This is a genomic window from Paenibacillus phytorum (genome assembly GCF_013141715.1).
Classification (GTDB): domain Bacteria; phylum Bacillota; class Bacilli; order Paenibacillales; family NBRC-103111; genus Paenibacillus_E; species Paenibacillus_E phytorum.
Genome location: NZ_WHOA01000026.1, coordinates 1 through 42,956 on the forward strand (window position 1 = coordinate 1; position 42,956 = coordinate 42,956).

A 42,956-nucleotide genomic window follows, 5' to 3' on the forward strand; every position below is an offset into this window, starting at 1 on the left:
AAGTTTCGTATCTAGTTTTCAGGGAATAATATTTCCTGAGTGTATATATATCTTGGAGAGATACCCAAGTGGCTATAAGGGGACCCTCTGCTAAGGGGTTAGACTGCGTAAGTGGTGCGAGGGTTCGAATCCCTCTCTCTCCGCCAGTTTCCAAATATATATACCTTTTATGTGGCGGCGTAGCTCAGCTGGCTAGAGCGTACGGTTCATACCCGTAAGGTCGGGGGTTCGAGCCCCTCTGCCGCTACCATAAAACCAATCTAGTCGGAGGCTTAGCTCAGCTGGGAGAGCATCTGCCTTACAAGCAGAGGGTCGGCGGTTCGATCCCGTCAGCCTCCACCATTTTTATCTTTATGCCGTTGTAGCTCAACTGGTAGAGCAACTGACTTGTAATCAGTAGGTTGGGGGTTCAAGTCCTCTCGACGGCACCATTTTCATGGTAAGACCTTTTGTAGCATGGAGCTGTGGTGTAGTGGCCTAACATGCCTGCCTGTCACGCAGGAGACCGCGGGTTCGAATCCCGTCAGCTCCGCCATTTTTTTTACAATTAATGTAGGACATGCTATAAATAATCATTTGGCTTTGTAGCTCAGTCGGTAGAGCAGAGGACTGAAAATCCTCGTGTCGGCGGTTCGATTCCGTCCAAAGCCATTGAGATGGTTGTATTGCTTTGGCAGTACGGGTATCTCGTATCCGGAGGCTTAGTGAAGTGGCTAAACACGGCAGACTGTAAATCTGCTCTCTTCGAGTTCGGTGGTTCGAATCCATCAGCCTCCATTTTACCTTGAGTCATTAGCTCAGTTGGTAGAGCACCTGACTTTTAATCAGGGTGTCGTAGGTTCGAATCCTACATGACTCACTTTTATTAGTAAACGTAGAAGGCCGTGAGGTCTTTTTTTGTTTTATATAACCGAATAAGGGCGGATTCGCCCCTTACATAAAGAAAAAGCATCCATAAGCAGGATGCTTTTTTTCTATTTCAACTTGTCTGCAACGGACTTCATTTTTTGCTTCATAGAGGCAGGTTTATCACGTCGATCGTCGATCTTAATAGATGTCGAGACTCGCTCTGCACCATTCGTAAAAGGGACTTCGTGGACGGCTCGAATGACTTCCAGCAGTCGATCCAAGGGACCCTCTAGAATGGTACCCATAGGAGTCATTTCAAAAGCGATATTGGAATGTTTCTCGAGTTCTTTGTGCAGATCTGCTACATAACCGCTAAGGCTGGTTGTGGCTGTTCCTATAGGGATAATGGTGAATTCTGCGATAGCCATGGAGGTCACTTCTCCTTTCATCTTGTAAAGCTCTTCTTCATTGTAGATGAGTGACCGCAGGCAATGCAATTTACCGTGAAGCTAACTCCGTCAATTAAGAACTGGCAAGGTCAATAATATAATCGGCTGTTCTTGCAGCAAGCGCCATGACGGTGTTGGTTGGATTCCCTCCGCTGGAGGTTACGAAGAGACTCGCATCGCAAATGAACAAGTTCGGGATGTCGTGGCTTTGACCGTAAGAATTGACGACGGAAGTAGCTGGGTCATTCCCCATGCGGCAGCCGCCCATGAGATGCTGTGTATCGGATACCACGTAGGCGACCTCGCCTCCGGCTGCTTTGAGGATAAGTTTCATATTCTCCACAGCGTGATCGATTATTTTAAGATCGTTATCTCCATAATTGAAGGTAACGGAGGCACGAGGCATTCCGTTTTCATCTTTTTCAGCGGATAAGGAGATATGATTGTCCCACTGTGGAAGCACTTCACCAACCATGGTTAAACGCCCATAGTAGTTGTAATCAAGCATGATTTGCCTAAGCTGCGGCCCCCAGATGGGCTCGTGAGACGCTTTGCTGATCCCCTGAGCCATATCTATAGGTCTCGAGCCATGAGAGTGAATGGTATAGCCACGAGCGAAGCCTCTGCGCGGATCGGTTTCATAGAAATCTTGTGTGGAGGCTAACACAGGTGTGCCTTTATACAAACGAACCTCTTGCTCAAATTTGGCGTAAACATCATTACTGCTATGCGTCATAATCGCGCGGCCTACCCAGCCGCTGGAGTTCGCCAAACCATTAGGAAATTGAGGAGTAGCAGAGTGAAGCAGCAGGCGAGGGGTCTCGACAACATGAGCGCATAAAATAACAGTTTTGGCACGTTGGCGGTAGGTCTTTCCCTCGTTAACAAAGAGAACACCTTTGACATGCCCTTCTGTATCGACTTCGATTTGGGTAACCATACAATTAGGAAGAATTTCGGCCCCAGCTTGAACGGCTTTAGGGATATGAACGATCAAAGTACTAAACTTGGCATTCGGCATACAGCCCTCGATGCAGAAGCCGCGATTGGTGCAGGGTGGACGGCCTTCAAAAGGAGCAGATAGAATAGCAAGCGGTGTAACCGCGGATTGAATGCCAAGTGCTTCGCAACCTTTTTGAAATAAGTAAGCATTAGGACTTAGGGGATCACGCTCTGGATAAGGGTAAGGCCCATTGAAATTTCCCCAAGGGAAATGTTTCGGTCCAGAAACAGCAATTTCTTTTTCGATTTTACTATAGTAAGGCTCAAGATCCTTGTAGTGAATGGGCCAATTTTCACCAACGCCGTCAATGGACTTTGTTTTGAAATCTGATTCATGGAAACGCAAAAAAACACCGGTAAAATTCTGCGTCCCTCCGCCTATCCCCCTACCCGAATTGTGGCTCCCCATACCAAATGGTTCTGTCCCATCAACAATACGAGTATCTTCCCATGCTAAACTCCGCATGCTCAGCTCGTCACTAACGAAATCCTTCTGAGGATCCCGCCAAGGGCCAGCATCGATTACAACAACACTAAGGCCGGCTTCACTCAGCTCTTTAGCTAGTACACCGCCTGCTGCACCTGCACCTACAATGACGATATCAGCAGCATCATGTTCATGTCTCCACTTCATGGCCTCCTCACTGCCTCCCAAGGATCAAGTTGGCCAGGTTCTGCTCTTACATATCCACGAGGATAGGCAGGGCCGCCAAAACCGATCTCCGACCAAACTAAAGGATGTGAGTAATAGGCCTCTACACATAATTGAAGGAGTTTGTGAAACAATGCAGTTTGCGGAATGCCCTCCCAAGCTTCTGTTGAAGGGTAGCTGGCATCACTGATTTGGCGCATGATATGCTTTTGAGCAGCTTCGTCTAATTGGAAGAAAGGTCGGCTATCGGCTATCCATCCAGCCTCGTCAATAGCTTTAAGTCCCTGGCGCAGGAGGTTTTGAATGGGGGGGACATTGACCTTTCGCTGTCCTTCCCCTTTATTTTCTGCCAACGTTTGATCGATATGAGTAAGGATCGTTTGAGTAATATCTCCTCGATGATCATCCATGAGCAAAGCGCACCAAGCTCGCAATGTTTCCGCTTCTACTGGCGTTAGAAAACGGTGCGAATGTTCACGCTGAAGTCGGGAGGTCACAATGGACCGTGTATGGGAATCCCATTCCTTTTGCTCATCCATGACGTTATAGGTCGGATAATAGGTATGATTCTTCATGGTAAGTCATCCTCCATAGATAGCGGTAAGACCCAAAATACTAATGATCGAAAATAGTAAAGGCATCATCACCGGCGGACCTGTAAGAAAATTTCGCAATGCTAAGCCGCCTACTCGTTTCTGAACACCTTTGATGTGAAATATAAAGCCGATTATTCCTTGAATGACACCAAGCCAGAAGGAGATGTGGGTCACTATATACCAGCCTTTGCTATTCAGCAGTGTGCTGATGATGGAGACGAAACTAATCACAAGAGCCAGAATAACGGGGCCCCACATAAATTTGCGACTCCAAACCATTTGTCTGAGCCTCCTACTGGATGAAATCACCCTAGTACAATTATTTCCAAATTACCAAAGATTATGAGTTGGTTTTATTTGGCCATATTAACCATGCTTCTGGATTCCGGCAAAAATATCGGACATATCGGTATCTATGTGGGGTAACGGGAATATGATCCATACGTACGGTGAAGGTGGCGTGAAGTTCACTTCCATCAATAAAGAATGGTGGGCGGATCATTATGTAACGGCTCGTCGAGTGTTAAACTAAATCACCAAACGAAACAGATCCCTTTTGCAGTAGCTGCAGGAGGGGTCTTTCACATTCACATGAGGCGGGGCACATATGTTACAATAAGAAGATAGATATAGAAGATATATGGGAGTAAGGAGAGAGGCAGATGGATTGGGAGCGTGTAAAAGAGCGTTTGGAAGCGGTTTTACAATCACCTATGCAGATTAGCTTGATGCCCGAGGCAGATTGGGAGCATTTGGCGGAAGAGCAGGCAGAGAATCTTGAGAGCTTTAGTCGAAGTGTTGTGCGTGGTCAGGATGTGCTTTTTTATTTATCCAAAGAACATAAAGATATTCGCATTCTGCAGGTTTCCGAAGCCAAACTAACATCTTCAGAGCGCAAGCTTGTTGAGTTAACGGTAGAGTCAAAGATGACACTAGAAAAGAAGCAGTGGGGAGTCTTTTTATCTGAAGATGAAAGAAAGGCGCACCAATTAAGAGATTGGTTGCTGCAGCAGATGGAACGCGGTTCAACCCATGCTGAGCTGCCGGATGCGCTTGCTTCACAATCCTCTCTGTATTCAACGAAAATTCCGTTGTTGTTATATGGGGACTATTCTCAAAATCAGCGCGTTTCCTATGCGGAACTGAAAAAGTTGTTGGAGTCTTTCTTTGAATCGGAGATTATCCTGATTCCTTTACTAGATAAAGAGTGGCTGATCCTAGCACCCGAAGGTCTACTAACCAGTGGTAGCGAAGAGCGAGAAGGGGATGAGGAAGAAAGCGTAGAGCAGATACTCGACGCTCTCGGCTCAGGGCTGTATGAAATGCTTGCTAATGAGTGGGTTGGCGAATGCCACCTAGCCATTGATTATCCGGTAAAGCCTTCGAAATCGCTGTTTGCCACGATTCTCAAGTTGAGGGAGACCATCATGTTAGGGCGTTCTTTTCATGTAGGCAGCTTTATTCATCTTCGTTGGGAGCTTCGTTTGGAGAAGCTGCTGCACTTGATTGATGAAGAGGAAAAGGCAGAATTCCTAGAGCAGGTACTTCGCGGCATAGACCATGTGCTGGATGCAGAGACGGTAATCACGCTGGAGCATTTCTTCACACTGGACTGCAACGTTAGTGAAACAGCGAAGAAGTTATATATACATCGCAATACCTTGCTATATCGTTTGGACAAGTTTAAAAATGAGACCGGACTCGATGTGAGAACGTTCAATCATGCGGTATTAGTGAGACTTGCATTACTATTGTACAAAGTAACGAAAAGAAAGTGATTTTTTTGTAGGGATTGTGCATAGTCAGTCCGGACTTCGTAGGGTAAGATGAGTATATTGAAAAGTTGATCAGCAAGCATATGATCGATAAATCGTAGGGGGAATGAAACCATGGCAGGCGTACGTTTAAATCATATCGTGAAAAGATATTCTGGTGCAGAAGAATCCACAGTTAAAGATTTCCATCTTGAAGTTGAAGATAAAGAGTTCGTCGTATTGGTTGGAGCATCCGGTTGCGGAAAATCCACAACTCTTCGTATGATCGCAGGATTAGAGGAAATTACTGAAGGTGAACTTTACATCGGCGACCGCCTTGTAAATGATGTAGCTCCAAAAGACCGCGATATCGCGATGGTTTTCCAATCTTACGCCCTTTACCCACATATGACTGTATATCAAAACATGGCATTCGGCTTGAAACTTCGTAAATTCAAAAAAGCAGATATCGATGCTCGCGTTCGTGAAGCAGCGAAAATCTTGGATATTGTTCATTTGCTTGATCGCAAACCAAAAGCTCTTTCCGGTGGTCAACGTCAACGTGTTGCCTTGGGTCGTGCGATTGTTCGTGAGCCACAAGTATTCTTAATGGATGAGCCGCTTTCCAACTTGGATGCGAAACTTCGTGTACAAATGCGTGCGGAAATCACAAAATTAACAAAACGTCTTGGTGTTACAACGATCTACGTAACGCATGACCAAATCGAAGCAATGACAATGGGCGATCGCATCGTTGTTATGGATAAAGGTATCATTCAACAAGCAGCTACACCTGAAGAAATCTACAACTTCCCTGTTAACATCTTCGTTGCGGGTTTCATCGGATCCCCATCCATGAACTTCATGACAGGTACATTAACACAAGAAGGCAGCGGTATTTTCTTCAAAGCAGGTACTGTAAACGTAGAAGTTCCAGCTGGTAAAGCACAAGTACTGAAAGACAAAGGTTTCGTAGGTAAAGAAGTGATTCTGGGTGTTCGTCCAGAAGATATCCACGAAGAGCCTGTATTCTTGGAAGCATCCCCGAACACAGTATTCAACGTTAACGTTGAGTTGACTGAGAACTTGGGTCACGAAATGTACTTGTACCTGAACGGTATCGGCGCTAACACAGTAATCGCACGAGTTGACGGTCGCTCAGGAATCAAAGAAGGCACAAATGTTAAATTGGCTCTAGACATGAACAAAGTTCATTTCTTCGATAAAGATACAACATTGTCCATCTTGGTTAACCCTAATCTATAAGTTTGAAGAGAAAGGCCAGCCGTTATCGGCTGGCTTTTTTGTCTGTTCATATAGTTTCACGAACACTTTAGTTGATTTCAACTAACTATTCCATTACGATGAAACTATTGGAAGAATGAATAATAGCAGATGAAGCACGTTTTGCACAGGCAAAACTCGGAGGAGACAGGACGATGGCCAAAAAAGTAAAGGTTTCCGAATTGGTGGAGGTACTCCATATGGAGGTTCTTGCAGGTGAATCTGGACTAAAACGCCCTATAACAACCGGTGATCTGTACCGTCCAGGTCTCGAGATGGCCGGATATTTTAATTACCATCCAAGAGAACGTATCCAGATGTTAGGAAAGACGGAAGTCACCTTCATGGAAATGTTAACGACGGGTGTCAGGCGCAATCGGGTAGAGCAGCTATGCTCGCCGGAGGAAACACCTTGTATCATCGTGACAAGAGGATTAGATGTCCCAATTGAATTATTGGAAGAAGCGACGAAGCGTGATCTTCCCGTACTTCGAAGCCAAATGTCTACGACGATTTTTGCAAGTCGTTTAACAGGATTTCTAGAGAATAAATTAGCTCCAAGTACGACAATCCATGGTGTACTTGTCGATGTATACGGAATTGGTATGCTCATTACTGGGAGCAGCGGCATCGGGAAAAGTGAAACCGCGCTTGAGCTTGTAAAAAGAGGCCATCGGCTTATTGCTGATGACGCCGTAGAAATTCGTCAAAATGGCGATAAGGTGCTCACAGGAAATGCTCCTGAGCTTATTCGTCATTTGCTTGAAATCCGCGGTGTGGGTATCATTAATGTGATGACTTTATTCGGAGCTGGTGCTATCCGTAATGTGAAGAAGATTTCGGTTGTGGTTAAATTGGAAAATTGGCAGCAGGACAAGCAATATGACCGATTGGGCCTCGATGAAGAATTGACACGCATCATTGATACGGATCTGCCGCTCGTCACGATTCCTGTTCGCCCAGGACGAAACTTAGCAGTTATCGTCGAAGTGGCAGCGATGAACTATCGTTTAAAACGAATGGGATATAACGCGGCACTTCAGTTTACGAATAAGCTTACGGAGTCGCTGAACGAAGATTTTGAGGATTTCGATTGATATTGATTAAGCAGTAATTTATATAAATATAATGAAGGAGTGAAACTATGCTCGAAAGTGTTGCGTTTTCCTTAGGACCGATACAAGTCCGGTGGTATGGGATTATTTTAGGTACAGCCGCGTTAATTGGTTTATTATTGGCAATCCGAGAAGGGAAGCGGTTCCGAATCGTTCCTGACTTTTTCATGGATTTATTGTTAATTGGGGTACCTTCAGCGATTGTTGGCGCTAGACTTTACTATGTAGCTTTCCAGTGGTCCGATTATAAGAATAATTTAGCTGAAATTTTTATGATATGGCACGGCGGTATTGCCATTTATGGAGCGCTAATTGGTGCGATTATCGGTACTTTTTTCTATGTAAGAGCCAAAGGGTACTCATTCTTGAGAATCGCAGACATTTGTGCACCAGGTTTAATTGTGGGACAAGCGATAGGACGTTGGGGCAACTTTATGAATCAGGAAGCCCACGGAGGCCCTGTTACGGAGTCATTCCTACGTAATACTTTGCACTTACCTAATTTTATCGTGAATCAAATGAACATTGAGGGGACTTTTTATCACCCGGCTTTCCTGTATGAATCTGTCTGGAATATCTTAGGGCTGTTGGTTCTACTCTGGCTTCGTCGCAGGCCTTTCCTTCGGGCAGGGGAACTATTTTTCAGTTATTTTATCTGGTATTCCATTGGTCGTTTCTTTATCGAAGGTGTGCGTACAGATAGTCTTGATTTCACTGGCCCCACGTGGCTTGCGTCGCTCTTGAATGCACTGTGGTCACCAATGAGAGTTGTATTTGAACCGGGCGTACTGACATATGGCGGAAATATAAGATTCTCGCAGCTGTTAGCGCTTCTGATCGTGATAGGGATGGTTATTGTTATTATCGTAAGAAGGAAAAAAGGATACGCGAATGTGCGCTATGCTGATCCGATTGTTTCCACGAAAGCTGAAGAGAAAAATAAAGTTCAAGAGACAGATAAAGGAGCAGACTATGATTCAAACCGTACTGTTTGATCTGGATGGAACGATTGTTGATACGAACGAGCTTATTGTGCAATCTTTTTTGCATAGTTTGGAAGGCGAGACGGCAGAGCCTGTCAGTCGGGAACTAATCATTCCAAATATGGGGCGTCCGCTTGTGGAACAAATGGAATTTTTTACAGGTAGGAAAGAGGTTGAAGAGATCATTAAGAAGTATCGGACCTTCAACTTATCCAAGCATGATGAGCTGGTTAAGGAGTTCCCGAATGTACATACGGCGATGGCAAAGCTCCATGCAAACGGGATTAAAATCGGTATCGTTACGAGCAAGATTCGGCAAACCACTCTGATGGGCTTAAAGCTTTGTGGACTGGATACTTTCGTGAGTACCATCGTGACTGTTGAAGATGTGAAGGAGCCAAAACCGCATCCGGAAGGCATAATTGCAGCGCTTAAGGTGTTAGGAAGTACTGCGGAACAAGCGGTGATGGTTGGAGATAGCCATTATGACATTGAGGCAGCCAAAAATGCGGGTGTCATATCTGTTGGCGTATCCTGGTCGTGGAAAGGGCGCTCTTACTTAGAGCAGTATAACCCTGATCATTTGATCGACGATATGCTTGACCTGTATCCTATTGTGGGGCTGACGTCGGATGTGGATGCTGTTTGAGAAAAACGGATAAGTATCCGGTAGATGGACCTAATGCTTTATGGCAAATCTATCATACCGTTAGCAAATGGAAGGCGATGCGGAATTTCGTATTCATTCAAATAACGCGGTACTCACCTTCGCTGCGTATGAAAAATTGGATATACCGACACGTACTGGGGATGAAGGTTGGTGAGCATACCGCTTTTGCTTTGATGGTGATGGTGGATGTCTTTTTTCCAGAGAAGATTCATATAGGGAGCAATACGATTATTGGGTATAACTCGACGATATTGGCCCATGAGTATTTAACCAATGAGTATAGACTCGGGGATGTAAATATTGGATCGCATGTGATGGTAGGTGCCAATACGACGATTCTACCCGGTGTGACGATTGGAGACTATGCCATTATTGGAGCGGGTTCGGTTGTACACAAGGATGTAGCGCCGTATAGCTTTGTGGCAGGGAATCCACTTCAGACGATTCGTGAAAGAATGAATGAGAAATGAGAGTTGTATGCTCTAGAGCCGTACAGCTCTTTTTTTGCGTATGAATGAGGATATCAAGAGCGGATAATCAGGGGAAAGACGATTGACGGTCCTAAACTTACGTGATAAAATAGCCGTACATTCTTTATTTTGGTAGTATGGTAGCACGTTACTGTGTTAAAGCGAATAAAAAAGAAATCGAATTCCTACATATTGAGGTGAGACGGTGTCAAAGCCAAAAGTATTTGAAAAACCGTTAGGGGTTAAAGATTATTTGCCCAAAGCGGTTACGAAACTGCGAAATATTGAATTCCGTGTATTGGCCTGTATGGAACGCTGGGGTTATAACCAGATTATTACGCCTACACTCGAATATTACGATACCGTTGGTGTTGCAAGCTCCACAGAAGATAAGAAGCTGTTCAAGCTGCTCGACCGTAAGGGAAAGACGCTTGTTTTGCGGTCTGAATTGACAGCGCCAATAGCGCGTGTAGCTTCTTCCTTGCTCAAAGAACATGCGTTCCCATTGCGCTTATCTTATCATTCGAATGTCTTTCGTTCGATTGAAGAGGAAGCTGGACGGGATTCAGAGTTTTTCCAGACGGGCGTCGAGCTTATTGGAGATGCTTCATCTGAAGCGGATGCTGAGGTTGTAGCGTTAGCAATTGCTTCGTTGCAAGCGGCTGGCGTAGGCGCGTTCAAGATTGCGCTCGGTCACGTAGGCTTCTTGAACGGTTTGTTCCAGGAAACGCTGGAAGGACGCAGTGATGCTCAGCTTGCGCTGAAAGAGCATTTGCTCAGTCGTGATTATGTGGGGTACCGCGAAGCCATTAAGTCGTTGGCTCTTACACCTGATGTCGAGCGTGAGCTTATTGGCGTGCTGCGACTAAGAGGCGGAGATGAAATTTGCGAGCAAGCTCGTATGGTATCACAGCACCCTATCGCGCAGGATGCGATTCGTCATTTATGCGAAGTATGGGATGTACTGAAAGCCTATGGGGTTAGTGAGCATGTAGTCATTGACTTAACGATGATTGGAGATTTCTCCTACTATACAGGTATGACGTTTGAGGGATATGCATCCGATTTAGGCTTCCCGGTCTGTAGTGGCGGCAGATATGACAATCTGCTAAGTCAGTTTGGGCGTCCGGCTCCGGCGACGGGGTTTGCGCTCAAGACGAACCGAATCCTAGAGGTTACAGGAAAAGAGAACGTGGAGGAGCCAGGTCGTGTGCTGATTGCCTATGATGCTGAGCATCGTGAAGAAGCTCTGCAGTTGGCGAAGGCTATGCGCAGCAGTGATGATGAGGTTATCATTATCACACAGTTGGTGAGCGAGTCTGAAGCTTGGTCGAACGAGTTGTTGAACAAGGGAGACGGCCAGTTCGAGCTTCGTGGAACGGTTTACAGTGATGTAATTACGATGATGGTGTGATACGGAGCAAGTGAAAGTGGAAGAGCAGAAATAAGAGCAAGTGCAATAACAAGTGCAAGAGCAGAATCAAATGTTTGTGTGCGTCTCGCTCCGCTGATGGGAAGTTTTGAAGGAGGTTGGAACGGTGGATGATATTCTAAAAGTAGCGATGCCGAAAGGCCGTATATATAAACAAGCAGCGAAGCTTTTTCATAAAGCGGGTCTGCCGATTCCAGAGGACCTGGAAGAAGGACGCCGGTTAATCATTCCTGTTCATGAGGCAAGAATGGAATTCATTTTGGCCAAACCGGTGGATGTTCCTACCTATGTCGAATATGGCGTAGCGGATATTGGGGTTGTCGGTAAGGATGTCCTGATGGAGGAGAACCGCAACGTGTATGAGCTGCTGGATCTGGGCATCGCACGGTGCCGGATGTCGGTTATTGGACTGCCGGATTGGAAGCAAGAGATTAATCCGCGCGTCGCGACGAAGTATCCGAACGTCGCTTCTCAGTATTTTCGCGAGCGAGGGCAGCAAGTTGAGGTTATCAAGCTAAACGGCTCTATCGAGCTTGCGCCGTTGATTGGCCTTGCTGACCGGATCGTGGATATGGTCGAAACGGGAGAGACGCTTCGGGAGAACGGACTTGTGGAGCAAGAGGAGATTTTTCAGATTACGAGCCGCTTAATTGCGAATCGGGTGAGTTACCGCATGAAGAATGATTCTATTCAGCGGTTATGTGATATGCTCCAGGCTGTTTTGCCTGTGATTAAGGCGTAGAGCGAACTTTAGAGGAACGACGATCCTCTATTTGAGCGAAATTAGGTTTGAAGAGGCAGAAACAACGAAATAAGGGATCCTCGTTCCCCGAATTCATAAAATAGGCTGTTTTCCAGCAAATAACGCTTCCACGTTCCTCTCTTGGAGGACCTGTTATCGTAAAGCGAGGAAAATGGGGCAAATAAGTAGCTATGGTGCAATCGATATAGATAAGTAACAAGATCAAGAGAGGATGATGAAGATGCGGATACTTCCCGCCTCGGAATTTCAATTGAACCGTGAGGTCGAATACGGCTCACCCGAGCAAAATGAGACCGTCCGCCGCATCATCGATGAGGTGCGGCAGGACGGAGATGCCGCGCTGCGACGCATGGCGCAGCAGTTCGACCGCGTCACCGTCGCTGAGCTTCGCGTCAGCGACGAGGAGATCCAAGCGGCGTACGCGCAAGTCGACGCCGAGTTCCTGGCGGCGCTGCGACAAGCCGCCGCTAACATTCGTGCGTTTCATGAGAAGCAGAAACGCACATCGTGGATGGACCTGCAGGCCAATGGCAGCCTGCTGGGCCAAATTATCCGACCGCTGAAGCGGGTCGGATTGTACGTGCCCGGAGGGAAGGCGGCGTACCCTTCCTCCGTGCTCATGAACGCCATCCCCGCGATCGTCGCGGGGGTGCCGGAGATCGCGATGGTGACGCCTCCGGCCACCGCGGGGGAAGAGGGCATCAACCCGCATATCCTCGTGGCAGCAGCCGAAGCGGGTGTGAAAGAGATCTACCGCGTAGGCGGGGCGCAGGCGGTAGCCGCGCTGGCCTACGGAACGGAATCGATCCCGCCGGTCGATAAGATCGTCGGGCCCGGCAACATTTACGTCGCGCTGGCGAAGCGCTTCGTGTTCGGCGTCGTTGATATCGACATGATCGCCGGACCAACGGACATCGTCGTGCTTGCTGATGAGCACGCCGATCCTGAATACGTCGCGGCTGATTTGCTGGCGCAGGCCGAGCATGACGAGATGTCACCGTCGATTCTGGTGACACCATCAAGGGAGCTTGCCGAAGCGGTTCGGCAAGAGCTATGGCGGCAGCTGGATGTGCTGCCGAAGAAAGCGATCGCCTCTGTATCCACAGCAACCAAAGGAGCTATACTCCTTGTGGATAACTTGGACGAGGGCGTTGACGTTGTCAATCGCTTGGCGCCAGAGCATTGCGAGCTGCTGGTACAGGAGCCTTTTAACCTGCTGCCTCGTATTGAGAATGCTGGAGCTATTTTCCTCGGCGCCTACAGCACGGAACCCGTTGGCGATTATTTCGCTGGACCTAACCATGTGCTGCCGACGAATGGCACAGCCCGTTTTTCATCGCCGCTGAATGTGGACGATTTCCTAAAAAAATCAAGCGTTATTCACTATAGCAAGGAAGCACTGATCGCAAACGGCGAAATGATTATGACGCTGGCCCGTAACGAAGGGTTGGAAGGTCATGCTAGAGCGGTAGAGATCCGACTCAAGAAGGAAGGGAAGTTGAAATAATGGCTGAACAAGATAAAGGGATCACTCGCTCAGCGCGTGTAGCCCGCAAAACGAATGAGACTGACATTGCCCTCGCGTTTCAAGTAGATGGAACAGGGGTTTCTGAGATTCAAACCGATGTTCCTTTCTTGAATCATATGCTTGATTTGTTCACGAAACACGGACAGTTCGATCTGAATGTCGATGCTAAAGGCGATATCGAGATCGATGATCATCATACGGTTGAAGATATCGGCATTTGCTTAGGTCAAACCCTGCGTGAAGCACTAGGCGATAAAAAAGGGATTAAACGCTATGCCAGCGTATTCGTTCCTATGGATGAAGCCCTTGCTCAAGTTGTCATCGACATTAGCAACCGACCGCATTTCGAATATCGTGCTCAGTATCCTTCACAAACTGTTGGCAGTTTCGATACGCAGCTTGTTCAAGAGTTTCTGTGGAAGTTTGCTCTGGAAGCCCGTATCACGCTGCATGTTATCGTGCATTACGGACAGAACACGCATCACATGATTGAAGCTGTGTTTAAAGCATTAGGCCGAGCGCTAGATGAAGCGACATCGATTGATCCTCGTGTGCAGGGGGTTCCTTCGACGAAGGGAGTGCTGTAAGAATGATCGCCATTATTGATTATGGAATGGGTAATTTGCACAGCGTAAGCAAGGCTGTCGAGCGTCTAGGTTACGAAGCTGTTGTAACAGGGGATGCTGAGCAGATCCTTGCTGCAGAGGGTGCTATCCTACCGGGTGTAGGCGCATTCGGGGATGCGATGGAGCAGCTGCGCGAGTCAGGGCTGAATGATGTCGTCACCCGTTATGCGGAATCGGGTAAGCCTTTATTAGGTATTTGCCTTGGTATGCAGTTGTTGTTCGCCAGCAGCGAAGAGCATGGGGATCATGAGGGGCTTGCCCTTTTGCCTGGTTCGGTCGTTCGCTTTCGCGGCGACTACAAGGTGCCGCATATGGGTTGGAATCGATTAGTCTACAAGCAAAATGCGAGTCCGATTTTCCAAGGTATCGAAGAAGGGCACGTGTATTTCGTCCACTCCTATCATGCGAAGCCGGAGCGCGAAAGCGACCTGCTTGCGGTAACGGATTACAATCAGCCAGTGACGGCTATTGTAGGCAGAGATAACGTATTCGGCATGCAGTTTCACCCCGAAAAAAGTGGGGATATCGGCATGCAGCTGCTAAATAATTTCCTCGCAATGTGTAAATAAGCAAATAACAATCTCTATCGTCTCTTATTTGGTGCGATGGGGCGGGTTAGACACAGATAGAAGCTTCTAGGGACTCTTATTCGGTATGAAAAGCTTGAAAAGGCTTGATTTCGGAGGAAATAGAAGTCTGCAAAGACTCTTATTTGGAGTCATTTAGCCAGTTTTTCAGAAATAGAAGCTCTTAGAGACTCTTATTCGATGCAAAGCTATGGAGCTTTATTGTGGAACATGAGCAATCCAGCTGTTTTTGCACAAATAGAAGTTTAGCTTAGGAAGGAGGTGCCCATCATGTTAGCCAAAAGAATTATACCTTGCCTAGACGTCAAGGATGGCAGGGTGGTCAAGGGCGTTAATTTCGTTAATTTGCGTGATGCAGGCGATCCGGTGGAGCTGGCAGCGATTTATGATAAAGAGGGCGCGGATGAGCTGGTGTTCCTCGATATTTCGGCTTCGGTGGAAGGACGGGCGACGATGGTGGAGGTTGTTCGTCAAACGGCAGGGGAGATAACGATCCCTTTCACCGTTGGCGGCGGCATCTCCAGTGTGGATGACATGAAACGCCTGCTTCGCGCCGGAGCGGATAAGATCGGTATCAACACTGCGGCGGTTCGCAATCCTCAGCTCGTTTCGGATGGAGCGCGGAAGTTCGGTTCCCAGTGTATTGTCGTTGCCATTGATGCGAAGTTTAATGCAGAGTGGGGCGAGTGGGAAGTGTTCACGCATGGCGGACGCAACGCTACGGGTATCAAGACGTTGGAGTGGGCGAAACGTATGGAAGAGCTTGGCGCAGGAGAAATCTTGCTTACCAGCATGGATGCAGACGGGACGAAGGACGGCTTTGATTTGAAGCTAACGCGTGCCGTATCCGAGCTGCTGACGATTCCCGTGATTGCTTCTGGCGGAGCGGGGAAGGCGGACCATTTCTACGATGTGTTCACGGAAGGGAAGGCCGACGCAGGACTGGCGGCAACCATTTTTCACTATAAAGAGTTAACGATTCAAGGGGTCAAAGAGGACCTTAAAGGTAAAGGGGTTGAAATCCGATGACATTTTCAATAGATCAGATTACTTATGATGCACAGGGTCTTGTACCTGCCATCGTGCAGGACGCAGTCAGCAAAGAAGTGCTCATGCTTGCTTACATGAATAGCGAGTCATTGCAGCGTACGATACAAACGGGTGATACTTGGTTCTGGAGTCGTTCCCGCGGGGAGTTGTGGAACAAGGGGGCAACTTCCGGTCACACGCAAAAGGTAAAATCACTGCGTTACGACTGCGATGCAGACACGCTTCTGGTTCTCGTAGAACAAGTGGGACCTGCTTGCCACAATGGAACTTACACGTGCTTCACAGCTAACATTCCTCTGGGAGATGAAGGTTCTGCGGAAGAAGCCGCACCTGCTGCCTCTGCTGGTGATCGTTTCGCGATCCTAAGCGAGTTGGAAGCTGTTATTGCTTCGCGTGACGCTGAGCGTCCTGAGGGCGCTTATACAACGTATCTTTTCGAAAAAGGTGTCGATAAGATTCTCAAAAAAGTCGGTGAAGAAACGGCCGAAGTGATTATCGCAGCCAAAAACAATGATAACGATGAGCTTCGCTATGAAGCGAGTGATCTTATTTTTCACTTAATGGTCCTTTTACGTAATAATAAATTGCCTTTGGATGATATTATGAAAGAGCTGGCCAGTCGGCACGTCAAAAAATAAATAAAACGACCTGGAGTGAATTCACGATGTTGATTGATTATCATACACATCATGTGCGCTGCGGTCACGCCTCTGGGGAACTGGAGGAATACGTCAAACGCGGCATCGAGATCGGGCTCACACAGTTGGGGCTTTCGGATCATATGCCGCTTTTGCATGTGGACCCTGCGACTTATTGGCCGGAAATGGCCATGCCGATGGAAGAACTGCCTCGCTATGTCGAGGAGTGTCTGCATCTTAAAGAGAAGTACAAAGATCAGATTGATATCCGTGTCGGGCTAGAAGGCGATTATATCGAAGGCTATGAGACGGAGATTGCCGCAATCATCAATGCGTACCCATGGGATTATGTTATCGGTTCTGTCCATTTCCTCGGCGAGTGGGATATTTCTGATTTTAGGCAGCTTGCGGGTTGGGATGGCAAGGATATTTATGCCGTTTATACCCAATACTACGAGGCAGTGAAGAAAGCAGTCCGAACCGGACTGTATGACTATATCGGTCATATAGATATGATTAAACGATTTGGTTTCGTCCCGGATCGTGATACATGGGAGCTTGAGAAGGCGGCACTGGACTCTGTGAAAGAATGTGGGCTTGCCATCGAGCTGAATGCTTCTGGCTTGCGCCATCCGTGTAAAGAGATGTTCCCGAGTCGCCGAATGCTGGAATATTGTCATAAGGTGGGAATTCCATTGACGATAGGTTCGGACGCGCACCAGCCGGATCGGTTGTCCCAATATTTGGACGAAGCTAGGGAACTCTTGAAATCCGTTGGATTTAACGAAATAGCCACATTTTCTGCCCGAAAACGACATCTTGTGACTTTTTAATTTCGACATGTTTCATGTATAATGAGTAGGAACTGTATAATCTATTTAATGAACCTTCGGAGGTAACCATTAACCATGCATAGCGACAATGTTAAAATCTTTTCCGGATCTTCGAATCCGAAGCTTGCGGAACGTATTTGTAAAGAGCTCGGCCAGCCGCTTGGACAAATTAAGCTTTCCCGTTTTAAAAGCGGAGAAATTTACTGTCTTTACGAAGAAACGATTCGTAACTGTGACGTATTCCTGGTACAAACTTTTTCACATCCGATTAATGAGCACATGATGGAACTTCTGGTCATGATGGATGCGGCGAAAAGAGCTTCTGCAAGAACGATCAACCTTGTCATCCCTTACTATGGTTACTCTCGTCAAGAACGTAAAGCTGCTCCGCGTGAGCCGATTTCTGCTAAATTAGTAGCTGACTTGTTCAGTGCAGCAGGTGCAACTCGTGTTGTAACGATTGACCTTCATGCACCTGCGATTCAAGGCTTCTTCAATATTCCGGTGGATCATCTGACGGCTCTTGATCTTATCAGCGATTGCATCAAGAAGAAAAATTTACCTAACCCGATCATCGTATCTCCGGATGCGGGACGTGCGACAACCGCTGAAAAAATGGCGAACATTCTCGATGCGCCATTCGCGATGATGATTAAGAAACGCCCAGAACACAATGAGTCTGTGATTACCCACGTCATTGGTGATGTTGTAGGACGTACTCCGATCATTATCGAGGATCTGATCGATACCGGTACGACGATTGTCAACGTTGTTGAGAGTCTGAAAGAAAGAGGAGCGCATGACGTATATATTTGTGCGACACATCCTGTATTCTCCGGACCTGCCCTGCAGCGTTTAGATCACCCTAGCATTAAGGAAGTCATCATTACGGACTCCATTGCGATTCCGGAAGGACATTCCGATAAATTCAATGTACTTTCAGTAGCTCCGCTGTTGTCTGATGCGATTCGCATTATTAACGAAGGCGGATCCCTATCCTCCCTCTTCAAATACGGCGGCGTATAAGGAAGCTTTATAAGACGACTTTGAAAACGAAGGTTACTCAGGAAGTGGATTCGGCGTCGAATCTTGAACGAAATCCGGGAACTGCGGTACTCACGTAGGCTCACCTACGCTCCGTTCCTCGTTCCTCGGATTTCGTCCAACCTTCTCGGTTTTGAAAGCCGACTTTTAAAGCCACTATTGGACAAGGGTCAAGGGAAAAATTCAAGACCAGATCTTACCTTCGGATTATGTTTTTGGCTTCCAAGCGATCTATGGTATAATTTGAGTGTAATCAAATTGCCGGAGGTGTCTTGCTATGGAAAAGATTAAGCGTGTGTCCGAAGCGCCAAAGCCTAAAGTTATCTCAATTAACATGGATGCCGCATTCTTTTTCGAGAGAGCGGTTCAATCTTTGGATCGGTTTCATTATGATAAGGCATTGAAATATTTCCGGCGAGCTGCAGAGTATGAGCAGGATAATCCTGTGAATCACTGTAATCTCGCAGGAGTTCTCTCCGAAATGGGCAATTATGACGAGTCGAACCAAATTCTGCAGCATGTCCTTGATACGATCGATCCCGAGATGACAGAATGTCACTTTTATATGGCAAACAACTATGCCAACATGGAAAATTTCGAGCAGGCCGAACAAGCGTTAGTTCGATATTTGGAGACTGACCCAACTGGTCAATTCATGGATGAGTCCGAAGAAATGATGGAAATGCTGAGCTACGAGCTTGAACGTCCCGCCCCTCTCACTAGCATTAAGAGTCGAGAAGGGCTCTTCGAGCATGATAAAGCCCGTGCGCTTCTCGAAGAGGGTAAATTCGCTGAAGCTGTGAGGCAGTTAGAGAAATTGGTGAAGAATCAGCCAGATTTCACAGCTGCCCGCAACAATCTGGCCCTTGCATATTACTATATGGGTCAGTTTGAAAAGGCAATGGAAACGATTCGCGCGGTGCTCGACATCGATGCCGGAAATCTGCATGCGCTATGTAATATGGCCATTTTCCATCAGCATTTCGGTAACAAGGAGGAGTTAGCTGAGCTAACATCTCTATTGTGCAAGACGTTTCCTTTTCAGCAGGATCATGTGTTCAAGCTTGCAACAACGATGGGCATCCTTTCTGAGCATGAGAAGGCATACCACTTGTTTAAGCGCCTGCTTAAAGCAGGCGACGGTACAGCAGACCCTTGCCTCTATCATTACGCAGCGGTAGCGGCCAGCCATATCGGTCGATTCGGTGAAGCTTACCGTTATTGGAAGCAAGCCGAGAAGCTTGATCCAGGCGCCGAAATCTCCAAGTTTTACTTGGAACAGCTGCGCTCACGCGAGAAGGTCGAAGGGCCGCTAACATGGAGCTATCACTACCATTTGCCTTTCGAAGAGCAGTTTAGGGTATTGGAGAAATCCACGCAAGGGATCCCAGACCAATTGAAGAAAGATCCGCTAGTGCGTTCCTCCTTCTTCTGGGCTTTGCGTCATGGTGATATCGAGACAAAGCTGCAGGTGATTCAAGCGTTCGGCTTAATTGCTGATAATGAAGTGAGAGATGCTTTGCAGGATTTCATCCTAGATCGTCAAGAGGATGACTATTTGAAACGAGTCGCGATTTTCGTACTTCGCAGTATGGGGATCCGAGAGTCACTTCCCGCCTATCTTGAGAACCAAGAGATTACGGTAGAGGCCTCTCCTTACTCGCCGCATTTGCCTATTTGGGATGCCAAATGGCAGAGTGTGATGGAAACGGCACTGTCCCATATGCACAAGCGCTACGATATGGTTCAACAGTATGATTTGGAAATCTTATGGGTTGAATTTCTGACGAAGATCTACCCGGGTGTGCCTAAGATTCATAAATCCGAGGGCTGGGCGGCAGCGTTAGAATATTTGATCGCCAAAATGCATCGCCGAGCTATTTCCTATCAGGAAGTATCTACACGCTATGGCGTTACAGTCTCTACAGTAAGCCGCAATGTAAAGTTGATTGATGACACGTGCGGTTTACGTGAGAAAATGGAAGCTATTTTCAACAAATTCACGAGTATTTGATAGCCAGTCTTTTGCCTTGTCGAAAGACCTGGCTTTCATACATAAATAAAGCGGCGGTTTCGACTGCTCGCATGGAAGCACAATAAAGCGAAGCATACGAGGGCTGTCTTGCTGAAGCAAAACGCAGGCGATGCTTACGTAGATAGCTTTCCTGAGGAAAGCACCTAGGAGGGAAACCATATGTACAAATCAGTCGTTGTAGGAACAGGACCATCCGGTCTAACAGCAGCCATTTATTTAGCGCGCGCCAACCTTAGTCCACTCGTTATTGAAGGGCCAGAGCCCGGCGGACAGCTTACCACTACTACCGAAGTAGAGAACTTCCCCGGCTTCCCTGAAGGGATTATGGGTCCTGAGTTAATGGAGAATATGCGTAAGCAAGCAGAACGTTTCGGCGCCGAATTCAAAACCGGTTGGGTGAACTCTGTTGAGCTGACGAATCGTCCGTTTAAACTGCAAGTTGAAGGTCTTGGCGAGATCGAGACAGAAACACTGATTATCTCCACGGGTGCTTCTGCCAGATTGCTGGGAATTACCAATGAGAGAGAAAACATCGGACGCGGCGTAAGTACTTGCGCAACATGTGATGGATTCTTCTTCCGCGGCAAAAAGATTGTTGTCGTTGGTGGCGGTGACTCAGCCATGGAAGAGGCGAATTTCCTTACTCGCTTTGCTTCTGAAGTTCGCTTAGTCCACCGTCGCGATGAGCTTCGCGCTTCGAAGATTATGCAGGACCGTGCTCGCGGCAACGAAAAAGTGAAATGGGCACTGAATAATACGCCGCTTGAAGTTATAGCTGGTGAAAAAGGTGTAACAGGCCTGAAGGTCAAAAATAACGAAACCGGTGAAGATGAAATCATCGAAACGGACGGTATCTTTGTAGCTATCGGCCATACACCGAATACGAAGTTCTTAGGTGGACAAATCGATACGGATGATCACGGCTATATTATTGTGAAGCCGGGCACGACGGAGACGAATATCCCTGGTGTATTTGCTTGTGGTGACGTGCAAGACACGAAGTATCGCCAAGCGATTACAGCGGCAGGAAGTGGATGCGCAGCTGCCTTGGAAGCTGAAAAGTTCCTAGAAGGCAACATCGTTCACGATTGGAGCCAGTCGCTGTAAGTGGTCTGGAGTCTTTACAGCAAACGTGGAGGGCTAATCTCTCCACGTTTTCTCATTTCTTTGGGAGCTGTTGAATCTTGACCAGCTTACAGGCTTGACTTATAGTTGGAACAGGAGCATAAGTAAACCCCACAAAGTAACGCATAGCCTTCGAAGCTTATTCCATCCGCATCGAGCTTTGCTCGATCGGCGTTTAAACTTACCGCTAATTGCGGTCATACATCATGAATTGCTTCGATGAGAGTTTATACATTACTTTGCGGGGACCCCGAAAAATGTCCGAAAATTATATGAATATTCATGAGGTGACCTTGCAATGTCAGATCAGATTTATATCGGTGTAGATTTAGGCGGTACGAATATCAAAGTGGGTATCTGCGATGAGCAGGGAAATCTGCTGCATACGTTTGAAGGCCCTACAGGCGCGGAGAATGGTGCTGATTTTGTAATTGAGCGAATTGCGCAGTATGTACGCCAAATTGTCGAAGAGTCTCCGTTTGAATGGGAGCAAGTGGCTGGTATTGGCGCAGGTTTAGCCGGATTCATGGATATTCCGGAAGGCTTCGTCAAATTCTCTCCAAATTTGCAATGGCACAATGTCCCTGCGAAGAAAATGTTGGAAGGATTTCTGGGTAAAACGGTTAAGATCGACAACGATGCTAATGTAGCTGCTCTAGGTGAAGCTTGGGCAGGCAGCGGAGCAGGAATTCCAAATGTGGTTTGCTATACGCTTGGAACAGGTGTTGGCGGCGGGATTATTATTAACGGGAAAATTTATCAAGGTTCTTCGGGTATGGCAGGAGAGCTTGGTCATATGTCCGTTGTGCCAGACATTGAAGCGATTCAGTGTGGATGTGGACAAATGGGTTGTCTAGAAACAGTTTCGTCGGCGACAGGCATCGTTCGTATGGCCAATGAAGCGGTTGAACGCGGCGAGAAAACGTCATTAGCTCTTCATGAGAAGATTGAAGCGAAGCATGTCTTCGATGCTGCCAAGAGCGGAGATGAAGTATCCCTGCGCATCGTGAACCGTGCTGCATATTATATTGGACGTTCGATGGCTGCGATGGCTGTTATTATTAACCCGAAACGATTCATACTCGGTGGTGGTGTTTCTAAAGCAGGAGAAATTTTATTCCAACCGATTCGTGAAACCTTTAAGAAATACACGCCAGAGACAGCCTCAGAAGGTGTTGAGATCGTTGCTGCAACACTTGGTAACGACGCGGGCATCGTGGGCGCTGCTGGGTTGAATTTAAGATAGACGTAAAACGTACTGTTCGTATGGTTAGCAGATCTGAGTTGGCCTGCTAGAAGCACTCCAAAGGAAGGTGTCATTCATGGAAGAAAACCATCCCTTAGCGAAACTGGTCATAATTACAGGAATGTCAGGTGCAGGTAAGACAATTGCCGTACAGAGTCTAGAGGATCTAGGATTCTTCTGCGTCGATAATTTACCTCCTGTGCTGATTCCTAAATTTGCTGAATTGATCGAGCAGTCGATGGGGAAAATCGGCAAAGTGGCACTGGTGATTGATTTGCGAGGGCGTGAATTTTTCACTGCACTTCAGGAGTCGCTTCGTTATATTCAAGAGAATTACACGCTTAGTTATGAAATTCTATTCCTAGATGCTACCGATGCGACGCTAGTACAGCGTTATAAGGAAAGTCGCCGCCGTCACCCGCTAGCTCCCGATGGAGCGCCGCTTGAAGGTATTGGTCTTGAGCGTAAACTACTGGAAGAGCTGAAAGGCTTAGCCACACAGGTTATTGACACAAGCACGCTTAAGCCGGTGCAGCTCAAAGAAAGAATTATTTCCAGGTTTACCAATTTGGAAACAAACCGCATATCTATAAATGTAATCTCCTTCGGATTTAAGTATGGTGTCCCAATTGATGCTGATTTAATCTTCGATGTTCGCTTCTTACCGAATCCACATTATGTGGAACAGCTTCGTCCACAAACAGGTCAAGATCCCGATGTGTATGACTACGTGATGAAGTGGAGCGAAACGCAAGAGTTCCTGAATAAGCTGCTCGATATGCTGAATTTCTTAATGCCTCAATATAAGAAAGAAGGCAAGAGTCAGGTTGTTGTGGGCATAGGTTGCACTGGAGGTAAACATCGATCCGTCGCCATCACTGAATATCTCGGTAAAGTGATGGGGAACAGCGAAACCGAAACCGTGCGTTTGAGTCATCGAGACGCCGAGCGGGACCGTGTATAAGCAGTCCTACGATTAAGAGGGTGAAAGAAGTATGGAACATGTTGAATTACAACGCAAGCCCAGAATAGTCGTTATTGGCGGTGGAACAGGTCTTTCGGTTATGCTTAGAGGATTGAAGGAGAAGCCGGTTGATATTACAGCCATTGTGACGGTAGCGGATGATGGAGGAAGCTCTGGTATTCTCCGGAATGAATTGCAGATGCCGCCTCCAGGTGACATTCGCAGCGTGTTAACGGCCCTTGCTGATGTCGAGCCTTTGCTGTCGCTTATTTTGCAATATAGATTTCAAGTGGGTACAGGTTTAGCTGGACACAGTCTGGGAAATCTAATACTAGCAGCTCTTACGGATATTACAGGTGACTTTGTCACTGCGGTTCAAGAAATGAATCGGGTATTTGCTGTTCGAGGTCGGGTTCTTCCCGCATCGAATCAAGCCATCGTGTTGAAAGCGATCATGGAAGATGGTACCTTAGTCGTAGGCGAGTCCAAGATTCCAAAAGCGGATGGACGCATCAAGCGTGTATTCATCGAGCCGGCTAACGTGACACCGCTAGCTGAAGCCGTTCAAGCTATACGCGAAGCAGATGCTATATTATGCGGCCCCGGTAGCTTATATACCAGCTTGCTGCCGAATCTGCTTGTCCCTGGGATCGCGGAAGAAATTGTGAAATCAAATGCTGTAAAGTTGTTCATCTGCAATGTGATGACACAGCCAGGCGAAACCGACGACTACTCGGTCAGCGATCATCTGGACGCCATTTATGATCACCTGGGCCAACACTTGTTTGACTATGTGATTGTGAATAATGGGGAAATCCCTCCGCAAGTTCAGGCGAGATATGCGGAAAAGGGTTCGAAAGCGGTTCATTTGGACCTAGAAGAAGTCACGAAGAGAGGGTATCGGATTATTGCTGATCGACTCGTGCTATTTCGTACCTACCTTCGTCATGATGCAGAGAAATTGAGTGACCATATTTATCAGCTCGTCGAAAGCTGGATGTTAAGGAAGAAGTGAGTCCCTTGTCCTTTGCGGCAACAACCAAAAAAGAATTGACGTTAATTACAGATGCGGAAGCATGTTGTGAAAAAGCGGAACTGTCGGCTTTGATTCGAATGAATGGATCTGTGCAGTTAACCAGCCAACGCGTCGTACTTGATATTTCAACCGAAAATGCAGCTATTGCTAGACGGATATACACGCTCATCAAAAAGACGTACAAATTGCACACCGAGCTGCTCGTGCGTAAAAAAATGCGTTTGAAGAAGAATAACGTGTACATTGTTAGAGTTCCTGGTCAGGTCCAGGAGCTGCTCAGTGATCTGAAAATTGTTTCCGAAGGGTTCATCTTCACCACGGGAATTAACAAAGAGATCATTCGAGGCAACTGCTGCAAACGGGCCTATCTTCGTGGGGCATTCATGGCTGGAGGCTCGGTGAATAACCCCGAGGGTTCTTCTTATCATCTCGAGATTGCCTCGATTTACGAGGAGCATTGCAAGGCGTTATCGCAGCTTGCGAACAAATTCGACTTGAATGCCCGCTGCATCGAACGCAAAAAGGGGTTCGTCTTGTATATCAAGGAAGGCGAGAAGATTATCGAGTTTCTAAGTATCATTGGCGCACATCAAGCACTTCTGCGCTTTGAGGATGTCCGGATCATGAAGGATATGCGTAACTCGGTAAATCGTATTGTCAATTGTGAAACAGCGAACCTCAACAAGACGATTGGTGCAGCTGTTAGACAGATCGAAAATATCCGTCTCCTGCAAAGGGAGGTCGGACTCGATAGCTTGCCTGAGAAGCTAAGAGAGGTTGCCGAGATTAGACTTCAGCATCCCGATCTGAATCTCAAGGAGGTTGGCGACATGCTTAAGGGCAGTGTAAGCAAATCTGGCGTCAATCATCGTCTGCGAAAAATCGACGAATTGGCTGAAAAACAGCGGAATTCGTAGATAAGAAGGCCCTGTACAGCGCATCTATAAGTTTTTCTCATTTTTTCTAGTGTACTTCAGGGAAAAATGCTATAATGTTAAAACATAGGGTTTAGCACTGTTATCAATAGTAATTCATATAAGCTCCATATTAGGGGGAATTAGTTCCATGTCCAGACGTCCAGTCGTTGTGAAGTTGAGAACAGGACTTCATGCCAGACCTGCGGCATTGTTTGTTCAAGAGGCGAATAAATTTTCATCTGAGATCTTTGTTGAGAAAGATGAAAAGAAAGTGAATGCGAAAAGCATCATGGGAATTATGAGTCTTGCGATCAGTACAGGAACCGAAGTCTTCATAAGTGCAGAAGGTTCGGATGCCGAGCAGGCTGTAAACGCTTTAGTCACATTAGTTAGCAAGGAAGAATTGGAAAACCAATAATCCTTCAAAAGCTTCCTTTCGAGGAGGCTTTTTTGCGAGTGAAGTGGCCATAAAGTACAGCGAATTTTAATAAGTGTCAAATTTGTTAACAATTAGGGGAATTAGCAACCTTTTTCTCTTGTCGACGTCTAATGAACGTGGTCAACGAAGGAAAGGGCTATTTGCCATTTCTGCCGTGCTGCATTCAAATGCTAAAGGAGCCAGAGAAAAGAATGAAATTGAATTCGCTAAAAAAAGAGGTTACCCTCCTGCTTGCGTTGATCGTGTTTCTTGCTAGTACGATCGTAGCACCGGCAGCTCACGCGGTATCGACAAGCTCGTCCTTCATTTTACTTTATATCGATAAGTCAGAAGCATTCGTGAATGAGGAGCAAATCCATTTGGAGTCTCCTTCTACAATTATCAATGGCAGTACATTCGTTCCTGCTAAGTTCCTTGGGGATACGATGGGTTTCAAGGTGGAATGGAATGATGCATCTCGGACCATTCAGATGACTCCTCCGGGCTACGACATCGTTCTCGATGCTGATCATAAGATTGTGACGACCAATGGGGTAGATACGCCTTTCAACACGGTTGCTGCGATCGTAAATGGGAAGCTTTTGGTGAAGCTAACTTGGTTAGCAGACTATATGGGTGCGAAGTACAAATATAACAATGAACTCCGTCGAGTGGAAATCGTACACTTTAAGTCGCCTGAGGGTATCTACATTGACCAAGATAGCAACTCCAGACCTGTAGCTAAGTTTGCGACAGCGAAGCCTACATACCGTCTTGGAGAGCCTGTGAAGTATCTCGATCTTAGCTATGATCCCGATGCGGAAGGTATTGCGTCCTATGATTGGGCAGGTAATCAGGAAGCCTTTTTCAAACCAGGTAAATATCCGGTTACTTTGACGGTTAAAGATGGTCACGGACATGTAAGTAAATTGTTCAAAAGCTTTGTAACGGTGGTAAATGAACCTTATTTGACTGAAGTGGAATACCCGATTTATATGAAACCAGTTGGCGGCTTTATTAAGTCGGACTGGGGCACCATTTGGGCGCATTTCAATGAAATGGCTCCATTGCCTAAGAAAGTAACCGAGGTTCCAGGGCGTACGCTGCTAGTGAGCGACAGTCCGGAAGAGTTTACAGAGAGTGGTATTCTGTACCGTGATAACATCAATGGCAAAGCGCGATTGTATGCCGATCACATCAATGGTACGAAGCAGAAGATGACCATGGCGATATTTGCAACGAATAACTCGGATAAACCGGTTAAGATCAAGACAACGAATAAAGGCGAGGTATATCCTTCAGTTTATGCGAATTTGATCGGTAGCGAAGCGTCCGTAGACTTCCTTTTAGGCAATGTGTACACTGACGAACTGACGGTTCCTCCTCATGAGACTTACGTGTATGCGAAGCTTCCGGATTTCTATCCGGGGCAGGGTGTGAACTTATTTTACGATGTGGAAACAGATGGTGAGCTGCAAATCTCGTTCGGTGTGACGGATCGCATGCTGACGCCAACGATTGCACAAGAGCTTCCGTTATTGGGCTTCACGGGCCACGTGCGTGGGACGTTCCCGATATCGGAGATTAAATGGGATATAGACGCCACAAGTTTCGCGAAAACATCGGTACTAACGATTGGGGATAATAAGACGGATCCGTTCGTTAAAGGGTATGACGTGATGCGTAAGCAGAATGTGGAGAACGGCGGTAATTATGGCGTAGTCTATAAAATCCATGCGGATAAACCACGCAAAATGGCTGTTATGATTATGGCCAAAGGCGGCGTGTTCAAAGGACCGTTCAAAATAAACGGTGAGATCATTCCGGTACCATATTCCGGTGTCATTACGGCATTTGACGGAATGGAAGTGCTGGCTCGTACGACGGGTACGGAAGACGCGCTAGACATCGAGTTCACGCCTCCGGCAGGATCGGCATTCCCGATTGACCTGATTTTCTATCCATTGGATGAGAAGAAGTAAGATGAAAAGATAAGAGCCTTTGGAGATCCTAGTGATGCGTGCAGCATAACACTGGGAGCTCAGGAGGCTCTTTTTTTTGTGAACTTGTGGCGGCGGTGAGAGATGGGGAATAAGCTCGGAAATCGAATGATTCGAATGTGAAGTGATCTGAGAGGATGTTTTTCATCGTTAAGTGGAGGAGAAAGAGGGAGAGTAGTACTTTAACGATGAAAAACATGCTTAAGTAAGCAGGATCAGGGATTTAAGCGCGAAAATCGAGAGCTTATTGCTGGGTACAGACTGAGTTAGGCTCAGAAACCGCGCCTAAAGTAACCCCAAGCCACGATGAGGTTGGATTGTGTGGTCTGAGAAGTTGATTAGGAACTTACGGCGGCGGTGAGAAGGGGAGAGTGGGGAGATCCAATAAAAAAACCAGCCGCACGGCCGCTCGTTGAGCAGTCACTGCAGGCTGGTTTTATGTTACAAATTAGACGCGCTCGATGACTTTATCGATGAGTCCGTATTCGGCCGCTTCTGCAGCGCTCATGAAATTGTCGCGGTCTGTATCTTTTTCGATGCGCTCGAAAGTTTGACCCGTGCGCTCAGCTAGGATTTTGTTCAGGTTGTCTCTCATTTTCAAAATACGCTTAGCGCGGATTTCGATGTCTGAGGCTTGACCTTCAGCACCACCAAGCGGTTGGTGAATCATGACTTCGCTGTTAGGTAAAGCGTAACGTTTGCCTTTGGCACCTGCTGTGAGTAGGAATGCTCCCATAGAAGCAGCCATACCAACGCAGATCGTGGATACGTCTGGCTTAATGAACTGCATCGTGTCAAAGATGGCCATACCGGCTGTAATGGAACCGCCAGGGCTGTTGATGTAAAGCGAGATATCTTTATCAGGATCTTGTGCGGCCAAGAAAAGTAGCTGAGCAATGATGGAATTAGCCACAACATCGTTGACACCCGTGCCTAAGAAAATAATGCGGTCCTTCAGCAAGCGAGAGTAGATGTCATACCCTCTTTCACCGCGCGCGTCCTGTTCGACGACCATAGGGATAAAACTCATGAGAATGACCTCCTTGGGGTGGGTACATGGTTTAAAAGATTGATGCGTGGAGTCAATGTCATCATAGAATAATGAAATTGATCTCCGTTGTACATACTGTTTACAGTATCTACAAGTATGATAACGAAAAAACCTCTGAAGGTCAAGAAAGGTCAAACTAACAAATAAAAAAAATCAGCAAGGATGCTGATTTTGGCCATTCTGTTGTTGATCTCGCATTGATCAGGTGTTGATTTGAAGCTGATTCTGCTGTAATTCTTATGAACGCGCCCGAAAGGAATCGAACCTTTATCTCAGGCTTCGGAGGCCTACGTCATATCCATTGGACCACGGGCGCATAAAAAGTTAAAAAGTGAAGCAAGGGTTATTATATGTCAGACGCTCAGAAAAAGCAAGACAGTAAGCCCTTTCAGCCCATATTGGTGAAAAATGTTTGAACAAATGTTGAATCTGGAAAGATTATTGGTTATAATGAAAATGTAAGATATCAGAAAGCATTCACGCGGAACAATCTTCAGTGAATTCATCTTTCTGATGTGGGAATTGTGTAAGGAACTTTTTTTTCGCCCGGGTGGGACGCAAAATGCATACCCGGGACATAAAACGTCCATCGACGGATCAGGAGCGTTATAAGTCGTCATATGAGAGAAATACTTGACATTCAGAAACAGCTCTTGCCGGATCTCATGGACATCATGAAGAAGCGGTACTCGATTCTACATCATATCTTAGTCTCCGGTGTTGTCGGACGAAGAACGTTAGCTTCTTCGCTCGAAATGACTGAACGCGTGCTGCGCGGGGAAGTTGATTTCCTTAAGGAGCTTGGACTTCTCGAATCGGATGCCACAGGGATGAAGATTAGTGAGTCCGGCCGTCAATTGCTTGAAGACATGCAGCCCATCATTAAGATGGCTTTTGGATTGACGGACTTGGAGGAAAGTATTTCTAAGTCGTATAGCATCTCGCAAGTGATTGTTGTCCCAGGAGACTCCGACACTTCGGTATTTACGAAGAAGGAGCTAGGACGTGCAGGTGCAGCAGCACTCCGCAAGTACGTGTCCAAAGATGATGTCATTGCTGTAACCGGTGGATCTACGATGGCGCAGATTGCGAATAACCTGGCGATATCCTCTTCCATGAAAGGCAGCTGGTTCGTACCGGCTCGCGGTGGACTTGGAGAAAGTGTGGATATGCAGGCGAACACCATTGCTTCTATTATGGCCAAGAAAACAGGCGGGAAATACCGATTGCTGCATGTACCGGATCATCTCGGGGAGGAAGCGTACCAATCGCTTATCCAAGATCCGCAAATTCAAGAAGTTGTTGACGCTGTTCGCAGTTGTCGCATCGTTGTACACGGTATCGGGGATGCTATGGTCATGGCACGCAGACGTAAGGTTGACGCCGAGACGACACGCAGTCTGGAAGCCGAGGGTGCTCTCGCAGAGGCGTTAGGGTACTATTTTGACCGCCAAGGAAATGTGGTTCACAAGATGCCAACCGTAGGGCTTCGTCTGGAGGATCTTCAGCGTATTGAAGTCGTTATTGGTGTAGCCGGCGGGAAGAGTAAAGGGGAAGCGATCGCTTCCGTACTTCGTCATGGACAGGAAGATGTTCTTGTGACCGATGAGGCAGCAGCTTTGGAAATTATGAAGCATGTTTAATAAAGACGAAAGACATCATAACGTATGCCTTCATCAGCTGCGTTTTGAAATATATAATTATTTATTTAATCTTAGGAGGAATTGGCTATGACAACAAAAGTAGGTATTAACGGTTTCGGACGTATTGGTCGTAACGTATTTCGCGCAGCTTTGAACAATTCAGAAGTACAGATCGTTGCAGTAAACGATTTGACTGACGTTAAAACATTGGCTCATTTGCTCAAATATGACACAACTCACGGTAAACTAGACGCTACAGTTGAAGCTGGTGAAGGCGAATTGATCGTTAACGGTCGCTCCATCAAAGTTTTTGCTGAGCGTGACCCTGGGAACCTGCCTTGGGCATCTGTAGGCGCAGAAATCGTTATCGAATCTACTGGTATTTTCACAGCTAAAGAAAAAGCATCCCTTCACTTGAAAGGCGGAGCTAAGAAAGTTATCATTTCCGCTCCAGCTTCCGACGAAGATATCACAATCGTACTTGGTGTTAACGAAGATAAATACGATCCAGCAGCTCACACAATTATCTCCAATGCTTCTTGTACGACAAACTGTCTGGCTCCTTTCGCGAAAGTTATCAACGATAGCTTCGGTATCGTAAAAGGTATGATGACAACTGTTCACTCTTACACAAATGACCAATCCGTGCTTGACGTTCCTCATAAAGATCTTCGTCGTGCTCGCGCAGCAGCTGAGAACATCATTCCTTCCAGCACTGGTGCAGCAAAAGCAATCGGTCTTGTTCTTCCTGAACTTAAAGGCAAATTGAACGGTATGGCTATGCGTGTTCCTACACCTAACGTATCCGTTACTGACTTGGTAGTTGAATTGAAAGTTAACGTAACAGTTGACGAAGTAAACGCAGCTTTGAAACAAGCTTCCGAAGGCCCACTTAAAGGCATTCTGAACTACACAGAAGATGCGCTTGTATCCAGTGACTTCAATGGTGACCCAGCTTCCTCCACAATTGATGCTCTTTCCACAATGGTAGTTGGCGACAACATGCTGAAAGTGGTTTCCTGGTACGATAACGAGTGGGGCTACTCCAACCGTGTTGTTGACTTGGTAGCTTTCATTGCGAAAAAAGGTCTGTAATTTCATAAAGCATTAACTGGAAAACCACATGAAGGGGAGAAGCGATTCTCCTCTTTATGTGCGATTTACCCCTTTAAAGGATATAATCGGGAAGTAAACCATACACGTTCAGGAGGCTTTTACGATGAATAAGAAAAGTGTTCGCGATGTTGAAGTAGCTGGTAAAAGAGTATTTGTTCGCGTTGATTTCAACGTACCTGTAGAGAATGGTCAAATCACCGATGATACACGAATCAGAGAAACACTGCCTACGATTAAATTTTTAGTCGAAAAAGGCGCGAAAGTCATTCTTGCAAGTCACTTCGGACGTCCGAAAAGTCAAGTCGTTGAAGAACTGCGTTTAACACCTGTAGCTGCAAAGCTGGCTGAATTGCTTGGTCAATCCGTGATTAAAGCGGATGTATCGGTTGGCGAAATCGTGAAAGCGCAAGTGGATGCTCTTCAAAATGGTGACGTTCTCTTGCTTGAAAACGTTCGTTTCAATGAAGGCGAAGAGAAGAATGATCCTGAATTGGCAAAAGCATTTGCTGAGCTTGCAGATCTGTTCGTGAACGATGCATTTGGTGCAGCTCACCGTGCGCATGCTTCGACGGAAGGTATCGCACACTTCATTCCAGCGGTTTCCGGCTTATTGATGGAGAAAGAGCTTGATGTTCTAGGCAAAGCATTGAACAACCCAGAGCGTCCTTTCACAGCTATCGTTGGCGGATCCAAAGTGAAAGACAAAATCGCTGTTATTGAGAACCTCCTGAACATTGCAGATAACGTCCTTATTGGCGGTGGTCTGTCCTATACATTCCTGAAAGCACAAGGTCACGAAATCGGTAAATCCCTCGTGGATAACGAGAAACTCGACCTAGCGCTTAGCTTTATTGAAAAAGCGAAAGAAAAAGGCGTTAACTTCTTGATTCCTGTGGATATCGTTGTTGCTGATAAATTCGGCGCAGATGCGAACACGCAAATCGTTGGCGTTGACGGCATTCCTGCGGATTGGGAAGGCATTGACATCGGACCGAAAACGCGTGAACTCTATGCAGACGTAATCGCGAAATCCAAGCTGGTTGTTTGGAACGGACCGATGGGCGTATTTGAAATTGAGCCTTTCTCCCATGGTACACGTGCTGTAGCACAAGCTTGTGCAACAACTGAGGGTTACACCGTTATCGGCGGTGGCGATTCCGCTGCTGCAACAGAGAAATTCCACTTGGCTGATCAAATGAACCATATGTCCACAGGCGGCGGAGCTTCCTTGGAGTTTATGGAAGGTAAAGCATTGCCAGGCGTAGTAGCCTTGAACGATAAATAATGATTTTCACAAAGGAGAGTTTATCCCATGAGTAGAAAACCGATTATCGCGGGTAACTGGAAAATGTTCAAAACCGTTTCCGAAGCAGTTAGCTTCGTGAATGAAATCAAAGGCAGCACAGTAGAAGGCGTTGAGAGCGTAATTTGCTCCCCATTCACGAATCTGCCTGCTTTGGTTGAAGCTGCGAAAGGCACTGAGGTTCATGTAGGCGCACAAAACCTGCATTTTGAAGATAACGGTGCTTTCACAGGTGAAATCAGCGGCGTAATGCTGAAAGATCTTGGCGTTGAGTATGTAATCATCGGTCACTCCGAGCGTAGAGCATACTTCGCTGAGACGGACGAAATCGTGAACAAGAAAGTCGTTGCGGCTTTCAAACACGGCTTGAAGCCAATCCTTTGCGTAGGCGAGAAGTTGGAAGAACGCGAAGCGGGTCAAACGAAAGATGTTTGTAAAGTGCAAACAGAAGCAGCTTTTGCTGGTCTTAGCGCAGAGCAAGCTGCACAAGTTGTTATCGCTTATGAGCCAATCTGGGCGATCGGCACAGGTAAATCTTCCACTGCTGAAGATGCACAAGACGTGATTGGTTACATCCGCACATTGGTGAGCGGCCTTTATGGCGCATCCGTTGCAGATACAGTTCGCATCCAATACGGCGGCAGCGTGAAGCCAAACAACATTGCTGAGTACATGGCACAGCCTGACATTGATGGCGCACTTGTAGGCGGAGCGAGTTTAGAGCCAGCTTCCTACATTCAGCTCGTCCAGGGGGCGAAGTAACATGTCGAGACCGAAACCGGTAGCACTCATCATTCTCGATGGCTTCGGACTCCGCTCAGAAGAGCAGGGGAATGCGGTTGCTCATGCTAAAAAGCCTAACTACGACCGTTACTGGTCGAGTTATCCACATACAACCCTTACCGCTTGCGGTGAGGCCGTAGGTTTGCCGGAAGGCCAGATGGGGAATTCTGAAGTAGGACACCTGAACATCGGCGCAGGCCGTATCGTTTATCAGGATCTGACGCGGATTTCGAAATCGATTCGTGATGGTGAATTTTACGATAATGAAACGATTCTAGGCGCATTTCGTCATGCAAAAACAAACGGAAAGAAGCTGCACCTCTACGGGTTGCTCTCCGATGGCGGCGTACATAGTCACATTCAGCATTTATTCGCTTTGCTGGACTTGGCTAAAAAAGAACAATTTGATGATGTGTACATCCATGCTTTCCTAGATGGCCGCGACGTGGCTCCAGATTCTGCAAAGAGTTATATGGCCAGCCTGCAGCACAAAATCATGGAAGTAGGCGTAGGGCATATTGCGACCGTTCAAGGCCGCTATTATGCGATGGATCGCGATAAACGTTGGGAGCGGACGGAGAAATCCTACCGTGCTATGGTTTATGGCGAGGGCCCGGCTTACACAGATCCAATGAAAGCTATTGTTGAATCCTATGAGAAATCGATCTTCGACGAGTTCGTTATGCCAACGGTTATCGTTGGTGAGGATGGCAAGCCGGTAGGTCTTGTAGAATCAGGGGATGCTGTTATCTTCTTTAACTTCCGCCCTGACCGTGCGATTCAGCTTTCGCAAGTGTTCACGAATGAAGATTTCCGCGGTTTTGACCGTGGTCCTAAAGTAGCTAGGAACCTGTACTACGTTTGTCTGACACTGTTCAGTGAATCCGTAGACGGTTTCGTAGCCTATAAGCCTAAGGATCTCGACAATACCCTCGGTGAGGTGCTGGCTCAGAATGGTCTGAAGCAGCTTCGCGCAGCGGAAACAGAGAAATATCCACATGTGACGTTCTTCTTCAGTGGTGGTCGGGATGCTGAACTGCCAGGCGAAACGCGTCTTCTCATTCCTTCGCCGAAAGTAGCTACGTACGATTTGCAACCAGAAATGAGTGCATATGAGTTGGCAGCTGCTGTGGTTAAGGAAGTTGAAGCAGGGCGTCATGACGTGATCATTCTCAACTTCGCTAACCCTGACATGGTAGGTCACTCCGGTTTGCTGGAGCCTACGGTGAAAGCCATCGAAGCAACAGATGCTTGTCTAGGTCAAGTTGTAGAAGCGATCCTCGCGAAAGGCGGCGTGGTGTGCATTACAGCAGATCACGGGAATGCAGATGTTGTTACGAACGCAGATGGATCACGCAACACAGCACATACAACGAATCCTGTGCCTTTTATTGTTACGGACAAATCTGTTACACTAAGAGACGGCGGAATTTTGGCAGATATTGCCCCAACGATGCTAGACTTCTTAGAGGTTACACAACCGGAACAAATGACCGGGACAACCATCATAAAGCGGTAATTCAAACATAATATTAAAGGAGTGTTTTCTAACAATGACGATTATTTCTGATGTTTATGCACGCGAAGTATTGGATTCCCGCGGTAACCCAACAGTAGAGGTAGAAGTATATCTAGAGTCCGGCGCTTTCGGCCGCGCAATCGTTCCTTCAGGCGCTTCCACAGGCGCATACGAGGCTGTTGAGCTTCGTGATGGTGACAAAGGTCGTTACCTTGGTAAAGGCGTTCTGAAAGCCGTTGAGAACGTGAACGAAATCATCGCTCCTGAAATCATCGGTCTAGACGCTCTTGATCAAGTTGGCATCGACCACAAAATGATCGAGCTTGACGGTACTCCTAACAAAGCAAAATTAGGCGCTAACGCAATCCTAGCTGTTTCCATGGCAGTAGCTCGCGCAGCAGCAGACGCTTTGGATGTTCCGCTTTACGTATACCTTGGCGGATTCAACGCTAAGACGCTTCCAGTTCCAATGATGAACATCATCAACGGTGGCGCACATGCCGATAACAATGTTGACGTTCAAGAGTTCATGGTTCTGCCAGTAGGCGCGCCTACTTTCAAAGAAGCTCTTCGCATTGGCGCTGAGATTTTCCATAGCTTGAAATCCGTATTGAAAGAAAAAGGACTTAACACAGCAGTTGGCGACGAAGGCGGATTCGCTCCTAACTTCACTTCCAACGAAGAAGCTATCACAACGATCCTTACAGCAATCGAAAACGCTGGTTACAAACCAGGTGTTGACGTATTCTTGGGTATGGACGTTGCTTCCACTGAGTTCTTCAAAGATGGTAAATACCACCTTGAAGGTGAAGGCAAATCCTTCACATCCGCTGAGTGGGTTGACTTCCTTGCTGCATGGGTTGATAAATACCCAATTATCACTGTTGAAGACGGTTGTTCCGAAGACGATTGGGAAGGTTGGAAATTGCTTACTGAGAAATTGGGTAACAAAGTTCAACTGGTTGGTGACGATCTGTTCGTTACGAACACTGAGCGTCTTTCCAGAGGGATCGAAGAGAACATCGGTAACTCCATCCTGGTTAAAGTTAACCAAATCGGTACGCTTACTGAGACTTTTGATGCGATCGAAATGGCAAAACGCGCTGGTTACACAGCAGTAATCTCCCACCGTTCCGGTGAGAGCGAAGACAGCACAATCGCTGATATCGCGGTTGCTACAAACGCTGGTCAAATCAAAACAGGTGCTCCGTCCCGTACGGACCGCGTTGCGAAATACAACCAACTTCTTCGTATCGAAGACGAGTTGTTCACTGTTGCTCAATACGCTGGTAAAAAAGCATTCTACAATTTGAGAAACTTCAAATAATATTGAACATAATATAGGGATGTTTGAACGGAGTTCAAAGTCTCTCAGATTTAATTAAATACTAAGGGGGTCTGCTGTGTGAGCAACTGGGTGAAAACTATTTTATTTCTGATAGGTTCCGCGTTGCTCACGCACTGGATCCCTTCTTCTTTTTTTCGCAACTTAGACACGATGGTTCATGAGTTTGGGCATGCTGTGGTGACCTTGGCGCTATCTGGGAAAGTGATGTACATTGAGCTCTACCAGGATCATAGTGGGGTTACTTATTCATCAATTACGAAGCAATGGGCGATCATCCCGGTAGCCATAGCAGGTTATATAACGGCATCACTCTTTGCTTGGTTCCTATTCTCGGCTTATTCGAAGGGCAAGCAGCGTTTAGGTTTGCAGGTTATGATTGTGCTGTCCGCTCTCTCGTTAATTTTGTTTGTGCGGAATGGTTTCGGAATCATGTTCTTAGTTGGTTTCATTGCGCTGACAATAATTGTTCTGGCGCTTACGCCAAAGTGGTTGCGTGATTTCTACTACTTACTGCTCGCTTTCTTATGCTTAGAAGAGTCTGTGTTTGGCCCGTTCTCCTTGGTCATCTATGCATGGGGGAATGCGCGACAAGCGGGTGATGCCACCAATTTGGCATTGAATACCGGTATTCCGGCTATAGTGTGGGCCATCCTATTTACGCTTTTTGCATTGTGGTGTGCGAAACAGGCCGTGCAAGCTTTTTTAGGACGTAATAAGCGTGCAAGGAGCTCTAGCCGACAATCACCAACACCATCATACCGTGACTAGAAGAGGAACCACCAGGGTGCCTCCTTGTTGTATTGTAGGACGAACTGTGTTAAAATACTCATGCTAGTTGTATAAGGCAAAGAATAGGCAATTGGGGTGCTAATAACATGGTAATCTTTATGAAAATTTTGTTAATCATAGCTTCGGTTGGATTAATTGCGATTGTACTTTTACAAAAAGGGAAAAGCGCAGGTTTGTCCGGTGCCATTTCCGGTGGTGCAGAACACTTATTTGGTAAGCAAAAAGCACGTGGTATGGAACTATTCATGTCCCGTTTGACAATGGTACTTGCTGCTGCATTTTTCATTCTTTCCATTGTCGTAGCATACGTTGTGAAGGCCTAACACACATAAAACGATAACAGCAGGGGAAATCTACTCCTGCTGTTTTTTCATTTTAAATGGGTGTTAGGAGTAGGAGCTGGTTACCATCGAGAGCAGAATTTACAAGTCGACAGAACCATTCTTTTGGTCAGGAAGTGGAGATAATCAAGAGACAGGCATACTGATGATCCATGGATTCACGGGGTCGCCCTCGGAGTTTAGAAGGATTGGGTATGTGCTCAGAGATGAAGGCTACACCATCCAAGCTGTAAAGCTTCCAGGACACGGTACCTCACCCGAAGAAATGATACGAACCGGATGGACGGATTGGTATGGGCATGTGCTGGAGAGTTATGACGAGCTTGCAGCTAAATGCAAAAGCGTTGTTGTTATGGGACATTCAATGGGCGGTCTGCTCGCCTTGAAGCTGGCAGTGGAACGTCGTGCGGCTGGTGTTATTTCGCTGGCTACGCCTATTTTTCTAACGTCAAGGAAGTCGGCGCTGGCCGTGCTGCTGCAATATTTTATCAAATATGTAGCTAAGAAACCCAAACAAATCTCCACGTTATTAGATGAGTCATGTGCATATACCAAAACGCCGATTCGTTGCGTAGTAAGCCTACGTAAGCTGTTAAAACAAGTGAAAAGCTTGCTGCCTCAAGTCGAAGTACCGATATGGATCGGTCAAGGGAGCAAGGATGGCGTGGTCCATCAGGAAAGCGCAGCGTTTTTACATAAGCGCATTAGTTCCCAAGTGAAAGAACTTCGTTATTACCCAGAGTCATCCCACGGAATGCTGCTGGATCAAGAGAGAGAGCTTATCTATGCCGATATTACTGCGTTTATCCTTTCCCTGAAAGTGGCATACTATGGAGTAAAGGAAACAAGTACGGCGAATTAGAAAGCTAGGCTCAACAACAACAAGAAGGTGAAGAGAGTATGATTACAGATAAAGAAATCATAAGTTTGATGCAAGAAGAGGCTTATAAGCCTATGTCCTATAAAGAACTTGAGAAGCATTTTGGAATTGAAAGTGCGAATGAGTTTAAGGATTTTATTAAATTATTAAATCAGTTAGAGGAAAGTGGTCACATTGTCAGAGGCGGAAATGATCGCTACGGCGTTCCTGAACGAATGAATTTGGTGAGAGGTAAGCTGCAAGCTCATGCGAAGGGCTTCGGTTTTTTAATTCCAGATGATCGGGACCACCCGGACGTATATATTAATGCACATGATCTAAATACCGCGATGAATGGCGACATTGTCTTCGTAAAGGTGACCGCGAGGAGTCAAGGCGGAGGCCGACTGGAAGGCGAAGTCGTGCGAGTTATTACGCGTGCAAATACGCAAATTGTTGGTGTTTTTCAGAGTCAGGAGACGTTTGGGTTCGTGATTGCGGATGATAAGCGTGTGTCTCGGGATATTTTCATCCCTCAGCATGCCTTCATGGGAGCTGTTACGGGGCAAAAAGTCGTTGTCAAGATTGTTAACTATCCAGAGGGCCGTTCTGCGGCTGAAGGGGAAGTTATCGAGATCCTTGGTCACAAAGATGATCCAGGCGTTGATATTTTGGCCATTGTACGTAAACACCAACTACCAGAGGCTTTCCAAGAGAACGTGCTGGCGGAAGCAGATGCCGCACCAGATTCCATTACGGAAGAAGAAATTATTGGTCAAGGACGCCGCGATCTTCGTTCGAAGCGCATTGTAACCATTGATGGTGAAGATGCAAAAGACTTGGATGACGCGGTAAATGTGGAGCTTTTGGAAAACGGGAATCTTCGTTTGGGCGTGCATATCGCCGATGTGAGCTATTATGTGCGGGAAAGTACTGCGCTGGATATTGAAGCATATAATCGCGGCTGCTCCGTGTATTTGACTGACCGTGTTATTCCGATGCTGCCTCATAGATTATCTAATGGGATATGCTCGTTGAACCCTCGTGTAGATCGTTTAACCATGTCTTGCGAGATGGAGTTCGATGAGGATTTAAAACTAGTAAACCACGAAATTTTCACGAGTGTTATTAAAACGAGCGAACGCATGACGTATACGAATGTGCGTAAGCTTCTGACAGGTGAAGCCGAGCCGGAGATTGTCGAGAAATATGCCTACTTGATGGAAGATTTCAAACGAATGGAAGAGCTGGCTGCAAGGCTGCGTTCCAGACGGATGAAGCGCGGGGCGATTGATTTTGACTTCGAGGAGTCTAAAATTATCGTCGATGCCGAAGGCAAGCCTACGGATATTGTGAAAAGAGAACGTTCCGTCGCCGAAATGATGATCGAAGAGTTCATGTTAGCTGCCAATGAAACGGTTGCTGAGCATTTTTCATGGATGAAAGTTCCTTTCTTATACCGTGTTCATGAAGACCCTGATGCTGAAAAGTTGATGAATTTCATGGAGTTTGTGACGAACTTCGGTTACTCGGTTAAAGGGAAAGGGAATTCCGTACATCCACGGGCTTTGCAGGCACTTTTGGAAGAGATTAAAGGGACTCCCGAAGAGACGGTTCTTAGTAAAATTATGCTTCGCTCCATGAAACAAGCTCGCTATGATGCGCAGAGTTTGGGGCATTTTGGTTTGGCGGCGGAATTTTATTCTCACTTTACATCGCCAATTCGCCGTTACCCCGATTTAATTATTCATCGGGTGATTCGCGAAGTGCTGGAAAGCGGCGGTACGTTATCCGAGAAGCGTCATGAATATTTGTCTTCGCGAATGAGTGATATTGCGCAGCAATCATCGGAACGTGAGCGGGTTGCCGTTGATGCTGAACGTGAGACGGAAGCACTGAAGAAAGCTCAATACATGCTGGATAAAGTCGGCGAGGAATTCGAAGGCATTATCTCCAGTGTTACCGGTTTCGGAATGTTTGTGGAGCTCGACAATACGGTTGAAGGCCTGATTCGTCTTAGCGATTTGACGGACGATTATTACAATTTCCATGAGAGACAGTTTGCTCTTATTGGTGAACGTACATCCAAGATTTATCGAATCGGTGATGAGATCAAGATTCGCGTTGCTCGTGTCAATATGGATGAGCATACGATTGATTTTGAACTGCTCGATATGAAGCCTCGCAAAGAGGGCGGGTTTAATCGCGGCGGAGGAAGTTCAAACCGCGGTGGAAAACCTCCATTTAAAGGTGCAGCTGGTTTTAAAGGTTTCCGCGGGGGATCCGATAAAGGCAAACCTGAAAAAGGTAAAGGTGGATTTGCCGCTAAGGGCAAAGGCGGCTATGCGAAGGCTCAGGGCTCCGGTGCTGCAGGTGGAGAGCGCAAGGAAAGAGCCGGAGGTACGTCTGAAGGCAAGGAACGAGCTGGTCAAGGCAAGGAAAGAGCTGAAGGTCAAGGGCGTGGAGCGGGACGTGCTGCAGGTGGCGCAGCGCGTAGAATAGAAGCCGCAGCACGTGGTGAAGGCGGAGCGGGGCAAGGGCTCGGTGAAGGCTCTGGACGCGCAGAGGGCGGTGCAGGACGTGCAGCAGGCGGAGCAGGACAAGGCAAATCCCGGCGCGGTAAGGCAGGGAGCACGCCATGGAGCGAGAAGCGCGGCAAAGGTGGAGCTGGCCGCGGCAAAGCGGGCGGTCCTAAGCTGAGCGAAGGCGGCAGCTTGAGCGCAAGGCTTGAATCTGTCGGCGCGGGGCGGACAGAGAGCGGTGCTGCTCGCGGCGAAAGCAAGCGCGGCCGCGGTGGGATTGCGCTTGGGGGCGAAGCCCAAGCGGGTGGAGGTTCGCCTGCTGCTGAGCGCAGCACAGGTGGTAGTGATTGGGCGAGCGGTGTGAACGCGCTCGCCAAGGGTGGTCGTCGTCGGAGTGACGACGGCGATGGTAGCAAGAAGCGGCGGAGATAACGCCGCTTCTTGCTTTTCCGCCTTGATCTTGCTACAATAGGATGCACATTGTAGCAGTATTTACCTGCATTGAACGTGCGGGAGGAGGGTCTCATGTGGCAACGAAAAAGGCAGATGGCAAATTACTCGCCCAGAACAAAAAGGCTTCACACGACTACTTTATTGAAGAAACGTATGAATGCGGTCTTGTCCTGACCGGCACGGAGATCAAATCCTTACGGGCAGGTAAAGCAAACATAGGCGATAGCTTTTCGACTATTCGCAATGGCGAAGCATTTGTACACAACATGCATATTAGTCCTTTCGATCAAGGCAACCGAAGCAATCCGGAAGATCCAACACGGACGCGGAAGCTGCTCTTAAAAAAGGCGCAGATTGCCAAGATGCTAGGGCAGGCGAAGCAGGAAGGTTATACCCTCGTCCCATTGAAAGTGTATATCCGAAATGGTTACGCCAAGCTTTTAGTTGGCATAGGCAAAGGGAAAAAGCAGTTCGACAAGCGTGAATCTGCAGCGAAAAAGGATGCACAACGAGACATTCAACGTGCGCTTCGTGAGAAGCAGAAGATTGCCAGATAGATGCCAGCTCATACTGGAAGGCAACACCTCAACTTCCATGAACCTAGTCGTTCATTTTTCATCAGCATGTGTTATACTAATTTAGCAGCAAAGATTTGAAAGCAATTTGGCTCAAATGATTATCCTGCTTTTCTTTTACCTTCACCGTCTATGACGGCAACGAAGGCAATCCGGGGGTGTTCTTGGATTCGACGGGGATAGTTTGGGCACGGGTTGCGGGTAGTGGGGCCGCGTCCACTATAAAACGCTAAAGCCTATTAAATGGCAAAACACAAAACAACTACGCTTTAGCAGCTTAATAACCTGTTAGCGTGCTCCTCCTCAGCATCGCCCATGTGACTGGGATAGGGGCTCAACTATAGTGGGATACGACGTTTGGTCTCCGCCTGGGGTCGGACGTAGGAAGACAATCAGGCTGACCCAACGCATAGCCGGTTACGGGGCGCTGCTCGGGTGACATCAAAACTGTGACTACACCCGTAGATGCCTGTGTGGCGATATTTTCGGACAGGGGTTCGACTCCCCTCACCTCCATACAAGTAAAAAAGACACCCTCTCGGGTGTCTTTTTTTTGCGAAGGTTAGGATTAGGGAGTTGAACCCCTCG

The 42,956-nt window shown here is 47.0% G+C and carries 39 protein-coding genes, 9 tRNA genes and 1 other RNA gene; 43 read left to right on the forward strand and 6 right to left on the reverse strand.

Annotation, left to right across the window (positions count from 1 at the left end):
• The first annotated feature begins 54 nt into the window (after positions 1-54).
• The 8 genes from GC098_RS04355 to GC098_RS04390 all read left to right on the forward strand — a co-directional run bounded on the left by GC098_RS04355 (position 55) and on the right by GC098_RS04390 (position 859).
• Positions 55-146 (forward strand) — tRNA-Ser (locus GC098_RS04355).
• A gap of 27 nt (positions 147-173) precedes the next feature.
• Positions 174-250: transfer RNA gene (locus GC098_RS04360), tRNA-Met, on the forward strand.
• Between the two features lie 16 nt (positions 251-266).
• Positions 267-342 (forward strand) — tRNA-Val (locus GC098_RS04365).
• A gap of 13 nt (positions 343-355) precedes the next feature.
• Positions 356-431, forward strand: a tRNA-Thr gene (locus GC098_RS04370).
• Positions 432-458: 27 nt separating this feature from the next.
• Positions 459-535, forward strand: a tRNA-Asp gene (locus tag GC098_RS04375).
• Positions 536-578: 43 nt separating this feature from the next.
• Positions 579-651: transfer RNA gene (locus tag GC098_RS04380), tRNA-Phe, on the forward strand.
• A gap of 44 nt (positions 652-695) precedes the next feature.
• Positions 696-777, forward strand: a tRNA-Tyr gene (locus GC098_RS04385).
• A gap of 9 nt (positions 778-786) precedes the next feature.
• A tRNA-Lys gene (locus tag GC098_RS04390) sits at positions 787-859 on the forward strand.
• A 115-nt stretch (positions 860-974) separates the two neighbouring features.
• Here GC098_RS04390 and GC098_RS04395 read toward each other — a convergent pair.
• The 4 genes from GC098_RS04395 to GC098_RS04410 form a co-directional block, all read right to left on the reverse strand.
• On the reverse strand, positions 975-1,277 hold the full coding sequence (locus tag GC098_RS04395) for an MTH1187 family thiamine-binding protein (protein WP_171641321.1): 303 nt from the start codon (positions 1,275-1,277) through the stop codon (positions 975-977).
• Positions 1,278-1,371: 94 nt separating this feature from the next.
• On the reverse strand, positions 1,372-2,934 hold the full coding sequence (locus tag GC098_RS04400; RefSeq protein WP_171641323.1) for a GMC family oxidoreductase: 1,563 nt from the start codon (positions 2,932-2,934) through the stop codon (positions 1,372-1,374).
• Positions 2,931-3,527, reverse strand: a complete 597-nt coding sequence (locus GC098_RS04405; protein ID WP_171641325.1) for a gluconate 2-dehydrogenase subunit 3 family protein — start codon at positions 3,525-3,527, stop codon at positions 2,931-2,933. Before GC098_RS04405 ends, GC098_RS04400 begins: the two co-directional genes overlap by 4 nt.
• A 6-nt stretch (positions 3,528-3,533) precedes the next feature.
• Positions 3,534-3,827 (reverse strand): hypothetical protein, encoded by a 294-nt coding sequence (locus tag GC098_RS04410; protein ID WP_171641327.1) that lies wholly within the window; start codon positions 3,825-3,827, stop codon positions 3,534-3,536.
• 383 nt (positions 3,828-4,210) lie between these two features.
• Between GC098_RS04410 and GC098_RS04420 the strand changes: the two genes are divergently transcribed.
• From GC098_RS04420 to GC098_RS04530, 23 genes are all read left to right on the forward strand, one after another.
• Positions 4,211-5,326, forward strand: coding sequence for a PucR family transcriptional regulator (locus GC098_RS04420; RefSeq protein WP_171641329.1), 1,116 nt, complete (start codon positions 4,211-4,213; stop codon positions 5,324-5,326).
• A gap of 111 nt (positions 5,327-5,437) precedes the next feature.
• Positions 5,438-6,568 (forward strand): ABC transporter ATP-binding protein, encoded by a 1,131-nt coding sequence (locus tag GC098_RS04425; protein ID WP_171641331.1) that lies wholly within the window; start codon positions 5,438-5,440, stop codon positions 6,566-6,568.
• A 173-nt stretch (positions 6,569-6,741) separates the two neighbouring features.
• Complete coding sequence (hprK, locus tag GC098_RS04430; protein ID WP_171641333.1) at positions 6,742-7,683, forward strand: HPr(Ser) kinase/phosphatase; 942 nt, start codon at positions 6,742-6,744, stop codon at positions 7,681-7,683.
• A 47-nt stretch (positions 7,684-7,730) separates the two neighbouring features.
• On the forward strand, positions 7,731-8,696 hold the full coding sequence (lgt, locus tag GC098_RS04435; RefSeq protein ID WP_171641335.1) for a prolipoprotein diacylglyceryl transferase: 966 nt from the start codon (positions 7,731-7,733) through the stop codon (positions 8,694-8,696).
• Positions 8,674-9,333 carry a pyrophosphatase PpaX gene (ppaX, locus tag GC098_RS04440; protein ID WP_171641337.1) on the forward strand — a complete coding sequence of 220 codons (660 nt, stop codon included), beginning with the start codon at positions 8,674-8,676 and terminating at the stop codon, positions 9,331-9,333. Before lgt ends, ppaX begins: the two co-directional genes overlap by 23 nt.
• Complete coding sequence (locus GC098_RS04445; RefSeq protein ID WP_171641338.1) at positions 9,330-9,824, forward strand: acyltransferase; 495 nt, start codon at positions 9,330-9,332, stop codon at positions 9,822-9,824. Before ppaX ends, GC098_RS04445 begins: the two co-directional genes overlap by 4 nt.
• Before the next feature lie 205 nt (positions 9,825-10,029).
• The gene (locus GC098_RS04450; RefSeq protein WP_171641340.1) at positions 10,030-11,238 is read left to right on the forward strand and encodes an ATP phosphoribosyltransferase regulatory subunit; all 1,209 of its coding nucleotides are present in this window, start codon (positions 10,030-10,032) and stop codon (positions 11,236-11,238) included.
• A gap of 124 nt (positions 11,239-11,362) precedes the next feature.
• Positions 11,363-11,998: an ATP phosphoribosyltransferase gene (gene hisG, locus GC098_RS04455; protein WP_057302649.1), complete on the forward strand. Its 636-nt coding sequence runs from the start codon at positions 11,363-11,365 to the stop codon at positions 11,996-11,998.
• Between the two features lie 241 nt (positions 11,999-12,239).
• The gene (hisD, locus tag GC098_RS04460) at positions 12,240-13,526 is read left to right on the forward strand and encodes a histidinol dehydrogenase (RefSeq protein ID WP_171641379.1); all 1,287 of its coding nucleotides are present in this window, start codon (positions 12,240-12,242) and stop codon (positions 13,524-13,526) included.
• On the forward strand, positions 13,526-14,134 hold the full coding sequence (gene hisB / locus GC098_RS04465) for an imidazoleglycerol-phosphate dehydratase HisB (RefSeq protein ID WP_171641342.1): 609 nt from the start codon (positions 13,526-13,528) through the stop codon (positions 14,132-14,134). The genes hisD and hisB overlap by 1 nt, the downstream gene beginning before the upstream one ends.
• Before the next feature lie 2 nt (positions 14,135-14,136).
• Positions 14,137-14,742: an imidazole glycerol phosphate synthase subunit HisH gene (gene hisH / locus GC098_RS04470; protein WP_171641344.1), complete on the forward strand. Its 606-nt coding sequence runs from the start codon at positions 14,137-14,139 to the stop codon at positions 14,740-14,742.
• Positions 14,743-15,030: 288 nt separating this feature from the next.
• A complete protein-coding gene (gene hisF, locus GC098_RS04475; RefSeq protein WP_171641346.1) occupies positions 15,031-15,789 on the forward strand; it encodes an imidazole glycerol phosphate synthase subunit HisF in 759 nt (252 codons plus the stop codon).
• Positions 15,786-16,448 (forward strand): bifunctional phosphoribosyl-AMP cyclohydrolase/phosphoribosyl-ATP diphosphatase HisIE, encoded by a 663-nt coding sequence (gene hisIE / locus GC098_RS04480; protein ID WP_171641348.1) that lies wholly within the window; start codon positions 15,786-15,788, stop codon positions 16,446-16,448. The genes hisF and hisIE overlap by 4 nt, the downstream gene beginning before the upstream one ends.
• A 26-nt stretch (positions 16,449-16,474) precedes the next feature.
• Positions 16,475-17,281, forward strand: a complete 807-nt coding sequence (gene hisJ, locus GC098_RS04485) for a histidinol-phosphatase HisJ (RefSeq protein ID WP_171641350.1) — start codon at positions 16,475-16,477, stop codon at positions 17,279-17,281.
• A gap of 75 nt (positions 17,282-17,356) precedes the next feature.
• A complete protein-coding gene (locus GC098_RS04490; protein ID WP_057302624.1) occupies positions 17,357-18,307 on the forward strand; it encodes a ribose-phosphate diphosphokinase in 951 nt (316 codons plus the stop codon).
• A gap of 295 nt (positions 18,308-18,602) precedes the next feature.
• A complete protein-coding gene (locus GC098_RS04495; protein ID WP_171641352.1) occupies positions 18,603-20,339 on the forward strand; it encodes a tetratricopeptide repeat protein in 1,737 nt (578 codons plus the stop codon).
• A gap of 180 nt (positions 20,340-20,519) precedes the next feature.
• Complete coding sequence (gene trxB / locus GC098_RS04500) at positions 20,520-21,467, forward strand: thioredoxin-disulfide reductase (protein ID WP_171641354.1); 948 nt, start codon at positions 20,520-20,522, stop codon at positions 21,465-21,467.
• A 316-nt stretch (positions 21,468-21,783) separates the two neighbouring features.
• Complete coding sequence (locus GC098_RS04505; protein WP_171641356.1) at positions 21,784-22,731, forward strand: ROK family glucokinase; 948 nt, start codon at positions 21,784-21,786, stop codon at positions 22,729-22,731.
• Positions 22,732-22,807: 76 nt separating this feature from the next.
• On the forward strand, positions 22,808-23,695 hold the full coding sequence (gene rapZ, locus GC098_RS04510) for an RNase adapter RapZ (protein WP_171641358.1): 888 nt from the start codon (positions 22,808-22,810) through the stop codon (positions 23,693-23,695).
• Positions 23,696-23,726: 31 nt separating this feature from the next.
• Complete coding sequence (mgfK, locus tag GC098_RS04515; protein WP_057302620.1) at positions 23,727-24,710, forward strand: gluconeogenesis morphogenetic factor MgfK; 984 nt, start codon at positions 23,727-23,729, stop codon at positions 24,708-24,710.
• A gap of 5 nt (positions 24,711-24,715) precedes the next feature.
• Entirely contained in the window at positions 24,716-25,648 is a 933-nt protein-coding gene (whiA, locus tag GC098_RS04520; RefSeq protein WP_029195994.1) for a DNA-binding protein WhiA, read from the forward strand.
• Between the two features lie 148 nt (positions 25,649-25,796).
• Positions 25,797-26,066, forward strand: a complete 270-nt coding sequence (locus tag GC098_RS04525) for an HPr family phosphocarrier protein (protein WP_028555561.1) — start codon at positions 25,797-25,799, stop codon at positions 26,064-26,066.
• Between the two features lie 212 nt (positions 26,067-26,278).
• On the forward strand, positions 26,279-28,048 hold the full coding sequence (locus GC098_RS04530) for a stalk domain-containing protein (RefSeq protein WP_246358424.1): 1,770 nt from the start codon (positions 26,279-26,281) through the stop codon (positions 28,046-28,048).
• Positions 28,049-28,514: 466 nt separating this feature from the next.
• On the opposite strand, the gene clpP is transcribed toward GC098_RS04530, so the two are convergent.
• Both clpP and GC098_RS04540 read right to left on the reverse strand, forming a co-directional pair.
• Positions 28,515-29,096, reverse strand: a complete 582-nt coding sequence (gene clpP, locus GC098_RS04535) for an ATP-dependent Clp endopeptidase proteolytic subunit ClpP (protein ID WP_029195996.1) — start codon at positions 29,094-29,096, stop codon at positions 28,515-28,517.
• 265 nt (positions 29,097-29,361) lie between these two features.
• A tRNA-Arg gene (locus GC098_RS04540) sits at positions 29,362-29,433 on the reverse strand.
• A gap of 304 nt (positions 29,434-29,737) precedes the next feature.
• Here GC098_RS04540 and GC098_RS04545 point away from each other — a divergent pair.
• From GC098_RS04545 to ssrA, 12 genes are all read left to right on the forward strand, one after another.
• Complete coding sequence (locus GC098_RS04545) at positions 29,738-30,760, forward strand: sugar-binding transcriptional regulator (RefSeq protein WP_171641360.1); 1,023 nt, start codon at positions 29,738-29,740, stop codon at positions 30,758-30,760.
• Positions 30,761-30,847: 87 nt separating this feature from the next.
• Positions 30,848-31,855: a type I glyceraldehyde-3-phosphate dehydrogenase gene (gene gap / locus GC098_RS04550; RefSeq protein WP_171641362.1), complete on the forward strand. Its 1,008-nt coding sequence runs from the start codon at positions 30,848-30,850 to the stop codon at positions 31,853-31,855.
• Between the two features lie 124 nt (positions 31,856-31,979).
• On the forward strand, positions 31,980-33,161 hold the full coding sequence (locus GC098_RS04555; protein ID WP_171641364.1) for a phosphoglycerate kinase: 1,182 nt from the start codon (positions 31,980-31,982) through the stop codon (positions 33,159-33,161).
• Between the two features lie 27 nt (positions 33,162-33,188).
• A complete protein-coding gene (gene tpiA, locus GC098_RS04560) occupies positions 33,189-33,941 on the forward strand; it encodes a triose-phosphate isomerase (RefSeq protein WP_171641366.1) in 753 nt (250 codons plus the stop codon).
• Between the two features lies 1 nt (position 33,942).
• A complete protein-coding gene (gene gpmI, locus GC098_RS04565) occupies positions 33,943-35,481 on the forward strand; it encodes a 2,3-bisphosphoglycerate-independent phosphoglycerate mutase (protein WP_171641368.1) in 1,539 nt (512 codons plus the stop codon).
• Between the two features lie 34 nt (positions 35,482-35,515).
• Positions 35,516-36,808, forward strand: coding sequence for a phosphopyruvate hydratase (eno, locus tag GC098_RS04570; RefSeq protein WP_171641369.1), 1,293 nt, complete (start codon positions 35,516-35,518; stop codon positions 36,806-36,808).
• A gap of 78 nt (positions 36,809-36,886) precedes the next feature.
• Positions 36,887-37,597, forward strand: coding sequence for a M50 family metallopeptidase (locus GC098_RS04575; protein ID WP_171641371.1), 711 nt, complete (start codon positions 36,887-36,889; stop codon positions 37,595-37,597).
• A gap of 107 nt (positions 37,598-37,704) precedes the next feature.
• Positions 37,705-37,941, forward strand: a complete 237-nt coding sequence (secG, locus tag GC098_RS04580) for a preprotein translocase subunit SecG (protein ID WP_171641373.1) — start codon at positions 37,705-37,707, stop codon at positions 37,939-37,941.
• Positions 37,942-38,038: 97 nt separating this feature from the next.
• Complete coding sequence (locus GC098_RS04585; RefSeq protein ID WP_312879985.1) at positions 38,039-38,821, forward strand: alpha/beta hydrolase; 783 nt, start codon at positions 38,039-38,041, stop codon at positions 38,819-38,821.
• A gap of 38 nt (positions 38,822-38,859) precedes the next feature.
• A complete protein-coding gene (rnr, locus tag GC098_RS04590) occupies positions 38,860-41,772 on the forward strand; it encodes a ribonuclease R (protein ID WP_171641377.1) in 2,913 nt (970 codons plus the stop codon).
• 95 nt (positions 41,773-41,867) lie between these two features.
• The gene (gene smpB / locus GC098_RS04595) at positions 41,868-42,350 is read left to right on the forward strand and encodes an SsrA-binding protein SmpB (protein ID WP_047679001.1); all 483 of its coding nucleotides are present in this window, start codon (positions 41,868-41,870) and stop codon (positions 42,348-42,350) included.
• Between the two features lie 172 nt (positions 42,351-42,522).
• Positions 42,523-42,887: a transfer-messenger RNA gene (gene ssrA / locus GC098_RS04600) on the forward strand.
• Positions 42,888-42,956 lie beyond the last annotated feature (69 nt).

What these genes read in the sequence shown, in the direction of transcription:
- GC098_RS04395 (WP_171641321.1), bottom strand. Translation starts at nt 1,277, where the DNA reads ATGGCTATCGCAGAATTCACCATTATCCCTATAGGAACAGCCACAACC.
- GC098_RS04400 (WP_171641323.1), bottom strand. Translation starts at nt 2,934, where the DNA reads ATGAAGTGGAGACATGAACATGATGCTGCTGATATCGTCATTGTAGGT.
- GC098_RS04405 (WP_171641325.1), bottom strand. Translation starts at nt 3,527, where the DNA reads ATGAAGAATCATACCTATTATCCGACCTATAACGTCATGGATGAGCAA.
- GC098_RS04410 (WP_171641327.1), bottom strand. Translation starts at nt 3,827, where the DNA reads ATGGTTTGGAGTCGCAAATTTATGTGGGGCCCCGTTATTCTGGCTCTT.
- GC098_RS04420 (WP_171641329.1), top strand. Translation starts at nt 4,211, where the DNA reads ATGGATTGGGAGCGTGTAAAAGAGCGTTTGGAAGCGGTTTTACAATCA.
- GC098_RS04425 (WP_171641331.1), top strand. Translation starts at nt 5,438, where the DNA reads ATGGCAGGCGTACGTTTAAATCATATCGTGAAAAGATATTCTGGTGCA.
- hprK (WP_171641333.1), top strand. Translation starts at nt 6,742, where the DNA reads ATGGCCAAAAAAGTAAAGGTTTCCGAATTGGTGGAGGTACTCCATATG.
- lgt (WP_171641335.1), top strand. Translation starts at nt 7,731, where the DNA reads ATGCTCGAAAGTGTTGCGTTTTCCTTAGGACCGATACAAGTCCGGTGG.
- ppaX (WP_171641337.1), top strand. Translation starts at nt 8,674, where the DNA reads ATGATTCAAACCGTACTGTTTGATCTGGATGGAACGATTGTTGATACG.
- hisD (WP_171641379.1), top strand. Translation starts at nt 12,240, where the DNA reads ATGCGGATACTTCCCGCCTCGGAATTTCAATTGAACCGTGAGGTCGAA.
- hisB (WP_171641342.1), top strand. Translation starts at nt 13,526, where the DNA reads ATGGCTGAACAAGATAAAGGGATCACTCGCTCAGCGCGTGTAGCCCGC.
- hisH (WP_171641344.1), top strand. Translation starts at nt 14,137, where the DNA reads ATGATCGCCATTATTGATTATGGAATGGGTAATTTGCACAGCGTAAGC.
- hisF (WP_171641346.1), top strand. Translation starts at nt 15,031, where the DNA reads ATGTTAGCCAAAAGAATTATACCTTGCCTAGACGTCAAGGATGGCAGG.
- hisIE (WP_171641348.1), top strand. Translation starts at nt 15,786, where the DNA reads ATGACATTTTCAATAGATCAGATTACTTATGATGCACAGGGTCTTGTA.
- hisJ (WP_171641350.1), top strand. Translation starts at nt 16,475, where the DNA reads ATGTTGATTGATTATCATACACATCATGTGCGCTGCGGTCACGCCTCT.
- GC098_RS04490 (WP_057302624.1), top strand. Translation starts at nt 17,357, where the DNA reads ATGCATAGCGACAATGTTAAAATCTTTTCCGGATCTTCGAATCCGAAG.
- GC098_RS04495 (WP_171641352.1), top strand. Translation starts at nt 18,603, where the DNA reads ATGGAAAAGATTAAGCGTGTGTCCGAAGCGCCAAAGCCTAAAGTTATC.
- trxB (WP_171641354.1), top strand. Translation starts at nt 20,520, where the DNA reads ATGTACAAATCAGTCGTTGTAGGAACAGGACCATCCGGTCTAACAGCA.
- GC098_RS04505 (WP_171641356.1), top strand. Translation starts at nt 21,784, where the DNA reads ATGTCAGATCAGATTTATATCGGTGTAGATTTAGGCGGTACGAATATC.
- rapZ (WP_171641358.1), top strand. Translation starts at nt 22,808, where the DNA reads ATGGAAGAAAACCATCCCTTAGCGAAACTGGTCATAATTACAGGAATG.
- mgfK (WP_057302620.1), top strand. Translation starts at nt 23,727, where the DNA reads ATGGAACATGTTGAATTACAACGCAAGCCCAGAATAGTCGTTATTGGC.
- GC098_RS04525 (WP_028555561.1), top strand. Translation starts at nt 25,797, where the DNA reads ATGTCCAGACGTCCAGTCGTTGTGAAGTTGAGAACAGGACTTCATGCC.
- GC098_RS04530 (WP_246358424.1), top strand. Translation starts at nt 26,279, where the DNA reads ATGAAATTGAATTCGCTAAAAAAAGAGGTTACCCTCCTGCTTGCGTTG.
- clpP (WP_029195996.1), bottom strand. Translation starts at nt 29,096, where the DNA reads ATGAGTTTTATCCCTATGGTCGTCGAACAGGACGCGCGCGGTGAAAGA.
- GC098_RS04545 (WP_171641360.1), top strand. Translation starts at nt 29,738, where the DNA reads ATGAGAGAAATACTTGACATTCAGAAACAGCTCTTGCCGGATCTCATG.
- gap (WP_171641362.1), top strand. Translation starts at nt 30,848, where the DNA reads ATGACAACAAAAGTAGGTATTAACGGTTTCGGACGTATTGGTCGTAAC.
- GC098_RS04555 (WP_171641364.1), top strand. Translation starts at nt 31,980, where the DNA reads ATGAATAAGAAAAGTGTTCGCGATGTTGAAGTAGCTGGTAAAAGAGTA.
- tpiA (WP_171641366.1), top strand. Translation starts at nt 33,189, where the DNA reads ATGAGTAGAAAACCGATTATCGCGGGTAACTGGAAAATGTTCAAAACC.
- gpmI (WP_171641368.1), top strand. Translation starts at nt 33,943, where the DNA reads ATGTCGAGACCGAAACCGGTAGCACTCATCATTCTCGATGGCTTCGGA.
- eno (WP_171641369.1), top strand. Translation starts at nt 35,516, where the DNA reads ATGACGATTATTTCTGATGTTTATGCACGCGAAGTATTGGATTCCCGC.
- secG (WP_171641373.1), top strand. Translation starts at nt 37,705, where the DNA reads ATGGTAATCTTTATGAAAATTTTGTTAATCATAGCTTCGGTTGGATTA.
- rnr (WP_171641377.1), top strand. Translation starts at nt 38,860, where the DNA reads ATGATTACAGATAAAGAAATCATAAGTTTGATGCAAGAAGAGGCTTAT.